Source organism: Komagataeibacter xylinus NBRC 15237, from assembly GCF_001571345.1.
In the GTDB taxonomy this organism is placed as follows: domain Bacteria; phylum Pseudomonadota; class Alphaproteobacteria; order Acetobacterales; family Acetobacteraceae; genus Komagataeibacter; species Komagataeibacter xylinus.
In genome coordinates this window covers 50,458-99,096 of sequence record NZ_BCTP01000010.1, presented here as the reverse complement: position 1 = coordinate 99,096, position 48,639 = coordinate 50,458, and the positions used below count along the sequence as shown (strand labels likewise).

The following is a 48,639-nucleotide window of genomic DNA, read 5'->3' as shown; positions in this document are numbered from 1 at the left end:
GATGAGCATGTTCAGAACCACCCAGAAGGGCACTGTGACCGATGCCATGGCGCGGACCGCCGCCGCGACCACGGCAGCCGAGGCCAAGTCCAGCACGGCTGTAAAAGATGAAGATCCGTTCCGCGAGGGCGATGCCATCGTCTATGCCGCGCATGGCGTGGGCCGCGTTGACCGGATCGGTGTCGATGAGATCGCGGGCACGAAGCTGGAGATGATCCAGATCTCGTTCCCCGGCAACCAGATGACGCTGCGCATCCCGCTGTCAAAGGCGCACAAGTCGGGCCTGCGCAAGATTGTCTCGCGCGAGATCGTGGACAAGGCGATGGCCATCATCAAGGGCAAGCCCCATGTCAGCCGTGGCATGTGGGCCCGCCGCGCGGTGGCCTATCAGGAAAAGATCAACTCCGGCGACCTGGTGCAGATTGCCGAAGTACTGCGCGACCTGCGCCGCAATGTCGACAGCCTTGATGGCAGCTTCAGCGAGCGCAAGCTGTTCGAGGCCGCACAGGAACGCTTCGTGGCCGAGGTGGCCGTGCTCGAAGGCAAGGAGCCGACCGAAGTGCTGGAAAACCTGACCGAGGTGATGAAGGCGGCCTGATCCGCCGCCCCATCACCCCCACCAACAAGACACCGCTGGCCCTCGTGCCAGCGGTTTTGCTATAGGGCGCCACACAACCCCAGGCTGCGCCGGTTGTTACGCAAGGCAGGAGTGGCAATGGCCGGAAAATTCTTCAGCCGCGATGCAATCATCGATACGCGCCGCAACCTTGACCGCATGAACGCCATCCGCAAACGGCAGGGGCCCGTGCGGTACCACACCCACCTCATTACCTGCTTCTGCCCGGACCCCACATGCGGGGCCTATTCCAGCGTTGATGAGACACGCCCCCTGCCCACGCCCCGACAGGCGGAGCAGACCCTGCTCGCACACAGGCACCAGCGCAAGGCCCGCCGCAAGCGTTTCAACAGGGCAAGGCTGGAGCGGTTGCGTGCCGGGGCGGCATCAGGTTGCTACACCGGCCCGGCCCTGATCTGACGTTTCAGTATTTGAACTGGTAAAGCAGGCCAATGCTGCTGCCCGGATCATTTTCCGGCGTGGTGAAGCCGGTCACGTTGCCGCCCGTGCCCACGGTGGTGTTGATCTTGAGCCGCTTGGTCAGGTCAACCTGCACCTGCGCCTGCGTGCCTGAGCCCGACGTTGCCTGCTTGGCCCCCACATACACCCCGCGCATGACATATTTGCCCGCCTCGATAGCCCCGGTATCGTTGCCGCCCGAGCCGTTGGAGGAGCTGCTCATCTGCAACCGGTCCAGATGCAGCGTCTTGCGCACCATGCCCAGCGGGTCAAAGGCGGACCCGCCGCTGATGCTGGCCACGGCCGCGGCGATGGAGGCCATCTGCGTGGGCGAGAGCGACTGTGTATCGGTGCCGAACAGCAGGATGGCCAGGATCTGGTCCTGCGAGAGCGGCGGCGAGGACGAGAACGTGATCTTGGGCGCGCTGGCATAGCCGCCCACGTTCAGCCGGGCCGTGCCATCATTGGTGCTGCGCTCGGCCACGAAATCCAGCGTCGGGTCGATGGCATGCGTCACCCCCACGCCATTGAACCCCACCTGCCCCTTGCTGAAATCGAGCGAGATGCCACCGAGCGAGAACCCGCCCTTCACCAGCGAGAAGGCCCCCGTCATCACCGGCGCGGTTGCGGTGCCACCTGCGTGGATATGGCCGTGCATTTCGGTGTTCAGGCCATGCCCGCGCACATAGAACTGCCCCGGCGAGGTCACATCCAGCCCCAGTCCGATCACCATAGGGGTGGATTTGACGATTTTTTCATGGTTTTTCTCATCCTCGGGCCGGATCACATCCAGATGCGCGACCGAGGTGGGCAGGGAATCGGGAATGTTGATGTCCACCCGCTTGAGCGTGAGGTTGCCGGTGGCATCGATCCGGCTGGAAAGCTGGCCCTTTACGTCAAGGTCGCCATTGAGTGTTGCGGTAATCAGGTCGCTGGCCAGCGGGCGGGCGTTATCGGCATGGATGCGCAGGTCAATCGGCTGGCCGGGCTGGAGCACGCCATAACTGCCCGAGGCCGCAAGGCTGCCCTTGCCCGCCTGCGCGGTGAGCGTTGCGATGACCAGCCTGTCACCCACCGCGTTGACCGTGCCCTGCATGGCTGAAAGCTGTATGCCCTCGCCAAAGTCATGGAACAGGCCATTGCTCAGGCTGAGCGTGCCATTGAGCCGGGGCTGGGCCGGGGTGCCGCGCACGCCCAGCGCCACCTGCAGGTTGCCCCCTGCCTGCATGCCCTGCGCGCCCAGATAGGCATTGGCCACCGCAAGGTCGATCTTGCCATCGGCCTGCAGGGTGATCTGCCCGGCCCTGTTGACCGGCGCCGTGCCATGCAGGCCCAGATTGATCTGCGGCCCCGCCTCGACCTGCGCATCCACCCGCGCAACCCCCGCATTGAGGTTGGCCGTGGCCTCGATCGAGGCAAGTGCGAGCGAGGATGTGTAATCGGTATGGTATTTGAGGTCCGTGCCATGCAGGCTGACCTTGCCCGTGGGGCTGGCGGGCGTGCCGGTCAGCCGGGCCTCGGCCGAGAGCAGGCCCTGCGCGTGCAGCGCGGGCACGAAAGGGGCCAGCAGGTCGGGCGAGAGGCGGTTGATCGCCACATGCAGGTCAAGCGCCGGGCTGACCTTGCCGCTGGCCTCGATGCTGCCCGCCTGCCCGCGCGGCGGCGTCAGGCTCAAGCGCAGGTGGTCGAGCGCGATCTCCTTGCCATACCCCACGCTGACCGGCCCATCGAGGCGCATCTGCTCGCCGCGCGCCTGCGCCACAAGGCGGCGCACGCTCACCGATTGCCCGCTGATATTGACCATCAGTGCCGTGTCCAGCGTGGCGGGGCCGGTCCAGGACGTATCGAGCGTGGACTGGGCGTTGACATCCAGCCCCGCAAGCGGCCCCTTTGCCGTAACATGCGCCCGCCCCCCCATATCGCGGAAATGGGCGTTATCCACCACAAGGTCGAGATCGGTCGTGGGGGCATCACCCGTGGGGTCGAGCACATGGCCCCTGAGCACCAGCCGGTCGATGCGCGCGATGGCGGCATTGAGCGCGCCATCCACATTCACCGCCAGCGCCGCAGGCACCGTGGCCGTGGCGCTGGTGGTGTGCACGGTGGCCGCGACATGGCCGCTGATGTCCTGCCCGGTCAGGTCATGCAGGTCGGCCAGGCGGGTCATGTGCACATCAAGCATGCCGGTTGGCACCTTGTGGCCATCGGGCAGCGTCATGTCAGCCGTGCCGCCAAGGCTCTTCCAGCCCAGTTGGGCAATCTGCAGGTGGCGGCTGTTATCGGCATTGCTGTCAAGATGGGCGCTGACCTGTATGGGGGCCCGGTCCACCGTGCCGGATATGGAAAGCTCCCCCTGCCTGACCTGTGGCAGGTGCGCCATGGTCACGCTGGCCTGCACATCGCCCGCCGCCGTGTTGCTCGCCGCGATGCTGGCCTGGGTTTTCAGGCTGGCCATGAGGTCGTTGACCGGGCCCGCCGCATGCAGGTCGGCCTGCATGTGCCCCTTGAGCGTGGGCGCCAGCACATGCAGGTCCGACAGGGCCAGATGCGCCGTGGCATCCACATTGAGCGGCGCGCCGGTTACGATCTGGCTCGGCGTGGCATCGAGTTGCAGGGCGCGGCCCTGTACCTGCAACGTGGTGAAGCGGATCGTATTGCCCCCCTTCGCGCCCCGTGTCATGGTGCCCGCAACGCTGACATGCCCCTTGTCGCCCACCAGCCCGACAGCCACCGGCAGGCCGCCATCAAGCACGATCTGGCTTTCGAGGCCGAACTGCCCGTCCTGCCCTTTTGCGGGCAGGTTCACGCTGCCATCAAGGCCTGCATGGCCATGCAGGTTGGTGCCGCCCGCCGCCGCCAGCGGGGCAAGGTCGGGCAGGTCGGCATGGAAGGTGGCGGTCATGGGCTGCGTGGTGGTGGCCTGCCCGGTCACCTGCGCCAGCGGATGCGCCAGCGACAGCGTGACCGGCCCCTTTGGCGCGTCCGGCCGCCACAGCACATCAAGTTTCAGCGGATCGGCGGCAAACAGCATGGGCTGGCTGCCCGGAATGCGCAGCCCCGTCACGGTGGCATGCAGCGCCGCATGTTCCGGCTGGCCCGCAACCGGGGCGCTCAGCCCATCGGCCACCAGATGCAGGTTTGTAAAGCTGGTGTCGTTATAGGCCAGGCGGTCGATGTCGAGCGTGCCGTTGCCCGTGGGTCGGTCCAGCGTGCCCCCCATATGGGCGGCAAGGTCAGCACCCTGCCAGCCCGTGCCGCCAGTTGCCGTTACCGCATCGCTATGGGCCGCGACCTCCAGCGCCATATGGTGGTCGAGCAGCCCGAGCTGGCCATGCGCGCTGGCATGAATGCCGCCCGTGGCCAGCGCCAGCGCGAGTTGCGTGTTATCACGCGGGCCATGCAGCCCCAGCGAGAGGTCAAGCGGCGCCAGGGCAGGCATGTGGCTGAGCGTGGCGAGAAAGCCATCCGTCCCTTCGCTGGCGTGCAGGTCCAGCGCCACGTCGGCCTTGCCCAGCTTCGTTGCAAGATCAAGGCTACCGGGATGATCAAGCCGCGCCACCTTCAGCGCAATATCGGCGGGCGGCAGGGTGGCGATCGAGAAATGGTCGAGCACCGGGGCGATATCGGCCAGGCTGGCATGGCCGCCCAGGCTGAAGGCGGCGGGAACCTGCGCAAGGGCCGCCCCCACGTCAATCCGCGCCACATGCACCGCCCTGATATCCACGCCCATGTGGATGCTGCCGCTTGAGGGTTTTTCAGGCTTGGGCGGGTGAGCGGGGTCATCCTCGCTCAGGCGCGGAATGGCGAGCCGCGCCATGGACAGGTTGCTGATGACCGCCCGCCGCGTGAGCAGCCGCAGGGGCGACCAGTCAAGCGCGAGCCCGTCGATCGACAGCCACGCGCCCTTGTAGTCATCAAGTTCAAGATGCTGCACACGCAGCGCATCGGGAAAGCGGCCGCCCAGCCCCGACAGGTGCACGCTGCCGCCGGTCAGCCCCGGCAGGCGGCGCTCGATCTCGCGCTGGCCCGCCCCGGTATTGGCCGCCACCAGCACCATGGCCAGCGCTGCCGCCACCAGCCCGAAGGGAATGCCCAGCGCCAGGGCGCAGGCGCGCGCGATGCGCCGCCCCGTGCGCGGCGGGGGGGAGGATGGCGTGTCCTGCGGCATCAGAATGTCTCCCCCAAACCCACGTACAGCTCCCACTTGTCGCCCTTGGCGGGGCGGTTGAGCGGCACCGCCACATCAAGCCGCACGGGGCCGATGGGGGTGTAATAGCGCGCCCCGGCCCCGGCACCCACGCGCACCGTGCCCTGGAAGGGTGTGCGGTCCGCCGTGACCTGGCCTGCATCGATAAAGCCCACCGCGCCGAATTTCTGCAATATGCGCTGGCGGTATTCAAACGACCCCGCATCCATCGAGGTGCCGCCGATGGCGTAGCGCGTATTGGCAAATTGCGGGCCAACGCCCTGGTAGCGGAAGCCGCGCACCGTGGCCGAGCCACCGGCATAAAGCCGCTGGTCGGGCGGGATGGCGAAGGTCGAGGCCCCTTCCACATTGCCGATGGTGCCACGAAACGCCAGCACGCTGCGGCCGGGGCGGCTCAGGCCAAAGTTCTTGAGGTCGAAATAGGTCGAGACCGTGGCCTGCATGATGGCGAAGAACGAGGTGCCATCGGTCAAGGAAGCCGAGGGCGTGATGCTGGCCCCCACGCGCACGCCATGGGTGGCAGGCGTGATGGGGTTGTCCACGCCCGTGCCGTCATAATTGGCCGTGAGCGGCACCGAGAGGATGAAGTAGCTGCTGGTGTTGCGCATCTGCTCGATCTGTTCCTGCTCGATCTGCCCGCCGAATGACACGTTCCAGTGCCGGTTGACGTGGCGCACGATGCCGACGCGCGCAAGCAGCGCGGTCTGGCGGTAGGAATAGAGTTCCTGCTTGATACCCTCGATGCGGGCGCTGAGGTTCTGCTGGCGCGAGCCGAAATCGGGCTTCATCAGGTCGGCATAGAAATCATAGCCCAGCCCCTGCTCCGCCGAGCCGCCAAGCCCGGTGATGAGCGCGGTGAGCCGCAGCCGCTCGGCGTTGCCGAACAGGTTGTTATGCGTCCATGTCACGCCCGCACGGCCACCGAGATCGGTTGAATACCCGCCCTCGGCCCCCACGCTGTGCCGCTTGCCTTCATGAAAACCGAAATTGAGCGGCATGGAGCCATCAGGGGCAAGCGTATCGCCATGATTGACCTGCACATCGGAAAACAGCCCCGTCGAGGCAATGTCCTGCCGGGCACGCTCGATGCGGGAGGGCTGGTACAGCTCGCCCGGCGCAATGGTCAGCCTGCGCGCGATATAGGCCGGGTGCGTGCGCTGCAACCCGCCAAAGGCGAAGGCGCCAAGGTTCACCACCGGGCCGCGATGCACCGTAAAGGCGATGTCGAGCGTATGGGTGGCAGGGCGCAGCCAGGCCTGCGGGGTGCTGACATGGGCCAGCGCGTAGCCTTCCTCCGTCAGGGCGGTCTGGAGTGCCGCCCCCGCCGTCAGCACGGCCTCGGCCTGCGCAGGCGCGCCCGGCTTCATGCCAAAGGCCGCGGCCTCGGTGGGGTTGAGGTGGATGGGCGCGTCCCCCTTGTCGGGGTTGAGCGTGACCGTGCCGATGCGAAACAGCGGGCCGGTGCCTGCAGCAATGCTCACCTGCGCCTTGTGGCCCGCGGGCAGCGCCTGCATCCATTCCGGCAGGTCGGGGTCGCGCCCGTCCTGCCCGCCATCGGCAGGCGTGCCGGCCTTGTGGCTGCCATCGCTTATGGTGATGGTGATGCTGCCCGCGTAGTAGCCATAGCTTTCAAGCGCGCTGATCAGGCGGGAATAATCGTTATGGATGCGCCCCGTCAGGGCAAAGGGGCTGACGGCCTGCGTTTTCTGGAGGGAAAGCAGGTCGGAAGACGCCTTGAGCGCCGCATCAAGGTCGGCATTGCCGGTGGGGCGGATGGTTGTGGCGTAGTCCTGCGGGTCAGCCGCGAATGCCACGGGCAGCCCCGGCGGGAGAACCGTCATGACCGCGAACAGGCTGACATAACCGGCCCCGCGCCAGGCGCTGGCGGCCAGGCGGAGATGACGCAATCCTGTCAAACGGTGCTGCCCCTGTTGCTGTCTGCTTTCATGCGGTCAGTTGCCCACAGGGTATTGTCTGCCATTCCCGCCGTGCATGATCAAACCGATATTAACGCCCTGCCCTTAATAAGTTCCGAATTTGTCGCATTGAAGGGCAAAACGGGCCAGGGATGTTGCAAACTGTCTCCGCGCCCGCGTTCCTTACTTGACATACCCCCGATTCCGGCAGGCATGATCAGGCTGAAGCAGGCAAGGGGGCCGCGTCCGGCACACCCCACCCTTCGCACCAGGAGCGTTGATGGGCAGACCATGTGTTCCCGGCTTTATCGGCGGCAAGCCTCTTGACCGCGCGCAGGCAAGGCCCGATGTCTTGCCCCCGTTGCGCGGGCGCGTGCCCGCCATGATGCCTGAGGATACCTGACCCGTGAACAGCCTGTCTCCCCGCCCCGGCGTGGCCACGCCACAAGCCAGCACGTCATCCACCAGGGGGCTTCATGTCATAACATGGGGCTGCCAGATGAACGTGTATGACAGCGAGCGGATGTCCGATGTGCTGCGCCCGCTCGGCTACCGGGCCGTGAGCACGCCGGATGCGGCTGACATGATCATTCTCAACACCTGCCACATCCGCGACCGCGCGGCCGAGAAGGTGTTCTCCGAACTCGGTCGCCTGCGCAAGGTCAAGGAGGCGCGCGCCGAACAGGGTGCGGCCACCGTGCTTGCGGTAGCAGGCTGCGTGGCCCAGGCGGAGGGCAAGGAAATCCTGGCCCGCGCGCCCTATGTCGATATCGTGCTCGGCCCCCAGACCTATCACCGCCTGCCCGAGATGGTGGCCCGCGCCGCGCGCGCGGCGGGAGCCGTGATCGAGACCGACTTCCCCGTCGAGCAGAAATTCGACTTCCTGCCCGCTGACCGCGCGGCCCCCGCGGGTGGTTCCGCCTTCCTCACCATTCAGGAAGGGTGTGACAAATTCTGCTCCTTTTGCGTCGTGCCCTACACGCGCGGGGCGGAAAGCAGCCGGCCCGCGCAGGCCGTGATCGATGAGGCCCGCAGGCTCGTGGCAGGCGGCGTGCGCGAAATCACGCTTCTGGGCCAGAACGTGAATGCCTATCATGGTGAAGGCCCGGATGGCCGCACCTGGGGGCTCGCCCGCCTCGCCCGCGTGCTGGCCGGTGAGCTGGGCATCGAGCGCATCCGCTACACCACGTCGCACCCGCGCGACATGGAAGATGACCTGGTCGCAGCCCATCGCGACCTGCCGCAGCTCATGCCGTTTTTGCACCTGCCGGTGCAGTCCGGCTCCGACCGGGTGCTCGCGGCCATGAACCGGGGCCACACCGCCGATGACTACCGCACGCTTGTGGCCCGCCTGCGCGAGGCGCGGCCCGACCTTGCCCTGTCATCTGATTTCATCGTGGGCCATCCCGGCGAGACGGATGCCGATTTTGCCGACACGATGCGCCTGATTGACGAGATCGGCTTCGCGCAGGCTTATTCCTTCAAGTATTCCTCCCGCCCCGGCACGCCCGCGGCAGGCGCGGGCATGCATGTGCCCGAGGACGTGAAGGATGCCCGCCTGCAGGAACTCCAGGCCATGCTGCGCGTGCAGCAGGATGCATTCAATGATGCAACCATAGGCCAGGTGGCGCCCGTGCTCTTTACGGGGCGGGGGCGCAAGCCCGGTCAGGTTTCGGGCAAGAGCCCATGGCTGCAGGCCGTGAGCGTTGAAGGCCCGGACAGCCTGATCGGCCAGATCGCCAATGTGGATATCCGCCACAGGTACACCAACTCGCTTGGTGGTGTCCTGACAGAGGAGACAGACAGGGCTTGAGAGAACAGACACAATCCACGCTCCACGCCCCCCGTCGCAGCGGCGGGCGGCGTACCCCCGGTGGCACGGCCGCGGCCAATGACCGCACCGTGACCATGCAGTTTGAAGATAACGTGCTGCTGGCACAGCTTGTGGGCGACCATGACCGCCACCTGCTGCATCTTGAACGTGGATTTGATGTCCGGCTGGCCTGCCGGGGCAACCGCATCGCCATTACGGGTGCGGCCCAGCGGGTGGAACTGACACAGGCCACGCTGACCGAACTCTACCGCCGCGCAACAGCCGGGCAGGCAGTCGATACCGCCACCGTCGATACCGCCATCCGCCTGGCCGCCCATGCCTTTTCCGCACCCGCGCCACGCCACGCCACGGGAGGAGTGCCCCCCATGCCCGACACCCGTACCGCCACGGCACCGGCAGGCCCGACGCTGGCCGACCTGCCCACCATCATGACCCGGCGCGGCCCCGTGGCCCCGCGCTCGGTTGGCCAGGCTGAATACATGGCCATGCTGGCCCGGCAGGAAATGGTGTTTGGCCTCGGCCCCGCAGGCACCGGCAAGACCTACCTTGCCGTGGCCCAGGCCGTGGCCATGCTGCAGGCGGGCCAGGTTGACCGCATCGTGCTGTCGCGCCCGGCGGTGGAAGCGGGCGAGCGGCTGGGCTTCCTGCCTGGCGACCTGAAGGAAAAGATCGACCCCTACCTCCGCCCGCTGTATGACGCCCTGCACGACATGATGCCGGGCGATCAGGTGATCCGGCGCATGGGCACGGGCGAGATCGAGGTGGCGCCGCTCGCCTTCATGCGCGGGCGCACGCTGGCGCACTGTTTTGTCATTCTGGACGAGGCGCAGAACACCACGCCCGCCCAGATGAAGATGTTCCTCACCCGCATGGGTGAAGGCACGCGCATGGTCATTACCGGCGACCTGAGCCAGGTTGACCTGCCGCGTGGCGTGACATCCGGCCTGCGGGAGGCGGTCGATACCCTCGACGGCCTGCCCGGGATCGGCATGATGCGATTTGAATCGCGTGACGTGGTGCGCCACCCGCTGGTGGCGCGTATAGTGGAGGCATACGACCAGCGTGCCGGGGCCGAACGCCGCCCCCACCGCGCCCGGTCGCAGCAGGAGAACGATGAAACCTCGAAGTAGCACAGGCCCTGCCCACAAGGGCGGGGTCGCAGCAGGGCGGGCCACGCAGGCCGCCCTCAAGGCCGGGCCTGATGGCCCCGATGTCACGGTGGCGGACAGGCGCTGGAACCGCGCCGTTCCCCACCCTGCCCGCGTGGTGAAGCGCGCGGCCAGCGCAGCCCTCGCGGCCACGGGCTGCCATGGCCCGGTCACGGTGGTGCTGGCCGATGACCGCGCGGTGGCCCGCATGAACTGGCGGCATCGCGGGCGCAACAGGCCTACCAATGTCCTGACATTCGAATACCCCGCCGCAGGCGGCCTATGGGGCGGCGACATCATCATCGCTTTCGAGACCGTGGCGCGCGAGGCGCAGGCGGCGGGCCGCGACATGGCGGCCCATCTGGCGCATCTGGTGGTGCACGGCGTGCTGCACCTGGCCGGACATGACCACCACCACCCCGGCGAGGCCCGCGAGATGGAAATGCTCGAGGCCCGCATCCTGTCCGGCCTTGGCGTTGCCAACCCGTGGAAGCCGGGCCGCATGGTGACGCGGGGGGCACGCTCATGAGCCGCCCCGGCACCGATGCCAACGAGGAACCTCCGTCCGGGTCGCGCGGCAAGGGATTCCTGTCGCTGTTCAGCCGCAGGCGGGCTGAACCGGGGCTGCGCCATTCCATTGCCGCGCTGGTCAAGGAAGCCGATGATGCGGCGGGCGATGACGCCAATCCCCACGCCTCCGAACTCGACCGGCAGGAGCGCGCGCTTCTGGCCAACGTGCTGCGCCTGCGCGGCATAACGGCGGATGACGTGATGATTCCGCGCGCCGATATCGTGGCGATGCCGGTCGATATCAGCCTTGATGAGGCCCTGGCCATGATGCGGCGGGAAAACCATTCCCGCATGCCGGTCTATCGCGACCAGCTTGATGACATCGTGGGCATGATCCATGTGAAGGACCTGATTGCCTATGTCGGCACGTCGGAAGCCTTCCGCATGGAGCCCCTGCTGCGCCAGCCGCTCATGGTGGCCCCGCAGTTGCCCGTGCTCGACCTGCTTTTGCAGATGCGGGTGCGGCATGTGCATCTTGCCCTCGTCATTGACGAGTACGGCGGGATCGACGGCCTCGTCACCATCGAGGACCTGATCGAGACCATCGTGGGCGATATTTCCGACGAGCATGACGAACCGACCGTGAGCATGATGCGCGAGCGCCCCGACGGCACGCTCGATGTCGATGCCCGCACCCCCGTCGCCGCCTTTGAGGAAAAAGTCGGCCCCGTGCTCACGCGTGAGGAGCGCGAGGCCGAGATCGAGACCGTGGGCGGGCTGGTGTTCCGCCTCGCGGGCCATGTGCCCACGCGCGGCGAGATCGTGACGCATGAAAGCGGCATGGTGTTCCGCATCCTTGATTCGGATGCCCGGCATATCCGCCACGTGCGCGTGCGCCTGCCCCCGCGCGAGGCAACCGGGCAACCGGCCTGAACGGATGGCGCGCCGACACGGGCGCGCCATCCGGTGATGGTACGATGGATTTACGCCCGGCGGATTTACGCCCGGCCCGCGCCGTCTTAATACTGATGCCAACCGGGGCCATGCCCCACCCCTGTCCCCCACCGGAGAGTGACCTCGATGCCCATCACACGCCGCACCCTGCTTGCCCTTACCCCCACCCTCATGGCTGGCGGCCTGCTGTCTGGCCGGGCCATGGCGCAGGCGGCGGACCCGCGCCTGTCCATCCGCGCCGTGGGCAACCCGGCGGCCAAGGTGCATGTGGAGGAATTCTTCTCGCTCACCTGCACGCATTGCGCGCGTTTTGCCGCCGAGATCTTTCCCGAAGTGCGCAGCAAGCTGATCGATACGGGCAAGGTGTACTACATTTTGCGTGATTTCCCGCTCGACCAGATCGCGCTGACCGGCTGCATGGTCGCGCGCGCGCTGGCCCCCGAGCGTTACGAGCCGTTCGTGCTCGCACTGCTGTCGAGCCAGGATCGCTGGGCCTTTGGCAAGGAACCGGCGGAAGCCGAGGCCGAGATCCAGAAAATGGCGGCGCTGGCCGGCATGTCATCCGACCTGTTCCAGCAGACCGTCCATGACGACAAGCTGCGCCATGCCATCATGGATGAGGAAGACCGCGCCCAGGCCCAGTACAAGATCGACGGCACGCCCACCTTCCGCTTCAATGACAAGGAGCAGGTGGCGCAGGAACTGACCTACGAGCAGTTTGCCCAGAAGGTTGAAGCGGCGGCCCGCTGAGCATGACCGCCCGTTTCGTCCGGCTGCGCATCGCAGGCTTCAAGAGTTTCGCCGACCCGGTCTCCGTTGATATCCTGCCCGGCCTGACCGGGATTGTCGGGCCAAACGGGTGCGGCAAGTCAAACGTGGTCGAGGCCCTGCGCTGGGTCATGGGCGAAACCAATGCCCGCGCCCTGCGTGGCGGCGAAATGGATGACCTGATCTTCGCGGGCACCACCGCGCGGGCCGCGCGCAACATGGCGGAAGTCACCCTGACGCTGGACGGCGCTGCCGAAATCGCTCCCGCCCCCTTTACCGGGCAGGATGAACTTCAGGTCTGCCGCCGGGCCGAACGGGGCGCGGGCAGCGGCTACCGCATCAATGGCCGCACCACGCGCGGGCGCGACGTGCAGACCCTGTTTGCCGATCTGGCCTCGGGGGCGCGCTCATCGGCCATGGTCAGCCAGGGGCGCGTCTCGGCGCTGGTCAATGCCCGCCCCGAGGAACGGCGCACCATTCTGGAGGAAGCCGCGGGCATTACCGGCCTGCATGGCCGCCGCCACGAAGCCGAACTCAAGCTGCGCGCGACCGAGGCCAATCTCGCGCGCGCGGAAGACCTGCGCCTGCAACTCGAATCCCGGCTCGGTGATTTGCAGGAGCAGTCCGAACAGGCGGCCCGCTACCGCGAATTCTCGCAGGGCCTGCGCGAATCCGAAACCGCCCTTCTGGCGCTGCTGCATGCCCGCGCCCACAAGGGCGTGGCCGAGGGCGAGGCGGGCCTGCATGCCGCGCGCACCGACCTCAAGGCGGCCGAGGAAATGGCCGAGACCGCCGTCCTCACCGATTACGAAGTGACAAAGGCGCTGCCCGCCCTGCGCGAGGCACTCGATACGCGGCGCACGGCACTTGAACGCTTCAAGGTCCGCGCTGAAACCATTGCCGAGGAACTGGCCCGCGCCGAGGCAGCCCTTGAACAGGCACAGGGCCGCCTTGCCGAATGCGAGGGCGTGCAGGCTGCGGCCCTTGCACGGCGTGATGACGCCACCCTCATGCTCGGGCAGCTTGAGGCCGAGCGGGTTCAGGTGGAAGAGCGCCTGTCCGCCCTGCCCGCCCTGCGCGAGGCAGCGCAGGCCGCATGCACCACGCTGGCACAGGCCATGACCGAGATGGCGACCCGCGTGGAAGAGGCCACCACCACCGTGCGCGAGGCCGAACTGCAGACAACGCAGGCCCGCGAAGGGCTTGCCACGGCCACCGCCGCGCATGAGCACCTTGCCACCCGGCACGCGGCCCTCGCCACCGAGATCGCGGCCCTTGAAGCCGACATGCCAACGGCCGAATCCATTGCCGACCATGACGGACAGATCACGCAGGCCGAGGCACAGGCCGCCCACGCCCTGAGTGCGCGCGAGGACGCCACCCGCGCCCACGCGGATGCCACGCTACAGGCTGACCTTGCCCGCAATGCCGCGACCGAAAGCCTGCGCGTGCATGCGCAGGCCACGCAGGATACCGGCATTGCCGCCAGCAGGCTCGAAGCCCTGGCGCGCGACGTGGCAACACTGGGCAATCATGTCAGCAACGCCCGCGCGGACCTTGTGCCCGAGGCCGAGCGCGCACGTCTGGCCGAAGCCGCGACCGGGGCCGAAACGGCCCTTGATCGCCTCCGCGCCGAACGCGCCACGGCGGAGGACGCCCGCGCGCAGGCAACACAGGCCGAAATTCAGGCCAATGCCCGCCTGAAGGAAGCCCGCGCCACCCGCACCGCCACCGAGGAAGCCCTCCGCGCGGCCAAGGCCACCCACAAGCGCGCAGGCGACGAAGTCGATACACTCGCCGCCAGCATGACCCGCCTGCGCGCGCAGGCCGTGCCCGATGCGGCCCTGCAGGCGCGCGTGGCCAGACGCGAGGCCGCCGCCGCCGCACTGGAAGCCGCCCGCCAGCACATGGCCACGACCGAGGCCGCCACCGTTGCCGCAACACGGGAAGATGAAGCCTGCGCCGGCCGTCTTGCCGAGGCCCGCGCCAGCCTGTCGGGCCTCGAGGCGGAAGCCGATGGCCTCGCCCGCGCGCTGCACAGCGAGACACAGGCCGACCCCACCCAAGGCATGACGCTGGCCGACAGCCTGCATGTGCCCGCCGGGCTGGAAACCGCGCTGGCCGTGGTGCTGTCCGATGGGCTGGAGGCGGTGGTCAAAGGCGTGGCACCGCGCTCATGGCATGACCTGCCGCCTGCCACACCCGCGCCCTTTCCGGCTGCGGGTATCAAACCGCTTTCCACCGTGCTCGAGGCCCCCCCTGCCCTGTCACGCGCGCTCGGTGCTGCCGGGCTGCTGCCTGATGGCATGGATGGCGCCCCCCTTCAGGCCAGCCTGACGCCGGGGCAATGCCTTGTCACCCGCGAGGGCGCGCTCTGGCGGTGGGATGGCTATACACAGGCCCCCAACCTGCCCGACCGCGCGGCACTCAGGCTCAAACAGCTCGGCCGCCTGCGCGCCCTGCGCACGGAACTCGAGCAGTTGCGCGGCGCGCTTCCGGCGCTGGAACAGGCGGCACAGGCCGCCACAACCACCCGCCAGCAGGCAGGCGAAGCCCTGACGACGGCACGCAACGCCCGCATGGCCGCCGAGAATGCGTTGGAGGCCGCCCGCACGGCCGAGGCCGAGCTTTCACGCCAGCACGCCACCATCTCGGCCCAGATCGATACGCTCTCGGTGCAGCAGGCCACGGCCCAGGCGGCCCTGACGGATTCCGAGGCCGCCTGCGCGCACGCCACGGAACAGGAAGCCAGCCTGCCCGACCTCGACCAGCTTGCCCGCGCCCAGCAGGCGGCAGCGCAGGCCGCCACGCAGGCGCAGGATGCCGAAAAGGCGCTGCGGACCCGCCATCAGCAGGCTGAATCAGCCCTTGAGCAGGGCCGCCGCGCCCTGCAGGCTGCCACGACCCGGCACAGCGAGGCGGAAACGCGCCTGCAAGCCCTGCTGCCCGAACAGGCCCGGCTGGAAAACGACCGCGATACCGCAAGCCAGGAACTGGCCACCCGGCGCGAACAGCTAGCCGCCCTGCCCGCCCCGGCTCTGGCCGAGGATGCGGCCCGGCAGGCCACTGCTGCCGCGACACAGGCGGCTCACGCGCTGGAACAGGCCCGGCTCGTGGTGGAAGAGGCCACAAACCGGCTGGAGCACGCCCGCACTGCCCGCGCTGGCCTTGAGCAGAAAATGCGCGAGACCGGTACCCGGCTTGAAGCCCGGCAGGCCCGCATGGCCGATCTGGCCGAGGGGTTGCAACAGGCGGAGGTGGATGTTGCCACCGCCCGTGCCCGCCTTGAGGCTCTGCCCGACATGAGCGGGCTGGAACACGCGCTGGCCAGCCTGCGCGAACAGGCCGAAAGCCTGCGCGCGCAGGAAACCGAGCAGCGCGAGACCCTGGCCCGCCTGCACACGGAAGACGCCACCCTGCGCCAGCGCTTTGACGCATCGGGGCAGGACATGGCGCAGTGGACCGCCCGCGTGGAGGCCGCCAGCCTTGAAGCCGAGGCCGCCGAGACCCGCCTGCGCAATGCCCGGGCCGAGCATGAGCGCGTGGCCCCCCAGCCGGTTGCCGTGCGCGAACGACGCGATGCGATCGCAACCGAACTGGCCCGGCACGAAGCCAGCCATGACGTGGCGATGGCGGAACTGCAACAGGCTGAAACCCGCATGGCGGAAGTGCAGCAGGGCCGCCGCACGGCGGAAGATGTGCTGACCGCAGCGCGTGAAGCCGTGGTCCGCGCTGAAGGCAGGCGCGAGCAGGCACAGGTGCTGCTGGCGCAGTTGCAGGCGGATTCAACGCCACCGGCGGGCGTGGTGCCCACTGACCTGAGCGTAAATGCCGAGACCGGCCTGCGCCGCAAGGTGGCCCGCCTGACCCGCCAGCGCGATGAGCTTGGCCCGGTCAACCTGCGTGCCGAGCTTGAGGCGCAGGACGCATCGGGCAAGATCGACACGATCTTGCATGAACGTGACGAACTGCAATCGGCCATTGCCCGCCTGCGCGGCATGATCGGGCAGCTCAACCGCGAGGGGCGCGAGCGGCTGATGGCCGTGTTCTCGCAGATCGACCAGCATTTTCAGGCGCTGTTTGCCCGCATGTTCAATGGCGGGCGGGCGCATCTGGGCATGGTGGGCAATGACGACCCGCTTCAGGCCGGGCTGGAAATCTATGCCCAGCCGCCGGGCAAGAAACTCGCCACGCTCTCGCTGCTTTCAGGTGGCGAGCAGGCGCTCACCGCGCTGTCGCTCATCTTCGCAGTGTTCCGCTGCAACCCGGCCCCGGTCTGCGTGCTCGATGAGGTCGATGCCCCGCTCGATGACGCCAATGTGGGCCGCTTCTGCGCCCTGCTGGCCGATATGGTGGCGGAAGCGGGCACGCGCTTCCTTGTCGTGACCCACCACCAGTTGACCATGGCGCATATGGACCGGCTGTATGGCGTGACCATGCAGGAGCGCGGGGTCAGCCGCGTGCTGTCGGTTGACCTCGAACGCGCGACCGAAATGGTGGACGCCGAACCCGCACGCTAGGAAAACATAACGGTCTTTGGGTGCCGCCCTTTTTTAAAAGGCGGCATTTTCTGAAGCTTTTTGAAAGAAGCTTCACCAAAAACCTTTATGCATTACGGCAGCATGCTGCCGGTCTCGATGAAGCGCTGGTGCCACGAAAGCGCCTCGGTCAGCAGATGCGGGGACTGCTGGCCAAACGAGCCCGCGCGGGCACGCTTGTAGTAATCCTGCAGCATCGGGCGGTAATCGGGGTGGGCGCAGTTGGCGATGATCACTTCCGCGCGCTGCTTGGGCGAGAGGCCACGCAGGTCGGCGAGACCCTGTTCGGTCACGAGCACCTGCGAATCCTGCGTGATGTGATCGACATGGGACGCCATGGGCACGATGGCGGAGATCTTGCCGCCCTTGGCGGTGGATGGCGTCATGAACACCGAGATATAGGCATTGCGGGCAAAATCACCCGAGCCGCCGATACCGTTCTGGATCTTCGAGCCCATGATCTGGGTTGAGTTCACGTTGCCATAGATATCCGATTCGATCAGGCCGTTCATGGCAATACAGCCCAGGCGACGGATCAGGCCGGGATGGTTGCTGATATCCTGCGGGCGCAGGATGATCTTCTTCTGGAACTCGCGCATGCGGCTGTTGAGCGCTTCCGCCGCTTCCGGGCTGAGCGAGAAGGCCGTGGCCGAGGCCACCCGCATCTTGCCGCTTTCCAGCATGCCGAGCATGCCGTCCTGAATCACCTCGGTGTAGGCGGTCAGGTCATCGAACGGGCCTTCCTCCAGCCCGCCCATCACGGCGTTGGCCACGTTGCCCACGCCGGACTGCAACGGCAGCAGCGAGGGCGGCAGGCGGCCCATCTTCACTTCATGGCGGAAAAATTCCATCAGGTGGCCCGCAATGCCACGCGCGGTCTCGTCGGGTGGCGAGAACGGGGCGTTGCGATCGGGCGCATTGGTCTCGACAATCGCCACGATCTTGGCGGGGTCGACCTTGAGCGAAGTGCCGCCGATGCGGTCATCGGGGCGCAGCAGCGGAATGGGCTGGCGGTGCGGCGGGAGGGCTGCGCCGTACCAGATGTCGTGCATGCCCTCGAGCGCTGCATCCTGCCAGCTATTGACCTCGATGATCACCTGTTTGGCGGTATCGAGCCAGGTCTTGGAATTGCCGACGGAAGAAGACGGCACGATGCTGCCATCTTCACGGATGGCGGTGGCCTCGATGATGGCGGTGTCGATCGTGCCAAAGAAGCCCGCCCAGGCCATGGGGGCGACATGGCTGAGATGCATGTCGAGATATTCCGTCTCGCCCTTGTTGATGCGCGCGCGCAGGCCGGAATCGGAATTATAGGGCATGCGGAAGGAGATGCCGTTGACCTTGGCGAGCGCGCCATCAAGCTCCGGCCCGGTCGAGGCGCCCGTGAGCAGCCGGATGCGGTATTCCTTACCCTCGGCGTGCGCGCGCTCCATCAATGCGGCAAGTGCGAGCGGCACGGCCTTGGGGTAACCGGCGCCGGTAAAGCCACTGGTGCCCACCGTACTGCCCGGGCGGACAAGGGAGGCCGCCTGCTCGGCGGTGGTGATCTTGGCCCGGAGCGCCGCATTCCGGATTCGGGTGTGGTCGATCATGAACTTTCCCTCAAACTCTTATCGTTATGCCCGGCCGGTCGAGACCGCGCCGGATATGTCGTATGCCGTCGTCACGGCCCTGGCGGGGGCCGATCTGCCGGGGCGGCGGCAGTGGCGCGGGTATTCCCTTTGCACCACAGCGCCTCTCCCTGCGTTTCACTTCGGCATGACGCCTTCATCTGTTCTCCGTCCTGCAGCCTACGTCACAACAAAAGAGTGTGACAGGCTGCCCTGACTCCGGTTGGCGGTTTCACGTTTGCTCCATCAGCCACGCCCGTGGCAGGGGCGCAATGCCTTATGGCGGTCTGTGTCCTGGTCAATATATTCCGGTTTTTCCTGTACAATATCGTTACCCGGATGCAACCGGTTTGTGTCATTAAGGATACATTATTGCCCATCCCCCTAGTGCATGGCGGCCAATCTTGTGAATAATAGGAGACCAGACCCAGCAAAGGGCACAACCCGGACCGGCCATCAACAGGAGAGGATTTTCGCTTGAGACGTCGATTTCCCTCTCATCGGCCTGTCATGGCACGGGATGCCATATTCCCGGCCGCCGCCGGGCGGGAATCCACCATGCCCCCGGCCCCTCCCGCCCTGCCCACGCACCCGCTGGCGGAGCTGCTGGCAGGCCGCCCCCTGCGCGTGGTGGGCGACGTGCATGGCGACCTGCACGCCTTCCGCCATGCCGCCGCGACCGACCGGTTTGTCATACAACTTGGCGACCTCGTGGATTACGGGCCGGACAGCGCGGGCGCATTCCGCCTGATGCAGCGCCTGATTGATGAAAGGCGCGGCCTGTTCATACTGGGCAACCATGACCGCAAGCTGGCCCGCGCGCTACAGGGCCGCAAGATGCGCCGCGACCCGCCGCTGATGGAAACGCTGGCCGCCTTCCTGAGTGAGGAGAACAGCGACGTGTACCAGCGCGCGCTGGCCGACCTGGCGCGCGCGCCCGCATGGATCGTGCTGGGGCAGTCCATATTCGTGCATGGTGGCTTTCATGCCCGCATGCTGGGCGAACTGCCGCCGCCGGGGCTGGGCACGGTAACACCCCTGCTGTCACGCGCCCTGTTTGGCGAGACGACGGGCCGCATGCAGAAGGATGGCTACCCCGAGCGCAGGCTGAACTGGGTCGATCACATTCCACCAGGCTACACGGTCTATTGCGGGCATGACCGCCGCTCCACCGACGGGCGGCCCTGGGTGCGCCACGGCCGCATGGGCGGGCGGGCCATCTTTACCGATACCGGGGCTGGCAAGGGGGGGCATCTGGCGTGGATCGACCTTCCGCCGGTGCTGTAAGTCTTTTTTTCATCCCTCTTTTTTTCAACGCAGGAGCGCGGACACCGATGAACACCACCGAGGCCAGACAGGACGCAGCCAAGCGCAAGCTCGAAGAACTGCGCTGCAGCATCGACAACATCGATGCCGCCCTGATCTATATGCTGGCCGAGCGCTTTCGCCACACGCAGGCGGTGGGTCAGCTCAAGGCTGCCAACGACATGCCGCCCGCCGACCCCGCGCGTGAGGCACGCCAGGTGGCCCGGCTGCGCGAACTGGCCACCGCCGCCCACCTGGACCCCGATTTTGCGGAAAAATTCCTGGCCTTCATCATCCGCGAGGTCATTCGCCACCATGAGGCCATTGCCGCAGGCACAGGCCAGTAACCGCCGCCATGCCCCGCCAGCTTGTGCTCATGCGCCATGCCCAGGCCGCGCCCGCCGCGTTTGGCGATATTGGCCCGCAGGCCGACTTCAACCGCGCGCTCACCCCGCATGGCCGTGACAGCGCCCGCGCCCAGGGCGCATGGCTGCGGGCGCGGGCCTTTGCCCCGCAACTGGTGCTCATCAGCCCCGCGCGGCGCACGGTCGAAACGCTTGCGGCGCTGGGATCATTTTATGGCGATCAGAAACCCGATATCCGATATGTGAACGAACTGTATGAGGCAACTGCCGAAACGGTGCGTGACATGCTGTATGCCATTACCGATAAAACAAGCAATATCATGGTATTAGGGCACAATCCGGCCTTGGGTGCCCTGGTGTTTGGCTGGGGCGCGCGACATTGCCCGCCCACCCTTGAAGGGGCGATGCAGCGCGGCTTCCCGCCAGCCTCGATCGCCTGCTTTACCGCCGAAAAACCATGGAATTCCGCCACTGATCGTGAAATCCACCTCAACGCCCTGTCTTGCCAATAATGTCATTGCGGCAAAGGGGGGGCATGGATTGCCATGCCGGGGGTTTCGTTCCTATCGTCAGAACCGAGGCCCGATGACTGCCGCACCTTGCGGCACGCGGGGCATATAATTTGGGCATAGCCATAAACTGCCGCATGAACGGCAGAATGCCCGGAGGTTGGAGACATGGCCCCCTGCCCCACCAGCGCAGGCGTGGCCCCAGGAGGAGAGTTGTAGATGAGCGAGTCCGGAAAAACTGCCACAATCTCGCTAAACGGCAAGGATGTTGCACTGCCCATGCTGTCCGGCACGATGGGGCCGGAGGTCGTCGACATCCGCAAGCTGCCTGCCCAGGCTGGCGTATTCACCTATGATCCCGGCTATGGCGAGACCGCGTCATGCTCCAGCAAGATCACCTTCATCGATGGTGAAAAAGGCGTGCTGCTGCATCGTGGCTACCCCATTGCGCAGTTGGCCGAACAGGCCACCTTCATGGAAGTGGCCTACCTGCTGCTCAACGGTGAACTGCCCGACAAGGCGCAGTACGACGGGTTTGTGAATTCCATCAAGCACCACACGCTGCTGCACGAGCAGATCCGCAATTTCTTCAACGGTTTCCGCCGTGATGCGCACCCCATGGCCATCCTGTGCGGCACGGTTGGCGCGCTGTCCTCCTTCTATCATGAAGGGCTCGATGTCTCGAACGCGGCCACGCGCTACCAGTCGGCCATGCGCATCATTGCCAAGATCCCGACCATCGCGGCCTGGGCCTACAAATACACGCAGGGCGAGACCTTCATCTACCCGCGCAATGACCTGTCCTATGCCGAGAACTTCCTGTCCATGATGTTCGCGGTGCCGAGCGAGCCCTACAAGATCAACCCGGTGCTCGCCCGCGCCATGGACCGCATCCTGATCCTGCATGCCGACCATGAGCAGAATGCGTCGACCTCCACCGTGCGCCTTGCGGGCTCGACGGGGGCCAATCCGTTTGCGTGTATTTCCGCAGGCATCGCGGCCCTGTGGGGGCCTGCCCATGGCGGGGCCAACGAGGCGGTGCTGAAGATGCTGGCCGAGATCGGCCACAAGGACAACATCCCCGAATTCATCGCCAAGGTGAAGGACAAGACCAGCGGCGTGCGCCTGATGGGCTTTGGCCACCGGGTGTACAAGAACTTCGACCCGCGCGCCAAAATCATGCAGGCCACCTGCCATGAAGTTCTTGGCGAGCTTGGCATCAAGGACGACCCGCTGCTCGACCTGGCCATCGAACTGGAAAAGATTGCGATCCATGACGAATATTTCGTCAAGCGCAGCCTGTACCCCAATGTCGATTTCTATTCCGGCATCATTCTCAAGGCCATGGGCATCCCCACCAGCATGTTCACCGTGCTGTTTGCCGTAGCCCGCACCACCGGCTGGATCAGCCAGTGGAAGGAAATGATTGAAGAACCCGGCCAGCGCATCGGCCGCCCCCGCCAGCTCTATATCGGCTCGCCGGAGCGCGATTTCGTGCCGTTTGACAAGCGGGCCTGATTGAGACAGCCGTGCCGGGCGGGATATTACCCGCCCGGCATGGCAAATGGTCCTGCCGTTTCAGGTCCCGCTTCGCAGGTGAAACCCCAGTAATAAAAACAAGGGGCAGGCTGCATGATGCAGCCTGCCCCTTTTGCATGACGTCCTTCGCCCGGATGGATCAGTCGCACTCACACCCGGCAGTCGGGCCGGGGCGCTTCTGGATGACATGATGGTCGATCCATTCCGACACCAGACGCCGGGCCTCGTTGAGCGAGGATTCGGGGTGGTGGATACGGTAGAGGGTCGTGCAGGCATGGAAAGCCGACACATCGCTGGTCCCGACGCCACGCAGTTCCTGGTAGGCGGTGATTACGGCACGCTCGCATTTGCGGGCGATGCGACTGTTTTCAACAGACACGATGCGATGATCCACTAGTGAGAATGATTATTAATATTGAGATACTAGAGCGAATACCCCGCGGGAGCAAGGTACGCGAACCCTCACACTCTGATGATCCGGTCACGTTATATTTCCCATGCGGCCTTTTTTTGGCATTTCCGCCCCCATTGGCCCGGACACCGATGGATTTTCCGCCCTGTTGCGGTTAATCGTCTGTGCTGACATTCAGTACACACAATTCATTTGGCCGGAGACAGGGTATGCACGACGCCACGGGGAATGGGGCAGGACTTTCAACAGGCACAACCGCATGGGACCGCGACGCAGCCCTCATGACCGCGCGCCTGCTGCTGGAAATCAAGGCCGTCAACTTCCGCCCCGATGATCCCTACACCCTTACCTCGGGCTGGAAATCGCCGGTCTATATCGATTGCCGCCGCATCATCTTCTTCCCCCGCGCGCGCCAGAAGATCATGGAACTGGCGGTGGAAAAGATCGGCCGCCATGTCGGCTATGAAAGCATCGACGCCGTGGTGGGCGGCGAGACGGCGGGTATTCCCTTTGCCGCCTGGATTGCTGACCGCATGATGGCGCCGATGGCCTATGTGCGCAAAAAGCCCAAGGGTTTTGGCCGCAATGCCCAGATCGAGGGCGATGTGCCCGAAGGCATGCGCACCCTGCTGGTGGAAGACCTGACCACCGATGGTTCATCAAAGGTGCAGTTCGCCAACGCGCTGCGCAAGGCGGGCGCGATCGTGGACCACACCTTCGTGGTGTTCTTCTACGGCGTCTTCCCCGGCGCATACCGCACGCTGGCGGATATGGACATCAGCCTGCATGCGCTGTGTACCTGGTGGGATGTGCTCGAAGCCTGCGCGGGCAAGCCCTATTTCTCGGAAAAGGATGCCGCCGAGGTGCGTCGTTTCCTTGAAGATCCCTGCGCATGGTCAGCCAAGCATGGCGGCGTGGGCAGTGCCGAAGAGGCGCTGGCGCTCAAGGCCAAGCGTGACGCAGGGGCCTGACCCACGGGCCATCTGATGCCGCGTGTTCTTGCCTTCGATTCGGGAATTGGGGGGCTGGGCATCGTAGCCCAGCTGCGCCCGGTCCTGCCCGGCATACCGATCGACTATCTGGCTGATACAGCCGTATTCCCATACGGCGAACAGCCCGACACACTCCTGCGCGCGCGGATCGTACGCCTGATGGGAGAAGCGATTGATCGCCTGCGGCCCAGCGTGGTGGTGGTGGCGTGCAATACCGCCAGCACGCTCGCGCTCGACAGCCTGCGCGCGACGTATGACGTGCCCTTCGTGGGCTGCGTGCCACCCATAAAATGGGCCGCCGACCAGACCCGCACCGGCACGATCGGACTACTGGCCACGCGGGCCACCGTGCACCGCCCCTACCTGAAGGCACTCAGCGCCCGCTTTGCGCCTGACTGCACCCTGCTCGCCCACGGCGCGCGCGGACTGGCGGACATGGCGGAAAACGCCTTTCGCGGCACGCCGCCCGACCCGGCCCTGCTCAGGGCGGAACTCGCGGGCCTGTTCGGGCAACCCGGCGGAGCGGCAATCGATGTCGTCGGGCTGGGCTGCACGCACTATACTTTTTTGCTTGATGCCATGCGTGAGGCGGGCCCCCCGCATGTAACCTGGCTAGACCCTGCACCCGCCGTGGCCCGGCAGGTCGCCCGCGTGCTGGCCGCGTGCCCTGCCCTGACCGGCTCCGCTTCTTCTCCCCTGCCCGATCAGTTCTGCTTTACCGCCCAGCCGCGTAATCTTGCGGCCCTACGGCCGGGACTGTCGGCCCTGGGCTACGGACAGGACTTACCAAGGCTATTCGACGCCAGCCCGGCTGCTGCATATAAAGGGTAAAAGCCTTCGGGTGCCGCCTTTTTTTCAAAAGGCAGCATTCCTTGAAGCTTTTTCTGATTTTCAGAGGCCGGAAAGGACAGGCCGCCCCGCCTGCTAGCGCAGGCGGTTGACGGTGTAGCTCGCCGTATCCTGCAGCATCTGGCGCAGGCGGCTGGGCGGGAAGATGGACAGCGCCTCACGCGCCGCATCGGCATATTCCGTTGCACGGTCAAGCGTGATGCGGATGGCGCCAGTCTGTTCAATCAGGCGCAGGGCATGATCGAGATCCTCGGGCGTCTGCTCGCTTTCCTCGATCACGCGCTGCCAGAAGGTCCGGTCCTCCGCCGAGCCCGCGGCATAGGCCGCCAGCACCGGCAGGGTGATCTTGCCTTCACGGAAGTCATCACCCACCGTCTTGCCCAGCCGGGCCTGGTCGGCGGCGTAATCCAGCGCGTCATCAACAAGCTGGAAGGCCATGCCCAGATTGGTGCCATAGGATTCGAGCGCGCGCTCATCCGCCTCGCCCTGACCGGCCACGACGGCACCTACCCGGCAGGCTGCGGCGAACAATGCCGCAGTTTTGCCATGAATGACTTCCAGATACTGATCAATCCGGGTTGAGAGGTCATTCTGCGTGGACATCTGCAGCACTTCCCCTTCCGCAATGGTGGCGGAAGCGGACGAGAGGATATTCATGACCTTGAGCGAGCCATCATCCGTCATGAGCTGGAACGAGCGGGCGAACAGGAAGTCCCCCACCAGAACCGAGGCCTTGTTGCCAAACACCGCATTGGCGCTGGCCATGCCCCGGCGCAGCGAACTCTCGTCCACCACGTCATCATGCAGCAGCGTTGCCGTGTGGATGAACTCCACGCAGGCGGCCAGGGCCACGTGGCGCTGGTGCGTGGCATCGGGCTCGTAGCCGCACAGCCGGGCGGAGGCCAGTGTCAGCAGCGGGCGCAGCCGCTTGCCACCGGCGGCCACAAGGTGGGCTGCAAGCTGGGGAATAAGGGCGACCGGGCTGTCCATCCGCTCGACAATGGCGCGATTGCACGCCGCCATGTCATCCGCAAGATATTCCGCCAGATCGCGCAGGGCGACTTCTGATCCATCTGCCATCGGGCGGCGAGCCCCTTCGTCTTTCTGACTTGCCGTTTCGTCGGATTCCGGCAGACTAACTGCTAGGGCCAAAAGGTTACTCTCCCGGTTCCGAATGTATGAACATAGAATGAGTATATGGGCGGCGCTGGAATAACGGTCAAGCCGGAGCACACAGGCACACGGCACGGAGCAGCGCATGACCTGCCTCTCCCCCCCACGGGCATGGACCCTGTAACCACAGGCCACCTGCTGGGCGGAAAGGTGGTCTATCGCCAGTTTTCGACTGGAAACAGGACCGGACTTGAGCCTGTTCTGATGGCTGCTTTCGTGCCTGCGCGCCCCGGCCAGATCGTAATGGAAGGTGGATGCGGCGCGGGCGCGGGTCTGCTCTGCCTGTCGAATCGGGTGCCCCGGCTGACCGGAATCGGGCTGGAGCATGATGGAGCGACCGCGGCGCTGGCCCGGCATAACTTTTTGCTCAACCATCGCCACGACCTGCATGTGCGCCATGCCACCCTGCCCGCCCTGCCCGATGACCCGCTGCTGTCCGGCCCCGGCCTGCGCCGCATCGACCACGCCTTTGCCAACCCGCCCTGGCATGGGCAGGAGTCATCGGCCTCGCCACACAGCCAGCGCGACCTTGCCCGCCGCCTGCCCACCGGCGCGCTCGGTGGCTGGGTGCGCGCCATGGCCGCCCAGCTACGCCACCACGGCACGCTGACGCTGGCCCTGCCCAGCACCCTGCTGGCGGCCTGCTGCACGGCCATGGAGGGCGCGCAGCTGGGCCGGATCAGGGTGCTGCCGTTCTGGCCCCGCGCGGGGCAGGCCGCACGGATCATGCTGGTGCAGGGACGGGCGAATTCACGCGCGGGCAGCGAAATGCTACCCGGCCTTGTGCTGCATGAGGCGGATGGCCGCTTTACGTCTGCCGCCCGCGCCATTTTGGAACACGGCACGCCGCTCCTGCCGTGAGCAAACAGACATGACGGGAAAATAAAAGTTTCCAGGTGCCGCCTTTTTTTAAAAGGCGGCGTTTCCTGAAACTTTCCCCTCACCTTACTGGCAGGCGAGGCATTCCTCATAATCGCCCGATGTCGCGGGGGGACTGCCGCCATCCTTTGGCGGCACGTCGCGCTTTTCCTGGCCATCGCTCACCGCATCGGCGCGCTGGATGGACAGCGAGCGGCAGTAATACAGCGATTTCACCCCCCGCTTCCAGGCCATGTAATGGATCTGGTGCAGGTCGCGCTTGTGCACGTTGGCGGGCAGGAAGATGTTGACCGACTGCGCCTGGCAGATAAACGGCGCGCGATCCGCCGCATGCTCGATCACCCAGCGCTGGTCGAGTTCGAACGCGGTCTTGAACACGTCCTTCTCCTGCTGGGTCAGGAAGTCGAGATGCTGCACGCTGCCCTTGTTGAGCGTGATGGACGACCAGACATCGCTGGTGTTCCGGCCCTTTCGGGTCAGCAGCTTGTCAAGGTGGCGGTTGCGCACGGTGAACGAGCCGGACAGCGTCTTTTGCAGGAACACATTGGCCGCGATCGGCTCGATGCCGGGGCTGGCATTGCCCGCGATGATCGAGATCGACGCCGTGGGCGCGATCGCCATCTTGTTGGAAAAACGCTCCATCACGCCATATTCCGCCGCATCCGGGCAGGGTCCGCGCTCCTCGGCCAGCTTGCGCGAGGCGGCATCGGCCTGCGCGCGGATGTGCTGGAATATCTTGCGGTTCCAGCTCTTGGCCACGACGCTCTCGAACGGCACGTCCTTGGCCTGCAGGAAGGAGTGGAACCCCATCACCCCCAGCCCCACCGAGCGCTCGCGCATGGCGGCGTAGCGGGCGCGCTCCATGTCATCGGGCGCGCGGTCGATAAAGTCCTGCAGCACGTTGTCGAGGAACAGCATCACGTCCTCGATGAACTGCGGATCATCCTTCCACTCATCCCATGTCTCGAGATTGAGCGAGGAGAGGCAGCACACCGCCGTGCGCTCGCGGCCATGGTGGTCCATGCCGGTGGGCAGCGTAATCTCGGCGCACAGGTTCGAGGTCTTGACCTCAAGCCCCGCCAGCTTGTGGTGCTCGGGGCGCGCGTTGTTCACATGGTCGGAATAGATGATGTACGGCTCGCCCTGCTCCATGCGCGCGGTCAGGATGCGAATCCACAACGCACGGGCCGAAACCTTGCGGATGACCGTGTTGTCCTTGGGGGAAAGCAGCGCCCATTCATCATCATCGGCCACCGCGCGCATGAACGCGTCCGACACCAGCACGCCGTGGTGCAGGTTGAGCGCCTTGCGGTTGGGGTCGCCGCCGGTGGGGCGGCGCAGCTCGATGAATTCCTCGATCTCGGGGTGCCAGACCGGCAGGTACACCGCAGCCGAGCCGCGCCGCAGCGAGCCCTGGCTGATGGCCAGGGTCAGGCTGTCCATGACCCGGATGAAGGGAATGACGCCCGAGGTCTTGCCATTGCGGCCCACGTTCTCGCCAATCGAGCGCAGGTTGCCCCAGTAGGAGCCGATGCCGCCGCCCTTCGAGGCCAGCCACACATTCTCGTTCCACAGGTCCACGATGCCGCGCAGGCTGTCATTGGCCTCGTTGAGGAAGCACGAGATGGGCAGCCCCCGCGAGGTGCCGCCATTGGAAAGCACCGGCGTGGCCGGCATGAACCAGTGCCGCGAGATGTAGTCATACAGCCGCTGGGCATGGGCGGGGTTGGCCCCGTAATACGAGGCCACGCGACCAAACAGGTCCTGGTAGCTCTCATCGGGCAGAAGGTAGCGGTTGTTGAGCGTTGCCTTGCCAAACGCCGTGAGCAGCGCATCGCGGGAACGGTCCACGCGCACGGGATGATGACCGGGAAGCTGGACCACGCTGTCCAGCATGTCAGACGTGTCAGGCATGGGCGTACTGTCCTTTCCCTGGACGATCCCATCCCCGTTGGCAGAACGATCGGCCATGCCGCCGGATACGTCATCCAGGACCATTTACATTCTCCGTAATCGGCCCGCGCCAAGGCACGCAGGGCCTTTCGGGCGCCTGCGTGGTGGAACGGGGTTTTATGATATGCCCCTATATATGGACTATTTCATGCTGCTTTGCACTACATAATGTAGGGCGGAAAAATGGGGAGCGTTGTTCCGAATCAGCGGCAAGCTTAGCGTCAAGGCATTTAGGGAAAGATTATTTTTTTAATTTTTCTTCCCCTCTGCCTCACGCCGTAAGGCTGCCCCATCGTGCCTTGGCCGCCTCATCCTGCGCGCGGGGTTCGACCCAGGCGCTGTGCCCGCTTGCAAATTCCTCGCGTTTCCAGAACGGTGCGCTGGTCTTGAGCCAGTCCATCATGAAGGCGGTGCCCTCCTGTGCGGCCCCCCGGTGGGCGGAGGCGCACAGCACCAGCACGATGGGCATGCCCACCGCCAGCCTGCCAACCCGGTGGATGACCGTGCAGCCCACCAGCCCGAATCGCACGCATGCCGATTCCGCTATGCGGCGCATCATGGATTCGGTCATGCCGGGATAATGCTCGAGTTCCAGCGCCACCAGCCCGCCGCCGCCACGCACGATTCCGGTAAAGGTTGCGACTCCCCCCACATCCTCGTGCCCGCGCAGCAGCAGCGCGGTTTCATGGGCACTATCAAACACTTCGGCCTGAACGCGGATCGTGACACGCGGCATGATGGTCTCAGCCCCCTGTAACCGGCGGGAAGAACGCAATCTCGTCATGCGCGGCAATAGGGGCGGCAATCGTGGCGAAACTCTGGTTCACCGCCACGCGGATCAGCTCGGGTCTGGCAAAGATGGCGGCATATTCTCCCCCACGCGCGCGCAGGACGGCAATCAGGTCCTGCACGTTATGCGCGCCCTGCGGCAGGGGCAGCGTCTCGCCAGAGCGGCCAAGGCGGTCGCGCAGCCATGCAAAATAAAGAATGCGTAGCATTCCGCTCTTCTCTCCCACTCAGGGCAGGCCCTGCGCCCCACGGGGGCGGGTCACGTCAGGGGGCCTGCTGTTCATGCACCGTGCCATCGGCGCTGACCTCGGTTGTGGTGCCATCGCCATTGGGCACGATGATCGCCGCATCCGCTGCGTCCTTATGCGTTGCGCCCTGCCCCGAAGACAATGCGGAAACGTGCCCGGGCAGCCCATCGCCTTCCGCATCGTTGCCGATCTGCATCTCGCCGCCTGCCGGCAGGTCATGCCCGGCAGCGCCTCCGGGTCGGCCGGGCGGCATGGCCGCGACCATGTTCCCCTGCGCCAGAGCCGCCTGCCCATCAGGCAGAACCGGCCAGATATTACGCGCCTGCGGCATGATCGGCAGCACCTGCGGGGCCTGCCCGCTCACGCGGCGCATGTTCTCGCCTTCCGTGCGCGGCGTATTGGGCAGGCTGCCGGGAAATTCGGTATTATCGGCGAAGATCGGCCCGAACCCGCCGCATCCTGCCAGCCCCACCAGCAATGACAGCACCATTGCATTGCGCACCACGCTCTTCCCTCGCCCCCTCGCCAAACCGGCGGGCGCATGGCCCGCAGGGACGATCAGCCATGAAGCGCGTTAATTTTTCATGTAGCTCAGGAAGATAATTTGGTGGCGCCCGACGTACCGCGCCCCACATGGCGCAGCCCGGTGGAAACATAATCCCACCCGGTGATCAGGGTCAGGGCGGCGGCGATCCACATCATGATGGCGCCGAGCACATTGACCGGCAACCAGCCGATATGCAGCAGCTCCGCCGTGCTGTCGCCCGCCAGCAGGAAACCGATCGCCGTCATCTGGAATCCGGTCTTCCATTTGGCGAGTTTGGTCACCGGCAGGCCAACGCGGGTGGCGGCGAGATATTCACGCAGGCCGCTGACCAGGATCTCGCGGCACAGGATGATGATGGCGGGGTACAGGCACCCGTAAGGCAGCCGCCCCAGCCCCGCCATGACCATGAGCGACGCGCCGACGAGCAACTTGTCGGCAATGGGGTCGAGCATGCGGCCGAGATCGGAATTCTGGTTCCACGCCCGTGCCAGCTTGCCATCAAAGTAATCGGTGATGCCCGCCAGGATGAACAGCACGCACGCGGCGCAATCGGTCTGGGCCGTGTGGATGACCACAAGCGCCACGACGATCGGCACCACGATGATGCGGGACAGGGTCAGGAGGTTGGGCAGGTCGGTAAGCATGCTGATACTGCTATAACCAAGAAAGGGAGAAAGCCAATATACTGATAACGCCTGTCAGGCAGTTTGCAGGCTCACATCTGCATGACAGCCGCTCACTCTCCTGTCCAGTCGGGATGGAAAAAACCGTAAATGACCCGCGCCATGTCGCGGTTGATGCCCGGCGCATGCTCCAGTTCCCCCAGGCCAGCCTGCCGCACGCCGCGCGCCGAGCCGAAATGCTTGAGCAGCGCGCGCTTGCGTGCCGGTCCAACGCCGGGAATATCATCAAGTTCCGAGCGCACCAGCGTTTTGGAGCGCCCGGCGCGATGGGTGGTGATGGCGAAGCGGTGCGCCTCGTCACGCAGGCGCTGCAGGTAGTACAGCACCGGATCACGCGGCGGCAACTGGAAGGGTGGCCGGTCGGCGGTATGGAACCACTCCCGCCCCGCATCGCGGTCCGGCCCCTTGGCAATGCCCACCAGGGTCACGCCCGTCACGCCAAGTTCATCAAGCACGCCGCGCACGGCGGTGTACTGCCCTGCCCCGCCATCAATCAGCAGGATGTCGGGCCAGTCCTCGGGGCGCACGCCTTCTTCCCGGTCCTTCAGCGCGCGGCGGAAGCGCCGCTCCAGCACCTCGCGCATCATGGCGAAGTCATCGCCCGGCGTGACCGGCCCCTTGATGGAGAATTTGCGGTAGGCGCGTTTTTCAAACCCTTCCGGGCCACCCACCACCATCACGCCATAGGGGTTCGCCCCCTGGATGTGGCTGTTATCGTAGGTTTCAATGCGTTTGGGCGGCGCGTCGAGGCCAAACAGGTCGGCCACGCCCTGCAAAAGCTTCGCCTGACCGGCACTTTCGGCCATCTTGCGCTCCAGCGCCTCGCGCGCGTTCAGGGCGGCATGCTCGATCACGCCGCGCTTTTCGCCACGCTGCGGGTGGAGGATCTCGACCTTGCGGCCCCGGCGCAGGCTCAGGGCGGCGGTGAGCACGTCGAGCTCCGGCAGGTCCTGGTTGACGAGCACCTGCGCGGGCGGGGGCTTGTCATCATAGAACTGCGCCATGAAGGCGGCGAGCACGTCGGGCGCGTTCTCATCACGCGCATGGCTGGGAAAGAACGCCCGGTTGCCGTTGTTGCGCCCCGCGCGGATGAAGAACACCTGAATGCAGGACTGCCCGGCAATCTGCCAGATGGCGATGATGTCAGCATCACTCACGCTGGAGGGGTTGATGACGCTGGAATCCTGCTGCAGGGCCGAAAGCCCGCGTATGCGGTCGCGGATGGCGGCGGCACGCTCGAATTCCAGCGCCTCGGCGGCCTGTTCCATCTCAAGGCCCAGTTGCTCGCGCATGTCCGGGTCCTTGCCCGCCAGGAAGCTGCGCGCCTGGGCGGCAAGCGCGGCATAGTCCTCGCGGCTGATGCGGTCGGTGCAGGGCGCCGAGCAGCGATGGATCTGGTGCAGCAGGCACGGGCGCGTGCGGCCCTGCATCTCGCTATCGGAGCATGAGCGCAGCAGGAAGGTGCGCTGGAGCAGGTTCAGCGTCTGGTTGACCGACCAGGCCGAGGCAAACGGCCCCCAGTACGAGGCCCCCTTGACCGGCTTGCCCCGGTGCTTGCTGATCTGGGGGAAGTCGTGCCGGTCGGTCAGCATGATCCACGGATAGCTTTTGTCATCACGCAGCAGGATGTTGTAACGCGGCTGCATGCGCTTGATGTAGTTGGCCTCGAGCAGCAGGGCCTCGGCCTCGGTATGGGTGGTGACGATTTCCATGCCGCGCGTTTCCGTCACCATGCGGCGCAGGCGCTCGGTCAGGCGGCTGACATGGGTGTAGGAGGTCACGCGCTTCTTCAGGTTCAGCGCCTTGCCCACGTACAGCACGTCCCCCTTTTCACCGAGCATGCGGTACACGCCGGGCGCCTGCGGCATGGTGCGCAGGGCGTGGTGGATCGCGTCCACCCCCATCGGGCGGGTCGGTGCGTCGGAAATGACAGTTGTCATGGACGGCAGCCGTTCATCCACCGATAATGTGGATAAGTCTGTGGAGCAGGGGCCGAAAAAAACGTGCGGGTGGCGGTTTTCCGTTCCTGTACTTGGATTGCCCAAAAAAACATCACTAACAACAACCTACTGTTTTTAAACAATTATATTGGACAAGCCGGAGGCCGGAAAAAAAATCCGCTCCTCGACAGGCCGGATTCAGGGCTGTCAACCCCACAGGTGGACAAATTATGGCATCCATGTGTCCCGCTCATCGGATTGCATTTTTGCAGGAAATATCAGCCGCCTTTTGCCATTCGTTCCTGTTTTCGTCCTGCGCCGCGCCGTGTGGAGAAAAAAATATTCTTGTCAGCCTGCCACGGATCGGCAATGCAGCCGATATGCGTATCGTCACCTGGAATATCAATTCCCTCCGCCTGCGGATGCCGCTGCTTGCCCGGCTGTGCCAGGACACATCGCCCGATATCGTCTGCCTGCAGGAAACCAAGGTGCCTGACGCCCTGTTCCCGCTTGAGGACGTGCGCGCCCTTGGCTTCGGGCATGTCGTGTTTCGTGGCATGAAGGGATATAATGGGGTGGCCATCCTGTCACGCCAACCCGTAACCGTGCTGGAGGATACGCCGGACTGGTGCGAAAAGGGTGACTGCCGCCACATTGCCGTGCGCCATGGCACGGGGGCTGACGCGATTGACGTGCATGATTTCTACGTGCCTGCGGGCGGTGACGTGCCCGATCCGGTCGAGAACCCCAAATTTGCCCACAAGCTCGCCTTTGTGGAAGAGGCACGCCAATGGTTCTCCGCGCGTGACATGCGGCGCACCGTGCTCGTGGGCGATTTGAACATCGCCCCACTCGAGCAGGATGTATGGAGCCATAAGCAGTTGCTCAGGATCGTCAGCCACACGCCAGAGGAAACCGAACGCCTGCTGGCCTGGCAGCAGACCGGCTTCATCGACGCCATGCGCGAATTCGTACCGCCGGATGAAAAGCTCTATACGTGGTGGTCCTACCGCAACCGCGACTGGAGTGCATCCAACCGGGGGCGGCGGCTGGACCATGTGTGGGTCACGCCCGACCTGCGCCCCGCCCTGCGCGGCATGGAAGTGCTGCGCAGCACCCGCGACTGGGAAAAGCCGTCGGACCATGTGCCCGTGCTGATCGATATCGACGGCTGAGCGCAAGGCAGCGTGCTTCGAAGCCTTTTGAAAAAAGCTTCACCAACAATTTTTGTTTTTTATAGGCTCAAACGCGACCGGGCCGCCCGAAACCGGGCGGCCCGTCATAATTCACACGTCAACGCGGCCCCGTTCAGGCGAGGGCGCTCTTGCCGCCTTCGGGGTCGAGACGGTAGCCGCCGCCTTCCGTCACCAGCAGGCTGGCGTTGGTGGGGTCGGGCTCGATCTTCTGGCGCAGGCGGTAGATATGGGTTTCCAGCGTGTGGGTCGTCACCGCCGCGTTATAGCCCCAGACCTCGTTGAGCAGCACCTGCCGGGGCACGGGGCGCGTGCCCGCGCGGTACAGGAACTTCAGGATGGCCGCTTCCTTCTCCGTCAGGCGGATGCGGCGATTCTTGGCCGTTTCCTGCAACAGCTTGGCGGAGGGGCGGAAGATATACGGCCCTATGGCGAAGACCGCGTCCTCGCTGTTCTCGAAAATACGCATCTGCGCGCGCAGGCGGGCCAGGAGTTCCGCAATGCGGAATGGCTTGGCCACATAGTCATTGGCGCCCGCGTCAAGGCCGCGCACCACGTCCGTCTCGTCATCAGAGCCAGTCAGGATGATGATGGGGATGCGCTTGCCCTTGCGCCGCAGGTCGGCGCAGAAATCACGGCCGTCCCCGTCGGGCAGGGATACATCGAGGATGATCGCGTCAAAACGCGCCCCCGGTTTCTGCAGCTTTTCCCAGGCTTCGGCGACGGAGCCAGCCTCAATCGCTTCAAATTCACCATCAATCTGTAGCTGTTCAACGAGCATCTGACGTAAAGTCTGATCGTCGTCCGCTATCAGTATGGGACGTGCTCCTGCCATCGAACCCTCTTTATCACTTTAAGGCCGGTCCTTTATCGAACCGGTCTCTGTCTTGCTGTTCATGCCCGACCCCATGGCCAGCAGGCCCATGACCTGCCAGCCCCGATGCCGTATGCAGCCGGATGAGGCCGGAGATAACATAAATACGACCCGATCCAGAGGAATTCATGATATGCGCTATTTTGCAAACGAATACAGGGCTGGATGCACAACTGCATTGCATTCGCGAGTTTATGCCCGCCATCATCGGCGCGGGCGGCGTAAAAACCCGCAAAATCGAGGGAGATCACGCAACCCCTGCCGGTATTCTGCCATTGCGGCGCGTGTTCTATCGCGCCGACCGGGTGGCATCACCTGTTTGTCATCTGCCCGTCGAGCCGCTCTCGCCGCTTGATGGCTGGTGCGATGACCCTGCCAGCCCCGATTACAACCGCCATGTCACCCTGCCCCACCCCGCCCGGCATGAGCGACTGTGGCGCGAGGATCACGTTTACGACATTGTGGTGGTGCTTGGTTATAACGACGCGCCTGTCCATTCCGGCGCGGGGTCGGCCATCTTCCTCCACCTCCCACCCAAAGGCGGGCGCCCCACGGAAGGCTGCATTGCCCTGCCCGAGCCCGCGCTGCGCCGCCTGCTGGCCGCGGGGCTTGCGGAAATCGAGGTCAGGCCGCCGGGATAGGCCCATCAATCACGGGCAGGTCCGTCTGGCTCACATCCTGCCCCGGCGGCATGAACAGCACGATGATGTCGCCTTCCGCCGGTTCGGCCGGAATCGCATCCTCGGCCGAGAATACCCAGATCGCCGTGCCTTTGCGGATGATCATGAACAGCATGGCCGGCCCATCGGTCAGTTGGGTTTCGCTTATGGTTTCATCGGCAATATAGCTGCCAAAGCGCCAGCCCTGGGCGTAGCGGGAATCGATAAGCGAGAAATTCCACGCAGGCTCGCCCAGTACCTTGCCGCGCGAATCCCGGCTCAGCCCGTGATACAGGTCCAGCCTTGCTATGCCCGGACTGACCTGAAACACGCGCTGCCGCCCCAGGTCAGGCGCCATGCGCGCGCACACCAGGCCGTTATAGATGGCGTCTGGCGTGGTGGCGATCAGGTAGTCGGCAGGGCGCTCCTCCAGGCTTTCCTGCCCCTCGACCGAGAGCAGTTCGGCGCGCAGCACCGGCACGCCCAGCCCCGCCGCCTTGTTGAGCGCGGGCGCGTACGTATCGACCAGAAGCACCGGCACGCCCCGGTCATGCACCACGCGGGCCAGATTGGTGGACCACGCATTGGCCCCCATGATGGCCAGCGCCGGCTCATCGGACAGGGTCAGTTTGAGCGCGCGGGCCAGCGGCCTGAGCGAGAAGCCATGCAGGATCATGGTCGAGGCGATCAGCGCGAACACGGCGGGCGTGATCATGTTGGCCCCGGCGTAACCGGCCTCCTGCAACTGCAACCCCACCACGCCGGACACGGCGGCGGCCACGATGCCACGCGGCGCGATCCAGCCCACGAACAGCCGCTCCTGCCACGACATGCTCGCCCCGATGGTGGAAAGATAAATGCCCAGCGGCCTTACCACGAACATGACCGTGAATGTCAACGCCATGATCGGCCAGGACAGTTCGGCCAGCACCGTGCGCTGCAGGTCCGCCGTGAGCAGCACGAACAGGCACGAGACCACGATCACGCCCAGCGATTCCTTGATGCGCTGGAGTTCCGACATGCCGGTCACATGCAGGTTGGCCAGCGCCATGCCAAACACGGTGGCCGCCATGAGGCCCGCGCCCTGCATGAGCAGGTTGCAGATGGCCGCAACCCCCATGGCGAAGGCCAGGATCATGGGAATGCGCAGGATCTCGGGCAGCAGGTCGCGCGCCGAGAGAAACTTGATGAGCAGGGCAGGAAAAATGCCGCACCCGATGGAAAACATGGTGGCGAACAGCAGATGCGGCCCGATTTCCACCGCTGCAAGCGACGCATCGGATGTGTGGCTGGAACTGATCAGCAGGCATTCCAGCATCAGGGTGGCAAGGATGGCGGCGATGGGATCGTTCACGATCGCCTCCCACCGCAGGAAGGCCGCCACCCTTGGCCGCAGCTTGGTGTGGCGCAGCAGGGGCAGCACCACGGTTGGCCCCGTCACCACCACAATAGCGCCAAACAGCCACGCCGTGCCCCAGTTCAGATGCCCCACGTAATGCGCTGCCAGCGAGCCGAGCACCCAGTTGATGGGCAGGGCCGCCGCCGTCAGGCGCAGCACGCCCTCGCCCGATTCACGCCACTGCCGCAGGTCAAGCGCCAGCCCCCCCTCGAACACGATGAACGCCACGGCCATGGAAACAAGCGGATGGAAATACGGCCCGATGGCCGTGGCCGGGTGCAGGATGCCAAGCCCTGGCCCGCAGATCAGCCCAAGGGCGAACAGCAGCACGATGGCGGGCAGCTTGAAGCGCCACGCTACCCATTGGGCCGCAATGCCACCGCCCAGCACGAACAGAATTCCAATTGCCAGGTTTGTTGCCTGCATCCCGATGTCCCATAATGTTGCAAATGGCGCTGGTGCCAGCCTGCCGATGGATCATGGAGGGCCGCGACCTTTCAGGCCCGCCCATCCCCGTGCCGCATCCATGATCCCGTCAACTTTCGGCACATGACACTGTATATGTGCAACAATAACGCTCAGGGCAGGAAGCCAGAACCAGCCTGTCATAGATAAGCCAAAAATATTTCTTGCCGCAACAGAATACGGCGCGAATGTTAAACACCCCGCAGGCGCGATTTGACTTTCTTTTGTTGTGCTGACGCTTTGTTGATGGCTGGATTCAGCCCTGCCTGTGCACCCGCATGGCGCAGGCGGGATGTTGCGCATGGCTTGTAAAGCCTGTTTGGGCTGAAGGGGGGCTTCAGGCCCGGAGCCTGCTGAAAACGCTGCCTTTTAGAAACTGTTTGAAAAGTCAGCCCGGAAAACATCCAGCCATCATAAGGAAGTTTTTGGCGAAGCTTTTTTCAGAAAGCTGCGAAGAACGCCGCCTTCTTGAAAAAAGGCGGCACCCAAAACTTTTGTCTTTTTTAACAATGAGTTGTTTTCAAACAGTTTCTTAAAAAAGCATCCCCAAAAGATTTTTCGGGAAACGGATTTCAGCCCGCGTCACGCTGCATGATGGCGGCGAAAAAGCCATCCGTATGATGCTGGCGCGGCGTCAGGCTGACCTGCCCATCCGTGCTCAGCCCCGCGGGCAGGTCATCATCCGCGCCATCGGGCACGACCAGCGAGAAAGTCGGGTTGCGGGCCAGAAAGGCTGCGATCTGGTCGCCATTTTCCTCGCGCAGCACGGAGCAGGTGGCATAGACCATCCGCCCGCCCGGTCGCACCAGGGCTGCGGCGCGGTCCATGATGGCGGCCTGCTTCTCGGTCAGTTCCATAAGATCCTGCTCGCGCAGGCGCAGGCGGGCATCGGGGTTGCGCCGCCACGTGCCGGTGCCGGTGCATGGCGCATCGACCAGCACGCGGTCAAAGCTGCCACTGCGGCGGCGCGCCCAGCGGTCGCCCGCCACCAGCAGGTGGCGCTCGGCATTGTGCACGCCCGCGCGGCGCAGGCGGCGCACCGCACCTTCAAGCCGTGGCTCGGACACATCGCACGCCACGATATGCCCGCGGTTTTCCATGGTCATGGCCATGCCCAGCGTCTTGCCCGCAGCGCCAGCACAGTAGTCAAGCACGCGCATGCCCGGCCGCGCGCCCACGGCGGCAACCACAAGCTGGCTGCCTTCATCCTGAATTTCAATCAGCCCGCTGCGAAAGGCCGCGCACGAGGTGATGGGCTGGCGACCCGCAACCCGCAGCCCCCACGGCGAGAGCGTGGTATCAACCGCATGGATGCCTTCCCCCTCAAGGGCGGCCCGTGCCGTGGGGCGGTCGGATTTGAGCAGGTTGACCCGCAGGTCAAGCGTCGCCTCGCCATCCATGGCGGCGAGTTCGGCTTCCAGCCCATCCCCAAAAGTGCGCTCAAGGCGGGGCAGCAGCCAGTCCGGCACCTCCAGCCGCACGGCGGGCGGCATGTCGGGGTGCAGCAGCCCCTGCCCTTCAAGCTGGGCGTAAAGGCTGCTCTCGGAGCCGATCAGCCCCAGCGGCGCGTACCGCTCGCCCGTAAAAAGATGCTGCGGGTTTTCACGCGCCTCCGGCTCCAGCGCCATCATGGCCAGCACCAGCGTGCGGGGCGTGACCTTGCCCCCCACGCGTTCAATCCACCAGTGCAGCCTGCGCCAGTGCCGCAGCACGCGCCACACGCGTGCCGAGATGGCCCGGCGGTCGCCGCCGCCAATATAACGCCGCTCACGAAAGAAGGCGTTGGCCAGCGCATCGGCGGGGCGCTGCGGCGTGGCCTCCATTGCGGCAAGCAGGTCAATGGCGGCGGAAAGCCGTGCGCTGGGTGTCATGAATCAGGGAACCGTTATTGTGGAGAAGGCCGGCAGGATCAGTCCTGCCGGTAGTTCGGGGCTTCACGCGTGATGGACACGTCATGCACATGGCTCTCGCGCAGGCCCGCGCCGGTAATGCGGCGGAAGCGCGCGCGGCTCTGCAGGTCGGCAATGGTGGCCGAGCCGGTATAGCCCATGCCCGCGCGCAGCCCGCCCACGAGCTGGTGCACCACGGCCCCCATCGCCCCCTTGTAGGCCACGCGGCCCTCAATGCCCTCGGGCACCATCTTGTGCGTGTCCTTGATGTCCTGCTGGAAGTAGCGGTCGGCCGACCCGCGCGACATCGCGCCAAGGCTGCCCATGCCACGATAGGACTTGTAGGTCCGGCCCTGGTACAGGAACACCTCGCCCGGCGCCTCTTCCGTGCCTGCAAGCAGCGAGCCGATCATGACCACGTCGGCCCCCGCGCCGATCGCTTTCACGATATCGCCCGAGGTGCGCACGCCGCCATCGGCAATGGCGGGCACGTCGAGTTCATGACACGCGGCCGAGGTTTCCATCACGGCGGAGAACTGCGGCACGCCCACGCCCGCCACCACGCGCGTGGTGCAGATGGAGCCGGGGCCGATGCCCACCTTCACGCAGTCAGCGCCCGCGCCGATCAGCGCCTGCGCCGCCTCCGGCGTTGCGACATTGCCCGCGATGATCTGGATATCGTTCTCGATGGCGCGGATGCGCTCGATGCTTTTCAGCACGCCTGCCGAGTGGCCATGCGCGGTGTCGATCACCACCACGTCCACGCCAGCCGCGATCAGTTCGCGCGCGCGGGCCACGCCATCATCGCCCACGCCGGTGGCGGCAGCGCACAGCAGGCGGCCGAGACTGTCCTTGTTGGCCTGCGGGTACTGCACCGCGCGGTCCATGTCCTTGACGGTGATGAGGCCGATGCAGCGGTCCTCGTCATCAACAACAAGCAGCTTTTCAATGCGGTGGCGGTGCAGGAGCTGGCGGGCCTGGTCACGGTCCACGCCGTTGCGCACGGTCACGAGGTTCTCGCGCGTCATGAGTTCATACACGCGCTGGGCGGGATCGGTGGCGAAGCGCACGTCGCGGTTGGTCAGGATGCCCACGAGGCGGTTGGTCTCGCGCTCGACCACCGGCAGGCCACTGATGCCATGACGCGACATGGTGGCGTTCACTTCCGCCAGCGTCTGGTCGGGATAGACGGTGACCGGATTGACCACCATGCCCGATTCGAAACGCTTGACGCGGCGGACCTGCTCGGCCTGCTGCTCGATGGTCAGGTTCTTGTGGATCACGCCAAGGCCACCGTTCTGGGCCATGGCAATGGCCATGTTATCTTCGGTCACGGTGTCCATGGCCGAGGAAATCAGCGGAATATTAAGGGTGATCTTGCGGGTCAGCCGGGTTTTTGTCGATGTCTGCGAAGGCAGTACGCTCGACTCATCGGGAACGACCAGCACGTCATCAAAGGCGAGGGCCTCGCGGATGCGGTCCTCAAGCCGGGAAGTCGATGTGTTATTTGAGATGGAAGACATGATGCAGGGCCCTCGTCAGCAGATGGCGGCTACCCCGCGCCTCGGGTCACCGACCGTTGGCGCACCCTCTTAGGGAGCTAAACGGGCGCTGGCAAGCATTACGCGCGGGCTTCGTGCGCTTTCTGCCCGTGCGGGGCAAAAAAACAGCCAGCAGGCCATCCTTTATGCTGTCAGGCGCAGGCCGTCATACGCCGCCTCGACGCCCGCGGGCAGGTTGGCCTGCATCCACGCCCAGTCCATGTCCGGCCCCATATGGGTCAGCACGGTGCGGCGCGGCTGTATGACCTCGCGCCATTGCAGCACGCGCTCCAGCCAGCCATGCGACGGGTGGGTTGCGCGCTGGAAGCAGTCCACCACCCACGTATCAACCCCATGCAGCACGGCAAGGGCGTGCTCGTCCATCTCGGCCACGTCAGTGCAGTAGGCCATCGGCCCCGCACGCAGGCCCAGCGTTTCGGTGCGGCCATGGGTCTGGGCAAAAAGCTGCACCTCCATCCCCGCAATGACGTGCGTGGACGGCAGGCTGACGACATTCACGTCGAAGATAGGGCGGAAGATGGCGGGCGGCGTCCAGGGGCGGAAGGCGTAATCGAAGCGGGTGCGGATCTCGTCCAGCACCGCCGCCGTGCCGTAGATGGGAATCGGACCGTTGATGATGCGGTTGATGGCACGCAGTTCATCAAGCCCCAGAATATGGTCGGCATGGGCATGGGTGTAGACCACGGCATCGATCATGCCGATGCGCTGCGCAAGGAACTGCGCACGCAGGTCCGGCCCTGTATCAACGAGCAGCCTGCGGCCCGGCCCGTCATCAATCAGCACGGAAGCCCGCGTGCGGCGGTTGCGTGGCTCGGTCGGGTCGCATTCGCCCCAATCCCCTGCTCCGTCCGGCCCGCCCAGCATGGGCACGCCCGATGAGCCGCCGCAGCCCAGTATGATCATGTCCATGCCGTTATACCGCCTGTGTAAACAGTCGACTGAAATTACGCGTGGTCATCTCGGCAAATGCCGCATCCTCCATGCCGCGCAGTTGGGCCAGCATGCGGGCGGTATAGGCCACATAACCCGGCTCATTGCGCTTGCCGCGCTTTGGCACCGGGGCAAGATAGGGCGAATCGGTCTCGACCAGCAGCCTGTCCGCAGGCACGAAGGCCGCCACATCGCGCACCGCCTGCGCGCGGTTGAAAGTGGCGATGCCCGAGAAGCTGATATACCCGCCCAGCTCCAGCGCGCCGCGCGCAAGCTCCGGCCCGGATGAGAAGCAGTGGATCAGGAACGGAAACGCACCGTGCTTCCCGGTCTCGTCACGCAATATGGCCAGCGTATCGTCATCGGCCTCACGCGTGTGGATGACCAGCGGCAGGCCGGTGCGGCGGGCGGCGTCGATATGCACCCGGAAGCTCTCCTGCTGGCGGGGGCGGATGTCCTCCTGGCCGTGAAAATAGTCCAGACCACTCTCGCCAATACCCACCACGCGGGCGTCATCCGCCATGGCCGAGAGTTCGGCGCCAGTCGGCAGTGCCTCCTCGTCCACATGGTCGGGATGGGTGCCGATGGTGCACCATACCCGCAGTTCCGGCGTATCAAGCGTAGCGAGCGTCTTCTGCTGGTCCGCGCGTGACAGCCTTGTGCCGATGGTCACCAGCCCGTCCACCCCGGCCTCGCGCGTGCGGGCCAGGACTTCGGGCATTTCCTCATCGGAGAAGTGGTCGAGATGGCAGTGGGAGTCGGTCAGTCCCGTGCGGGTCATGATGCCTCCGGCTCCTCATAGCGCGGGAACACGCCCTCCGGCTTGGGCAGCGCGCGGCCCGCGGGCAGCGGGGTGTCGAGGGCTGCAAAATCCCGCTCGCCCTTTTCCACGCCAAGCTGGGTGAGCATCCTGTCCATGCTGCCGGGCATGTAGGGCTGGAGCACGGTGGCGATGATGCGTAGCGCATCGGCCAGCACGCGCAGCACGTCGGCCATGCGCTCTGGGTCGGTTTTCTTGAGCTTCCACGGTGCCTGATGGTCGATATAGGCATTGCAGGCGCGGATCAGCTTCCACACTTCCTCCAGCGCATCGGTCAGGGCCTGCCGGTCGATCTGCTGGTGCATGATGTCGGGCAGCAGGCTGGCGGTGGCCAGCAGTTCGCGGTCCTCATCGGTCTGCTTGCCCTGTGCTGGCAATTTGCCTTCGCAGTTGCGCGCGACCTGCGAGAGCGTGCGCTGGGCAAGGTTGCCGAGGTCATTGGCCAGTTCGACATTCATGCGCATGATGATGGCGCGACGGCTGAGGTCGCTATCGCCGCCAAAGGGCATCTCGCGCATGAGGAAGAAGCGGATGGCATCGAGGCCGAAGGTTTTCACCAGGTCGCGCGGGTCCACCACATTGCCCAGCGACTTGCTCATCTTCTGGCCTTCAATGGTCCACCAGCCATGCGAGAACACGCGCTCGGGCAACGGCAGGTCGGCTGCCATGAGCAGCGCGGGCCAATAGATGGCGTGAAAGCGCAGGATGTCCTTGCCCACAAGGTGCAGGTTGGGGGGCCAGAAAGCCCACCGCGCCGCCGTCTCGTCCGGATAGCCCACGGTCGAGAGGTAATTGGCCAGCGCATCGACCCACACATACATCACATGCTTCGGGTCGCCCGGCACGGGAATGCCCCAGTTGAAGCTGGTGCGGCTGACGGACAGGTCGCGCAGGCCCTGCTTCACGAAGCTCTTCACCTCGTTGCGGCGGCTGGCAGGCTCGATGAAGCCGGGGCGGGTTTCATAGAGTTCCAGCAGCCTGTCACCGAATTTGGACAGGTTGAAGAAATAGGACGGTTCCTTCACCCACTCGACGGCAGCGCCCGTGGGGGCGACCTTCCTGCCGTCGGGGCCGTCGATGAGTTCTTCCTCGCCATAGAAGCATTCATCACGCGTTGCGTACCAGCCCTCATAGGCGCCGAGGTAGATGTGGCCGTTTTCCTCAAGCTTCTTCCACAAGGCCTGCGCCGCCTGCACATGGCGCGGCTCGGTGGTGCGGATGAAATCATCGTAGGAGATGTCCATCGTGTCATACATATCGCGAAAGTCCGCCGCGACTGCATCGGCGAAGGCCTGCGGCTGCATGCCTTTTGCCTCGGCGGCCTGCTCCACCTTCTGGCCGTGCTCGTCGGTGCCGGTCAGGAAGAAGACATCAAAGCCCGCCAGCCGCTTGAAACGCGCGATCGCATCGGCTGCGACCGAGGTGTAGGCGTGGCCGATATGAGGCGCCCCGTTCACGTAATAGATTGGTGTTGTGACGTAGTAGCGCCGTGTCATGTTTCACTCACCCGCGCAAGGGCCGTAAGGACCGCCTGCTGTTTATCCAGATTGAACTGTTCGGTTTCCGCGCGCAGCCGCATCATGTCCTGCCACAGCAGGGCCAGACGGGCCGGGCGCGGATCCGCTGTTTGCACCCTGTCCGTACTGGCGGCCAGGGCGCGTGCCTTTTGAGATATGGCATCACACAGCAGATCGAAAAAGACGCAAAAGTCATTTTCCCGTTTTGTGACCTGCGCTGCAATGTCGTACTCCGCCCCCTCGCCTGCCGTGCCCTCCATCACCCCGGCCACCAGCCGCGACAGGGCCGGGCCATCACCGCCAAGCAGTTCGAGCGCCCTGCCCGGCGCACCATGCGCAAGGGGAATGATGGCCTCGATCGCCTCCGTGGACGGGGCATCGGGCATGGCGGCGAGTGCCGCGCGCATCATCGCTTCATCAAGGGTAGACAGGCCCAGCACCCGGCAGCGGCTGCGGATGGTGGGCAGCAGGCGGCCGGGCACGGCGGTGGTCAGGATCAGGATCGCGCGCTCGGGCGGTTCCTCGAGAATTTTGAGAATGGCGTTGGCCGCCGTGCGGTTCATGTATTCCGCGCCATCGACAATCACCACCCGCCAGCCGCCCTCGGCCGCCGTGCGCCGCAGGAAGGCGCCGATGGGACGAATGTCATCCCCCACGATCTCGCGGCGCAGGCGGTTGCGCTTTTCATCCATGCCGCGCGCAATGACCAGCAGGTCGGCATGGGTGCCAGCAGTGACACGGCGGCCCACGGGGCTGTCATGGTTCTCGGCCCGCAGCAGGGCGCGCGCCATGAGAAAGGCCATGCTGGCCTTGCCGATGCCCTCCGGCCCGGTCAACAGCCAGGCATGGTGCAGCCGCCCCGTGCGCATGACCGCCTGGAATTCCCGCCACGCCGCATCATGGCCAAGCAGGCGGCGGCAGGTGCGCGGGTCAGGCATGGGGCAGCAGCGGGGTTACGATGTCGCGCAATGCCTGCTGCACGTCCTGCGTCGTGCCGCTGGCATCAATGCGGCGGCAGCGCGTGGCGTCGCGCCGGGCAATGGCGTCAAAGCCCCCGGCCACGCGGGCATGAAAAGCGGCCCCTTCCGCCTCATAGCGGTCGGTGCGGCCATCGCCCCGCCCGGCCAGGCGGGCCTGCGCCACGGCAGGCGGCACCTCAAGCATGAAGGTCAGGTCGGGCACGACCGGGATCAGGCCACGCAGGGTGGCGATCAGGCCCAGCATGGCGGGGTCGCCGTGGCTCAGGCCGTAGCCCTGATAGGCCTCGGTTGAATCGGTAAAGCGGTCACAGATCACCACGCCGCCACGGGCCAGCATGGGCGCGATACGCTGCTCGACATGGTCGGTGCGGGCAGCGAAATGGGCCATGACCTCGGCACGGGCCGAAAGGCCGTACCCGCCAAACAGCAGCAGTTCGCGCAGCGCCTCCGCCCCCGGCGTGCCACCCGGCTCGCGCGTGAGGTCGACATCATGCCCCTGCGCGCGCAGGCATTCGGCCAGCAGCCGCGCCTGGGTGGACTTGCCCGCCCCCTCGCCGCCTTCAAGGGTAATGAACAGGCCGGTCATGGCCTAGCCGTGCCCCAGCTTGCGGCCCAGCACCGCCGTGGCGCGGCCCATCAGGCCAAGGCGCGGCACATCGGCGCCCGCCACCAGCGGAATGCGGATCTCGGCCAGGCCGGTATTGGCGATCACCAACTCGCCAAGCTGCTGGCCCGCCGTTACGGGGGCGGGCACGGGGCTGCGGTAATCCATGCTCACATGCACCCGGTTCTGCCAGCCATGCGGCAGGGTGAGCGTGACATCACGCGTGGCCACCAGCGGCACGGAGGGGGCCTGCCCCAGCCAGACCGGGGCATGGTCCACCACGGCCCCGTTATGGAGCAGGGTCGCGTTCTCGAAATTAACGAACGACCACTCGAACAGGCGCTCGCCCTCATTGGCGCGGGCATTACTGCTGGGCAGGCCGTTGATGGCCATGACCACGCGGTTGCCGCCGCGCTCGGCGCTGGCGCACAGGCCGAAGCCACCGGCATCGGTATGGCCGGTCTTGAGCCCGTCGGCCACGCCCTTGACCACCAGCGCGTTGCGGTTTTCCTGCGCGATCTTGTTGTAGCGGAAGCTCTTTTCCGAGAAGAAATGGTAGTATTCGGGGTAATCGTGGATCAGGTGCATGGCGATGGTCGCCACGTCACGCGCGGACATGTAATGCCCGTCCATCGGCCAGCCGGTTACGTTGAGGAAGTGCGTGTTTGTCATGCCCAGTTGCGCGGCCTGCGTGTTCATCAGGCTGACGAACTGGTCCTCGGAGCCTGCCACCCCTTCCGCCAGCACGATGCAGGCGTCATTGCCCGACTGGATCACCATGCCCTGGATCAGGTCGGCCACGGCCACGGTGCCATTGAGCGGCACGAACATCTTCGAGCCCTGCATGCGCCATGCCTTCTCGCTGACCGGCAGCATCTGCTCCAGCGTCAGCCTGCCCGCGCGCAGCATGCTGAACACGATGTAGGCGGTCATCATCTTGGTCAGCGATGAGGGCGGCATGCGCTCGTCGGCCGCCTTCTCCAGAATGACCGCGCCGGTGGTGTAATCGACAATGCACGCCCAGCGCGCGATGGTGTCGATCGGGCCGATCAGGCTGTTGGCGGGCGAGGACGCAACGACAGGCGCTGCCGCATCAACAGCGGCAGGCCCGGCAGCCGGGTGGCGGCGCCGGGCCGCGGGTGCGGCAAGCGCTGTAGAGGAGACAAGAAGACTGGTGGCCCCAGCCAGAAGGAAACGTCGGGTGTGCATTGCGTCCTTGGTCCGGTAGGTGCCAGCCGCGCGCACGGCTGGGGTGACGGGCGGCGTCACGTGATTTCGTTGCCGAGCAGGCCCACGGCCAGCGCATAGAAATCGGAAGGATTGTAGCGACGGATCGCGGCGAAATTACGATAGACCATGAAAGCCTCGCCCCCAGGCCCATCGGGGCGCAGCACCGCGCCGGTCGTGGCGGGATTGTCAAACGGCGCGCCGCCCATCTGGCGGATGCCCATGCCCATCCATTCCGCATGGGTGCGGGTGTGGGTGCGCCCGAGTTCGGATTGCGCCACGCTGTCGGGCACGGTGATTTCCTGCCCCCAGCTTTCGCCCCCCACCCAGCCCGAACCCGCCAGGTAGTTGGCGATGGACCCGAAGATGTCGGGTATGGAATGCCAGATGTCGCGCCTGCCATCGCCATCGATATCAACGGCATATTTCACGTAGGCGCTGGGCATGAACTGCGGCTGGCCCATGGCGCCGGCGTAGCTGCCATTCATGAGTTCGGGCGTGATGTCGCCCGCGTTGAGGATGGCCAGCGCGTGAAAAAGTTCATCATGAAAGAACTGCGCCCGCCTGCCCTCGAAGGTCAGCGTGCACAGCGCATCGACCACGTTGAATTTGCCGGTCATGGCGCCATAGCCCGATTCCAGACCCCAGATGCCCATCACCGCGCCGGGCGAGACATTGTAGCGGGTCAGCACCTGCTGCTCGAGCACGCTGCGCTGGGCGGCGAAGGCTGTGCGCCCGTCGCTGATCTTGCGCGCGCCAAGCACGCGGCTGCGGTATTGCGCCCAGCTCAGGTGGAATTCGGGCTGGTTGCGGTCGCGCTGGATCACCTGCGCGTCGGGCGCCTGCAGATCGAGCGCCTGCGTCACGGCTGGCGCGTTCAGCCCCTGCCGACTCGCCTCGCGCCGGATGGTGGCGAGAAAGCTGGCGTAATCGCCGCCGCCCGCCGGTGCGACGGGGAGTTTGTGGCGCGCAGCCTGCGCGGGCGACAGCCACGCAGCCCCTGCTCCGGCAAGGGAGGCGGCTGCGACATGAAGGAGGCGACGACGTACGAGCATGTCAGATGCTGTGCCACGCCACCACGCCCGTTTCAATCTCTGACTTGCAGCGATGCCCCCCTTGCGGGTGGCGCGATACATTATGCGACATAATTTCGCGTTTGTGACCATAGGCGAAGCATGCAACAAGAACGCCGGACGCCGCCCCGCGTTGGACGGATGGCCGATCTTTTTTACCTGCCCGCATGCCCCGCCCGCATGCCGGGCTGACCAGAAGGCATGTTCTTGCCCAGCCACGGTTTACCCCGCCCGCCCTGCCCGGATATGCAAAAGCGCGCCACATGCCCGCGTCGCTGACCGCCTTCCTTGCCGCGGCGGGCGCCTCACCCTTCATGCAGGCGCTGGCGATCATCGTCGGCACCTTCATACTGGAGGATGCGGCCACGATCCTGACCGCCATGCAGGTGCGCACCGGCCATGTGGTCCTGTGGGTGGCGCTGGTGGCGCTGTATATCGGCATCGTGGTGGGTGACATGGGGCTGTATGGCATGGGCAGGCTGGCGGCCCTGTGGCCCCCCGCGCGGCGGTGGATCACGCTGCCCGGCGGCGCGCGCGAGGGCAAGTGGTTCGACCGCAACGTGTTCCGCATCGTGTTCATCAGCCGCTTCGTGCCCGGTGCCCGCTTGCCGCTTTATACCGCGTGTGGTTTCTTCCATGCCCGGTTCGGGCTGTTCTGCATTGCCGCCATCGCGGCCACGCTGATCTGGACAACCATGCTGTTT

Annotated in this window: 41 protein-coding genes (1 of these 41 only partly in view); 19 read left to right on the top strand and 22 right to left on the bottom strand. The window is 65.4% G+C overall.

Going from position 1 to position 48,639, the window contains the following annotated elements:
- Window position 1: 1 nt before the first annotated feature.
- Window positions 2-598, top strand: a complete 597-nt coding sequence (locus tag GXY01S_RS06455) for a CarD family transcriptional regulator (RefSeq protein ID WP_061273281.1) — start codon at window positions 2-4, stop codon at window positions 596-598.
- Between the two features lie 117 nt (window positions 599-715).
- Complete coding sequence (locus tag GXY01S_RS06450) at window positions 716-1,036, top strand: hypothetical protein (RefSeq protein WP_061273279.1); 321 nt, start codon at window positions 716-718, stop codon at window positions 1,034-1,036.
- Between the two features lie 4 nt (window positions 1,037-1,040).
- Here the strand turns inward: GXY01S_RS06450 and GXY01S_RS06445 are convergent, their stop codons facing one another.
- Window positions 1,041-5,243: a translocation/assembly module TamB domain-containing protein gene (locus GXY01S_RS06445; RefSeq protein ID WP_061273277.1), complete on the bottom strand. Its 4,203-nt coding sequence runs from the start codon at window positions 5,241-5,243 to the stop codon at window positions 1,041-1,043.
- A complete protein-coding gene (locus GXY01S_RS06440) occupies window positions 5,243-7,189 on the bottom strand; it encodes an autotransporter assembly complex protein TamA (RefSeq protein WP_061273275.1) in 1,947 nt (648 codons plus the stop codon). Before GXY01S_RS06440 ends, GXY01S_RS06445 begins: the two co-directional genes overlap by 1 nt.
- Before the next feature lie 289 nt (window positions 7,190-7,478).
- Here GXY01S_RS06440 and GXY01S_RS18890 point away from each other — a divergent pair, with 289 nt between their 5' ends.
- From GXY01S_RS18890 to GXY01S_RS06410, 7 genes are all read left to right on the top strand, one after another.
- Window positions 7,479-7,601, top strand: a complete 123-nt coding sequence (locus tag GXY01S_RS18890) for a hypothetical protein (RefSeq protein WP_255210374.1) — start codon at window positions 7,479-7,481, stop codon at window positions 7,599-7,601.
- Between the two features lie 3 nt (window positions 7,602-7,604).
- Entirely contained in the window at window positions 7,605-9,011 is a 1,407-nt protein-coding gene (gene miaB / locus GXY01S_RS06435) for a tRNA (N6-isopentenyl adenosine(37)-C2)-methylthiotransferase MiaB (protein ID WP_061273273.1), read from the top strand.
- Between the two features lie 89 nt (window positions 9,012-9,100).
- A complete protein-coding gene (locus tag GXY01S_RS06430; protein WP_061273300.1) occupies window positions 9,101-10,162 on the top strand; it encodes a PhoH family protein in 1,062 nt (353 codons plus the stop codon).
- Complete coding sequence (gene ybeY, locus GXY01S_RS06425) at window positions 10,146-10,709, top strand: rRNA maturation RNase YbeY (RefSeq protein WP_082770748.1); 564 nt, start codon at window positions 10,146-10,148, stop codon at window positions 10,707-10,709. Before GXY01S_RS06430 ends, ybeY begins: the two co-directional genes overlap by 17 nt.
- Window positions 10,706-11,623 carry a hemolysin family protein gene (locus GXY01S_RS06420; protein ID WP_061273271.1) on the top strand — a complete coding sequence of 306 codons (918 nt, stop codon included), beginning with the start codon at window positions 10,706-10,708 and terminating at the stop codon, window positions 11,621-11,623. The genes ybeY and GXY01S_RS06420 overlap by 4 nt, the downstream gene beginning before the upstream one ends.
- Window positions 11,624-11,770: 147 nt before the next feature.
- Entirely contained in the window at window positions 11,771-12,394 is a 624-nt protein-coding gene (locus tag GXY01S_RS06415; protein WP_061273270.1) for a thioredoxin domain-containing protein, read from the top strand.
- A 2-nt stretch (window positions 12,395-12,396) separates the two neighbouring features.
- On the top strand, window positions 12,397-16,932 hold the full coding sequence (locus GXY01S_RS06410; protein ID WP_061273268.1) for an AAA family ATPase: 4,536 nt from the start codon (window positions 12,397-12,399) through the stop codon (window positions 16,930-16,932).
- A 92-nt stretch (window positions 16,933-17,024) separates the two neighbouring features.
- Here GXY01S_RS06410 and GXY01S_RS06405 read toward each other — a convergent pair whose 3' ends face one another.
- Entirely contained in the window at window positions 17,025-18,542 is a 1,518-nt protein-coding gene (locus GXY01S_RS06405) for an acetyl-CoA hydrolase/transferase family protein (protein WP_061273267.1), read from the bottom strand.
- Between the two features lie 576 nt (window positions 18,543-19,118).
- Between GXY01S_RS06405 and GXY01S_RS06400 the strand changes: the two genes are divergently transcribed.
- From GXY01S_RS06400 to gltA, 4 genes are all read left to right on the top strand, one after another.
- A complete protein-coding gene (locus tag GXY01S_RS06400) occupies window positions 19,119-19,847 on the top strand; it encodes a metallophosphoesterase (RefSeq protein WP_242501328.1) in 729 nt (242 codons plus the stop codon).
- A gap of 47 nt (window positions 19,848-19,894) precedes the next feature.
- Window positions 19,895-20,212, top strand: a complete 318-nt coding sequence (locus tag GXY01S_RS06395) for a chorismate mutase (RefSeq protein ID WP_061273265.1) — start codon at window positions 19,895-19,897, stop codon at window positions 20,210-20,212.
- 8 nt (window positions 20,213-20,220) lie between these two features.
- Window positions 20,221-20,742, top strand: a complete 522-nt coding sequence (locus tag GXY01S_RS06390) for a SixA phosphatase family protein (RefSeq protein ID WP_061273263.1) — start codon at window positions 20,221-20,223, stop codon at window positions 20,740-20,742.
- A 216-nt stretch (window positions 20,743-20,958) separates the two neighbouring features.
- Window positions 20,959-22,257: a citrate synthase gene (gene gltA, locus GXY01S_RS06385; protein WP_061273260.1), complete on the top strand. Its 1,299-nt coding sequence runs from the start codon at window positions 20,959-20,961 to the stop codon at window positions 22,255-22,257.
- A 160-nt stretch (window positions 22,258-22,417) separates the two neighbouring features.
- On the opposite strand, the gene GXY01S_RS06380 is transcribed toward gltA, so the two are convergent.
- A complete protein-coding gene (locus tag GXY01S_RS06380) occupies window positions 22,418-22,672 on the bottom strand; it encodes a hypothetical protein (protein WP_082770746.1) in 255 nt (84 codons plus the stop codon).
- 227 nt (window positions 22,673-22,899) lie between these two features.
- Between GXY01S_RS06380 and GXY01S_RS06375 the strand changes: the two genes are divergently transcribed.
- Complete coding sequence (locus GXY01S_RS06375; protein ID WP_061273257.1) at window positions 22,900-23,661, top strand: orotate phosphoribosyltransferase; 762 nt, start codon at window positions 22,900-22,902, stop codon at window positions 23,659-23,661.
- A gap of 15 nt (window positions 23,662-23,676) precedes the next feature.
- Window positions 23,677-24,513: a glutamate racemase gene (gene murI / locus GXY01S_RS06370; protein WP_061273254.1), complete on the top strand. Its 837-nt coding sequence runs from the start codon at window positions 23,677-23,679 to the stop codon at window positions 24,511-24,513.
- Window positions 24,514-24,606: 93 nt separating this feature from the next.
- Here murI and GXY01S_RS06365 read toward each other — a convergent pair whose 3' ends face one another.
- Window positions 24,607-25,611: a polyprenyl synthetase family protein gene (locus GXY01S_RS06365; protein WP_061273251.1), complete on the bottom strand. Its 1,005-nt coding sequence runs from the start codon at window positions 25,609-25,611 to the stop codon at window positions 24,607-24,609.
- A 297-nt stretch (window positions 25,612-25,908) separates the two neighbouring features.
- Between GXY01S_RS06365 and GXY01S_RS06360 the strand changes: the two genes are divergently transcribed.
- On the top strand, window positions 25,909-26,565 hold the full coding sequence (locus GXY01S_RS06360; RefSeq protein WP_242501329.1) for a tRNA1(Val) (adenine(37)-N6)-methyltransferase: 657 nt from the start codon (window positions 25,909-25,911) through the stop codon (window positions 26,563-26,565).
- Window positions 26,566-26,649: 84 nt separating this feature from the next.
- On the opposite strand, the gene GXY01S_RS06355 is transcribed toward GXY01S_RS06360, so the two are convergent.
- From GXY01S_RS06355 to uvrC, 6 genes are all read right to left on the bottom strand, one after another.
- A complete protein-coding gene (locus GXY01S_RS06355; RefSeq protein ID WP_242501330.1) occupies window positions 26,650-28,497 on the bottom strand; it encodes a ribonucleoside-diphosphate reductase subunit alpha in 1,848 nt (615 codons plus the stop codon).
- Window positions 28,498-28,807: 310 nt separating this feature from the next.
- Window positions 28,808-29,272, bottom strand: a complete 465-nt coding sequence (locus GXY01S_RS06350) for a molybdenum cofactor biosynthesis protein MoaE (RefSeq protein WP_061273242.1) — start codon at window positions 29,270-29,272, stop codon at window positions 28,808-28,810.
- A gap of 7 nt (window positions 29,273-29,279) precedes the next feature.
- Window positions 29,280-29,534 carry a molybdopterin converting factor subunit 1 gene (gene moaD / locus GXY01S_RS06345; protein WP_061273238.1) on the bottom strand — a complete coding sequence of 85 codons (255 nt, stop codon included), beginning with the start codon at window positions 29,532-29,534 and terminating at the stop codon, window positions 29,280-29,282.
- Between the two features lie 55 nt (window positions 29,535-29,589).
- The gene (locus tag GXY01S_RS06340) at window positions 29,590-30,063 is read right to left on the bottom strand and encodes a hypothetical protein (RefSeq protein ID WP_061273235.1); all 474 of its coding nucleotides are present in this window, start codon (window positions 30,061-30,063) and stop codon (window positions 29,590-29,592) included.
- 101 nt (window positions 30,064-30,164) lie between these two features.
- Complete coding sequence (gene pgsA / locus GXY01S_RS06335) at window positions 30,165-30,764, bottom strand: CDP-diacylglycerol--glycerol-3-phosphate 3-phosphatidyltransferase (protein ID WP_061273232.1); 600 nt, start codon at window positions 30,762-30,764, stop codon at window positions 30,165-30,167.
- A 92-nt stretch (window positions 30,765-30,856) separates the two neighbouring features.
- Window positions 30,857-32,743, bottom strand: a complete 1,887-nt coding sequence (gene uvrC, locus GXY01S_RS06330; RefSeq protein ID WP_061273229.1) for an excinuclease ABC subunit UvrC — start codon at window positions 32,741-32,743, stop codon at window positions 30,857-30,859.
- A gap of 380 nt (window positions 32,744-33,123) precedes the next feature.
- Here uvrC and GXY01S_RS06325 point away from each other — a divergent pair, with 380 nt between their 5' ends.
- The gene (locus GXY01S_RS06325) at window positions 33,124-33,918 is read left to right on the top strand and encodes an exodeoxyribonuclease III (protein WP_061273294.1); all 795 of its coding nucleotides are present in this window, start codon (window positions 33,124-33,126) and stop codon (window positions 33,916-33,918) included.
- A gap of 133 nt (window positions 33,919-34,051) precedes the next feature.
- Here the strand turns inward: GXY01S_RS06325 and GXY01S_RS06320 are convergent, their stop codons facing one another.
- Window positions 34,052-34,771: a response regulator transcription factor gene (locus tag GXY01S_RS06320; protein WP_061273227.1), complete on the bottom strand. Its 720-nt coding sequence runs from the start codon at window positions 34,769-34,771 to the stop codon at window positions 34,052-34,054.
- A gap of 167 nt (window positions 34,772-34,938) precedes the next feature.
- Between GXY01S_RS06320 and GXY01S_RS06315 the strand changes: the two genes are divergently transcribed.
- Window positions 34,939-35,451: a L,D-transpeptidase family protein gene (locus GXY01S_RS06315; RefSeq protein ID WP_169797731.1), complete on the top strand. Its 513-nt coding sequence runs from the start codon at window positions 34,939-34,941 to the stop codon at window positions 35,449-35,451.
- Here GXY01S_RS06315 and GXY01S_RS06310 read toward each other — a convergent pair.
- From GXY01S_RS06310 to GXY01S_RS06265, 10 genes are all read right to left on the bottom strand, one after another.
- Window positions 35,435-37,294 (bottom strand): cation:proton antiporter, encoded by a 1,860-nt coding sequence (locus GXY01S_RS06310; RefSeq protein ID WP_061273224.1) that lies wholly within the window; start codon window positions 37,292-37,294, stop codon window positions 35,435-35,437. The two genes, GXY01S_RS06315 and GXY01S_RS06310, sit on opposite strands and share 17 nt — an antisense overlap.
- A gap of 611 nt (window positions 37,295-37,905) precedes the next feature.
- Window positions 37,906-39,204, bottom strand: coding sequence for an RsmB/NOP family class I SAM-dependent RNA methyltransferase (locus GXY01S_RS06305; RefSeq protein ID WP_061273221.1), 1,299 nt, complete (start codon window positions 39,202-39,204; stop codon window positions 37,906-37,908).
- Between the two features lie 38 nt (window positions 39,205-39,242).
- Window positions 39,243-40,745, bottom strand: a complete 1,503-nt coding sequence (gene guaB / locus GXY01S_RS06300) for an IMP dehydrogenase (RefSeq protein ID WP_061273218.1) — start codon at window positions 40,743-40,745, stop codon at window positions 39,243-39,245.
- A gap of 162 nt (window positions 40,746-40,907) precedes the next feature.
- A complete protein-coding gene (locus GXY01S_RS06295) occupies window positions 40,908-41,693 on the bottom strand; it encodes an MBL fold metallo-hydrolase (protein ID WP_061273215.1) in 786 nt (261 codons plus the stop codon).
- A 4-nt stretch (window positions 41,694-41,697) separates the two neighbouring features.
- Window positions 41,698-42,495 (bottom strand): TatD family hydrolase, encoded by a 798-nt coding sequence (locus GXY01S_RS06290; protein WP_061273212.1) that lies wholly within the window; start codon window positions 42,493-42,495, stop codon window positions 41,698-41,700.
- Window positions 42,492-44,030 (bottom strand): methionine--tRNA ligase, encoded by a 1,539-nt coding sequence (gene metG / locus GXY01S_RS06285; RefSeq protein ID WP_061273208.1) that lies wholly within the window; start codon window positions 44,028-44,030, stop codon window positions 42,492-42,494. Before metG ends, GXY01S_RS06290 begins: the two co-directional genes overlap by 4 nt.
- A complete protein-coding gene (locus tag GXY01S_RS06280; RefSeq protein ID WP_061273205.1) occupies window positions 44,027-44,989 on the bottom strand; it encodes a DNA polymerase III subunit delta' in 963 nt (320 codons plus the stop codon). Before GXY01S_RS06280 ends, metG begins: the two co-directional genes overlap by 4 nt.
- Window positions 44,982-45,617, bottom strand: a complete 636-nt coding sequence (gene tmk / locus GXY01S_RS06275; RefSeq protein ID WP_061273202.1) for a dTMP kinase — start codon at window positions 45,615-45,617, stop codon at window positions 44,982-44,984. Before tmk ends, GXY01S_RS06280 begins: the two co-directional genes overlap by 8 nt.
- A 3-nt stretch (window positions 45,618-45,620) precedes the next feature.
- The gene (locus GXY01S_RS06270) at window positions 45,621-46,904 is read right to left on the bottom strand and encodes a D-alanyl-D-alanine carboxypeptidase family protein (protein WP_061273199.1); all 1,284 of its coding nucleotides are present in this window, start codon (window positions 46,902-46,904) and stop codon (window positions 45,621-45,623) included.
- The gene (locus GXY01S_RS06265; RefSeq protein WP_061273195.1) at window positions 46,901-47,917 is read right to left on the bottom strand and encodes a lytic murein transglycosylase; all 1,017 of its coding nucleotides are present in this window, start codon (window positions 47,915-47,917) and stop codon (window positions 46,901-46,903) included. The genes GXY01S_RS06270 and GXY01S_RS06265 overlap by 4 nt, the downstream gene beginning before the upstream one ends.
- A 281-nt stretch (window positions 47,918-48,198) precedes the next feature.
- Between GXY01S_RS06265 and GXY01S_RS06260 the strand changes: the two genes are divergently transcribed.
- A protein-coding gene (locus tag GXY01S_RS06260) for a DedA family protein (protein WP_061273289.1) crosses the window boundary here: on the top strand, window positions 48,199-48,639 show its 5' portion. 138 nt of this gene lie beyond the right edge of the window; 441 of the gene's 579 nt are visible here — the first part of the coding sequence; the start codon lies at window positions 48,199-48,201; its stop codon lies beyond the right edge, outside the window.

Bases quoted from the DNA above. Each gene is read 5' to 3' on its own strand.
- GXY01S_RS06395 (WP_061273265.1), top strand. From the start codon at position 19,895: ATGAACACCACCGAGGCCAGACAGGACGCAGCCAAGCGCAAGCTCGAA.
- GXY01S_RS06315 (WP_169797731.1), top strand. From the start codon at position 34,939: ATGATATGCGCTATTTTGCAAACGAATACAGGGCTGGATGCACAACTG.
- metG (WP_061273208.1), bottom strand. From the start codon at position 44,030: ATGACACGGCGCTACTACGTCACAACACCAATCTATTACGTGAACGGG.
- GXY01S_RS06265 (WP_061273195.1), bottom strand. From the start codon at position 47,917: ATGCTCGTACGTCGTCGCCTCCTTCATGTCGCAGCCGCCTCCCTTGCC.
- GXY01S_RS18890 (WP_255210374.1), top strand. From the start codon at position 7,479: ATGGGCAGACCATGTGTTCCCGGCTTTATCGGCGGCAAGCCTCTTGAC.
- GXY01S_RS06455 (WP_061273281.1), top strand. From the start codon at position 2: ATGAGCATGTTCAGAACCACCCAGAAGGGCACTGTGACCGATGCCATG.
- ybeY (WP_082770748.1), top strand. From the start codon at position 10,146: ATGAAACCTCGAAGTAGCACAGGCCCTGCCCACAAGGGCGGGGTCGCA.
- GXY01S_RS06290 (WP_061273212.1), bottom strand. From the start codon at position 42,495: ATGACCCGCACGGGACTGACCGACTCCCACTGCCATCTCGACCACTTC.
- GXY01S_RS06375 (WP_061273257.1), top strand. From the start codon at position 22,900: ATGCACGACGCCACGGGGAATGGGGCAGGACTTTCAACAGGCACAACC.
- GXY01S_RS06405 (WP_061273267.1), bottom strand. From the start codon at position 18,542: ATGATCGACCACACCCGAATCCGGAATGCGGCGCTCCGGGCCAAGATC.
- GXY01S_RS06340 (WP_061273235.1), bottom strand. From the start codon at position 30,063: ATGGTGCTGTCATTGCTGGTGGGGCTGGCAGGATGCGGCGGGTTCGGG.
- GXY01S_RS06325 (WP_061273294.1), top strand. From the start codon at position 33,124: ATGCGTATCGTCACCTGGAATATCAATTCCCTCCGCCTGCGGATGCCG.
- GXY01S_RS06305 (WP_061273221.1), bottom strand. From the start codon at position 39,204: ATGACACCCAGCGCACGGCTTTCCGCCGCCATTGACCTGCTTGCCGCA.
- moaD (WP_061273238.1), bottom strand. From the start codon at position 29,534: ATGCTACGCATTCTTTATTTTGCATGGCTGCGCGACCGCCTTGGCCGC.
- GXY01S_RS06280 (WP_061273205.1), bottom strand. From the start codon at position 44,989: ATGCCTGACCCGCGCACCTGCCGCCGCCTGCTTGGCCATGATGCGGCG.
- uvrC (WP_061273229.1), bottom strand. From the start codon at position 32,743: ATGACAACTGTCATTTCCGACGCACCGACCCGCCCGATGGGGGTGGAC.
- GXY01S_RS06320 (WP_061273227.1), bottom strand. From the start codon at position 34,771: ATGGCAGGAGCACGTCCCATACTGATAGCGGACGACGATCAGACTTTA.
- GXY01S_RS06390 (WP_061273263.1), top strand. From the start codon at position 20,221: ATGCCCCGCCAGCTTGTGCTCATGCGCCATGCCCAGGCCGCGCCCGCC.
- GXY01S_RS06360 (WP_242501329.1), top strand. From the start codon at position 25,909: ATGGCTGCTTTCGTGCCTGCGCGCCCCGGCCAGATCGTAATGGAAGGT.
- GXY01S_RS06350 (WP_061273242.1), bottom strand. From the start codon at position 29,272: ATGCCGCGTGTCACGATCCGCGTTCAGGCCGAAGTGTTTGATAGTGCC.
- GXY01S_RS06445 (WP_061273277.1), bottom strand. From the start codon at position 5,243: ATGCCGCAGGACACGCCATCCTCCCCCCCGCCGCGCACGGGGCGGCGC.
- GXY01S_RS06420 (WP_061273271.1), top strand. From the start codon at position 10,706: ATGAGCCGCCCCGGCACCGATGCCAACGAGGAACCTCCGTCCGGGTCG.
- murI (WP_061273254.1), top strand. From the start codon at position 23,677: ATGCCGCGTGTTCTTGCCTTCGATTCGGGAATTGGGGGGCTGGGCATC.
- gltA (WP_061273260.1), top strand. From the start codon at position 20,959: ATGAGCGAGTCCGGAAAAACTGCCACAATCTCGCTAAACGGCAAGGAT.
- GXY01S_RS06355 (WP_242501330.1), bottom strand. From the start codon at position 28,497: ATGCCTGACACGTCTGACATGCTGGACAGCGTGGTCCAGCTTCCCGGT.
- guaB (WP_061273218.1), bottom strand. From the start codon at position 40,745: ATGTCTTCCATCTCAAATAACACATCGACTTCCCGGCTTGAGGACCGC.
- GXY01S_RS06450 (WP_061273279.1), top strand. From the start codon at position 716: ATGGCCGGAAAATTCTTCAGCCGCGATGCAATCATCGATACGCGCCGC.
- pgsA (WP_061273232.1), bottom strand. From the start codon at position 30,764: ATGCTTACCGACCTGCCCAACCTCCTGACCCTGTCCCGCATCATCGTG.
- GXY01S_RS06410 (WP_061273268.1), top strand. From the start codon at position 12,397: ATGACCGCCCGTTTCGTCCGGCTGCGCATCGCAGGCTTCAAGAGTTTC.
- GXY01S_RS06295 (WP_061273215.1), bottom strand. From the start codon at position 41,693: ATGGACATGATCATACTGGGCTGCGGCGGCTCATCGGGCGTGCCCATG.
- GXY01S_RS06415 (WP_061273270.1), top strand. From the start codon at position 11,771: ATGCCCATCACACGCCGCACCCTGCTTGCCCTTACCCCCACCCTCATG.
- GXY01S_RS06400 (WP_242501328.1), top strand. From the start codon at position 19,119: ATGCCCCCGGCCCCTCCCGCCCTGCCCACGCACCCGCTGGCGGAGCTG.
- GXY01S_RS06365 (WP_061273251.1), bottom strand. From the start codon at position 25,611: ATGGCAGATGGATCAGAAGTCGCCCTGCGCGATCTGGCGGAATATCTT.
- tmk (WP_061273202.1), bottom strand. From the start codon at position 45,617: ATGACCGGCCTGTTCATTACCCTTGAAGGCGGCGAGGGGGCGGGCAAG.
- GXY01S_RS06310 (WP_061273224.1), bottom strand. From the start codon at position 37,294: ATGCAGGCAACAAACCTGGCAATTGGAATTCTGTTCGTGCTGGGCGGT.